Below are 40917 nucleotides of genomic sequence, written 5' to 3'. Positions count from 1 at the left end.
GCATCGCGTTCCGCTTTGACAAGACGCCAGAAAGCTACGAGGCCGGCCTGCATCTGTGCGGTGCGATGCTCTGGCTCCGCAGCATCGCACCACATTCATAATCCGATCTCCAGACAGGACCTAGCCGTTCTCGTCCTGGACGCGACCACCGGGCAAGTCGCCCTGCTGGCACTCATCGGACAGCTTCCTCCCGCACTGCTCGCCCTGCACGCAGGCGCCTTGGCCGACCGGTATCCGAAGCGACCACTCATGGTCGTCGGGGACCTGGCCAGCGCCACCGCGCTGGCGACCCTGCCGGCGGCCGCCGCCCTGAACGCCTTGACCCTGACGCACCTGATGATCGTCGCCGCCGTCCAGTGCGCCGCCGGTGTGCTCCACGACGCCGCGGCCATCAGCCTGCTGCCGAGTCTGGTCGACAGATCCCTGATCCAGCGCAGTAACTCCCGGGTGGGATTCCTGTTCGCCGTCGCAGCCACCGGCGGAAGCAACCTGGGCGCGGCCCTGACCGCGCTGCTCGGCCCGGCCCGCGCCCTTCTGGGTGACGTCCTGTCCTACCTCGTCAGCATCTGGTGCACCGCTCGGATCCAGGTCCGCGAGCCCCGCCGCGCGCCGGAGGCCTCGCCGCGTCTGCGGCGCGAGATCGGCGAGGGGCTGCGGTACGTGGCCGGCGATCACCGGCTTGCCGTGCTCACCGCGGTCAACGCGACGACCTCCTTTGCCCTGGCGCTCCTGAACACCCTGTGGGCGCTCTACCTGCTTGTTCCCGCTTAACGACCGTGTTGCTTTCTGCCTGATGGCCCGTCTGACCTGGTTGTTTGCTTGTTGCACTCGGCCGGGTTGCATTGATACCCATCGGTCATGCACCAATCGACGTACTCATCAGCAGGTTGGGAATCCTGGGGACTTGCGTTCAGACCGGCGATCCCGGAAGGGATGCCTTTGCTGTTCGACGACGACCTCCTCTTCGAAGACAGCAGCGGCATCCGTCCCACCACCGTGATCAACTGCTGGGCCTGCGAGCTGCCTGCGAATGGATGCCCCGCGCCGAAGTCGTGGCCCTACTACGTGCGGACGGTTCGTGAGTGGCTGGAGTTCATATCCACGCACGGGGTCGCCCTGTTCGACACGCGGCGTCGACTGAAGGCAGTCCTGAGCGCGTACTCCGTCTATCGAGCCCGGGGCCCTATCAAGCACCGCTTCGAGGCGTCTACGTGGAACCAGAGCATGGGAATCCTGGCGGGGTTCTACAAATGGGCGAAAGACGAGGGGTATGCAGACGCCGAGCCGTTCACGTACCGGCAGGCGGTCTGGGCTTTCAAGGGGCAAGTCCGTCGCGGGCAGGTCAACCAATCGCGGCGGCGCCAGGCGAAGCCGCATGTGACGATCAAGTATCTCGACGACGACTTCACCGTCATCTTCCTCAAGGCGCTGGCGGGGTTGGATCCTGACGGAGAGCGGGATCTGCGGTACCGGGGGCGGGAGCTGGCCCGGAACTCAGCGATCGGCCGCATGATCGTCTCGAGCGGGCTACGGAGCCAGGAATACACATACCTGCTGGTCTGCGAGGTGCCCCTGCTCCCCTCGCGGAGGACTGCGGTGCCGGTGTCGCTCCCGGTCCCATCCGGTGTCACCAAGGGAAGCAAGTACCGTGAGTCGTGGATCGACTACGACTCACTGGCTGAGCTGCACTCCTACATCGCTCTCGACCGAGCAGCCGCGACGTTCGGATCGTCGTGGCGGCCGCCGGCCCGCTGGGGAGAGCCGCTGTTCGTGACGGACCCGGATCAGAGGGGCGGACGCGTCAACGGGGTCCGTGTGCAGTGGAGTTCGCTCGGCCCTGACGAGCGGCGGCGTCTGGTTGCCCCAGAGGGTGGTTCGATGCTGCTGTCGGCGTGGGGCCAGGGACGCCCGTTCACCGGATGGTCCACCGTCTTCGCCAGGACCGCTGACCGCATCCGCGAGCGATACGAGCCGCGATTCCCGCACGTCAATCCGCACCGGCTGCGTCACACCATGGCCATGGCGACCATGGCGCGGCTGATGCGCGGCTGGTACGAGCAGGCTGCTCGCCAGGTCCGTGACACCGATGACGATGCCGCCCTGGCGCACTACCTGCGGACCCAGGAGCCGCTGCTGATTCTGCGCGATCTGCTCGGACATACCAGTTCATTGACCACGGAATCGTACCTTCACCGTCTGGACGTACTTCGCCTGTTCACCTCCCTGTATCGGCAGGTCGGCAAGGAATACGGGTTGCTGGACGAGGACGTCGAGCTGGAGCTCGAGACTGAGTTCGACGACGAACCGGCGGTGGTCTGATGCCGGCCACCGTCACGCTTGACCCGCTGGGTGTGCACTGCCTCTTCAGCGACGGGTCGGAGTACCGCCGTCGTCTACGTGTGCGGCGGCCAGTGGTGCTCCCAGGGCTGGCGCGCACTCTGCTCGAGGGTGCTACAGATCTGGTCCATCCGCATGGGCAGGTCGACAGCGCTGGAGGCTTCGACCTCTACCTCACGGCCGTCCGCGGCTTCACCGACTGGTTGGTGGAGTTCGGGTTCTCCGGCGGGGCCTCCGACCTGACTCGCGCACTCCTGGCCCGGTACTGGCGGCAAGGGGTGCGATCCGCGCAGGAGAGCGCGCTGCGGGCGATGTTGCGCTGCGCGGATGACCAGGGGCAGATTCTGGCGCCGGATGTGCGCACGTTCGTCGATGGTCGGCTGTTCAACACGGGCGAGCGGTACGGCTCGCACCAGCCGTACAGTGGCTCTATAGACGACAAGTGACTCCAGTCGGAAGGTGGCTTCTGACTCCACTCGGTGCGTCCCAGACGTGGCCATGAAGATGAGATCTGACTCCACGTAGGGAGCCAGGCGGCTGATGATCTCCGGGGTAGTAGCCGGGGACGGGGCCCTACGGGCGACGAATGAGGGTTGGTGTCGTTCCCTCGACAGCACCTTCTGGCGCGCATTCCGCCTGGACCGCCGTGCGGCACTCCGACCCGCGTCACCGGGCGCAGCTGTGCTGCTTTCTCGCTTCATCCTTGGGGAGGGGGCGGGGGTAGTGCGGGGTTGGGGGTGAGGATGCGGCGTAGTACGGCTTCGACTTCGTCGCGGGTGGGGGGCTGGGAGTTGGCGAGGCCGTGCAGGGTGATGCCCTGGGCGGCGGCTGCGACGGCTGCGGCGGTGACGGGGTCGGTGTAGTGGGAGATGGCCCGGATGTTGTTTGCGGTGTGCCGGTCGGCGAGGGAGCGGAGTTCGGGGCGGCGCAGGGCGGCGAGGTAGAGCTCGAACTCCATGACGTTCTGGCCGCGGCTGTCCGTGGTGAAACTGCCCATGAGGGCATCGGTGAGCAGGACGGCGAACTGCTCGGGGCTCAGATGGGGGCGCTGGGCGACCCATTGGTCGAGGTAGGCGCCGAAGCGGTCGACGGAGCGTTCCAGGGCGGCTTTGATGAGGTCTTCGCGGGTGGCGAAGTGGTAGGTGGTGGCCCCGAGCGGGACGCCCGCCTCTTGGGCCACGGCACGGTGGGTGAGTCCCTCGATGCCGCGCCGGGTGATGACCCGTTCCGTGGCGTTGACGATCTCTTCGATGCGGCGCTGTGGGTCGCGTTTGCGGCGCGGCTGCGCCGTTCGCCCGCCCGACTCCGTCATCGCGCTGTCCTCGGCGGGCCGGCGGGTCGGTGGTGGTGAGGCGGGACGGTCACGGCAGGGCTCCCTCAGGGTCAGTCGTTCGGATCAGTCTAGGACGTCTGTACCACTGGGGCGGTACGGAGCATTGCCGTAGAAGATGGTCCATCCGGTGATGCAAACCTGCGGCCGCGTGTCCGATTTGCGACAGATCGCAGAATCCGTACAGTACAGATGTACTAGTTTTTTGCTGGCTTCGAGCCACCGCGTCGACACAAGGAATGACCATGCCTACCAACCCCGCGTTCACCGCCTGCCTGGCCGTCAACGACATCACCGAGACCCTGGACTTCTACGAGTCGCTCGGCTTCGGCGTCAGCCGCGAGTCGATCTCCAGCGACGGCGTCCACCTCGTCTTCAACGGCGAGCGCATGGCCTTCATGGTCCAGCCAAAGACCGAGGCCAACGCCTTTCTCCCGCAGGTGGCACAGGACAAGCCGGGCGCCTCCGCCTTCTTCTACCTCGACGCCCCCGACTTCGACGCCGCCTGCGCGAAGATCCGCGACCAGGTCGAGGTCCTCAAGGAAGCCGAGGACGGCGGCTACCGGATGATGTACTTCCGCGACCCCAACGGCTACGCCGTCGCCCTGAGCGCCAACGCCACCTGACCCAGCCACAGGACAGCACCCAGCGCCCGCACCGGGGCCGGTCCCCCACCAGCGGGCCTCCCTCGCAGGCCGTGCGTGGGACCGGCCCCAGCGAGGCATGGGGAGACCAGCAGCCACGGCCCGCTCCCGCCGCGGCCCTGCACGCCACAGCAGCACATCAGGAAGAGAACAGACGTCATGAGCGACAGCAGCACCCTGGCGGGGAAGATCTCCTGCCACGCGATCTGGGGCCGGGACGGACGCCGGCTCGCCGAGTTCTACGCCGCCGCCCTGGGCACTGAGATCGCCGAGGCGTACCCGGACGAGGAAGGCAACGAAGCCGCCTTCGCCCTCTCCCTCCAAGAGTCGATGTACGTCTTCTACACCGCCGAGTCCTTCGCGGCCCCCCGCTGGCCGGAAGAGGAACTGCCCTTCCACCTGGACATCTCTTTCGACGACGTCCCGACCGCTGAGAAGCAGCTGCTCGCACTCGGGGCCACCAAGCCGACCCACCAGCCAGGCGGCGAGCACTGGACCGTCCTGCTCGACCCCTCAGGCCAGCCGTTCTGCATCAACACCAGCACATAGGCGATGGCCACGCTGCTCCTCGCGCTCCGCCAGGACCGGCAACAGCAGCCCGGTCCTGCGCCGGTCGAGCCGTCTCTCCCCGAGAGCGCACAGCCCGACATGCCCTCGCGCGCGTCGCCGCGTGCAACTCGACCTTCGAAACGGGCACTGGCACCACCTGGGACTGCCGGAGGGAAGCCCCCCCAGTGGAGTCAAAACTCGCCTATACGAGATCGCTGCCCTAGCCGCGGAGTCAGAACCCACCTTCCACTGGTACCGACACTCACCTATAGAGCCACGTACAGCGAGGCCGAATGGGCCCGGCTTATCGATACCTGCCGGAACGAGGTCGATGGCGCCTTCCACGCGTTCTGCGCGGCCCGGGAGCTGGCCTCGTCAGCTGACGGGCCTGGGGCTTCACTCCGTGAGCACACTGTCCATCACTGGCTGGTGATGAACAACGGGCCCGCCCCGCTGGTCAGCGAGATGGCAGAGCGCGGCGCGTTCCCCTTCCGGCGGAGATACGGAGTCGGTCTTCTCGCGGTGCTGGATCCGTTGATCCCGACCCTGGACGTGATGATCGCCTATCAGCTGCTCTTCGGCGCCTACACCGGGGTGGTCCCGGACGGGATCGCGGACCTGGGGCTCGATGACATCGAGTGGGCGGGTGACGAGAAGATCCTCCTCAGCTACGTCAAAGGCCGCACAGCTGCGGAGAGCCTTGCTCTGTCACGTCAGGCCACTCGCCTACTCGAGCAGTGGCTCGACCACTCCGCAGTGGCTCGACGCTTCGCGCCCGAGGAGTTGCGCCAGGAGCTCTGGGTGCGTTTCACGCCTGGCGGCACACGGGCCGGAGAGCGCTGGCTGGCCAAGCCGCCGACGCACCTGTCCCTATGTGGGTGGGTGAAGCGGCGCCAAGCAGTCGACGAGGAGGGGCACCCCACGCAGATGAGCGGTGACAACGGCCTCCCCCTGGCCCTTCACCGACACCGCATCCGTACTACCCACGACGCGCTGAAGGACCGGTCGCACTGGCGTGGCAGCCGCCGGACCACGCTCGATCCGAACCGGTCCCCCGGCGTTGAGGGGGACCACTACCTGACGAACACGACGCCGGCTCAGCGTGAGGCAGCGGAAGACATCATCGCCCAGGCCCAGGAGGATCTCGTGCGCCGGGCGATGCCGCCCTTGGTGCTGGCCACCGCGGAGATGGCCGACCTGGTGGAGAACTATCCCGAGCACATGAAGCGGCTCGGCCTGGACGACGACGCCTTGGCACAGCTCCTGTCCGGGGAACGCGACGTCTTCACCGCCGCATGTGGGGACCAGCTGTCTGGTCTCCACGGGCCGAAGGGGAAGCCCTGTCCGGCGCGCCCGTGGGTGTGCCTGCTTTGCCCGCTGGCCTTGTTCGCCCCCCGTCATCTGCCGAACCTGCTGCGGCTGCGGGCGTTCTTCTCCCGCCAGTGGCAGCAGATGACCACCGCCGAGTTCATCCCCGTCTTCGGCCCATACGCCCATCGTCTCGACGAGATCCTGACCCCCGACCGGTACTTCTCCGAGCACGCGCTACGGGCAGCCGCTGCCGAGGTCACCGACTGCGATGTCGAGCTTCCCCTGCGACCTGAGGAGCACACCGTATGACCACCCTGCACCGGCCCACGGGCCTCGCGGCCACCTTTTCGCGATCCGTCTTCCGAGGTGAAGACGTGTGCGCTGTGGCCGGTCTACCGGTTCACGGCGCGGGCCCGCATCCTCACTTCAATGACGCAATCTGGGACTTCACCGGTGTCATCGGGCTGCCGCGCTACCTCGCGCGGCACGCGCGGATCTTGTCCTTTACCGAGATTCTCAATGCCCAGTGGAGGGAACTCGCGAAGGAGTTCATCCTCGCCCGGCTCGCACCGGACCATCACGCTGTGCGGGAGCTTGCCCACGCCTACCGAACGCCCGTGCAGGTAGCCACGGTGCACGGGCGGTTGACCGTGCTGGCCGGCTGGCTGAACTGGCTCACCGACCAGGGGTGGATGATCTCGGGGAGGTCACCCAGCAGCACTGCGCCGCCTACCTGGAACTTCGCAAGAAGGTACGGGACAAGCACGGCGTCGTGATCCGTGACAGCAGCCCCGGCTACCGCATGGACGTCGTGGCGGTCATCCAGGAGATCGGCTACTACACCGAACTGTTCTCCACCGGCGGCTACGTGCCGGGCTTTCGTCCGTGGGGGCGACGCACGGCGTACTCCGTCGCCGGGTTGGTCCGTCGGACGGGCAACACGACACCGCCGCTGAGCAACGACGTCTTCCAGCCGCTGGTCGCGGCGGCCCTGTACGTGGTGGAGGTGTTGGCACCTCACGCCATGGAGCTCCAGCAACAGCTGCAGGAGATGGTGCCGAACCGCCCAGGCCGCAACAACAGCGGGCGGCCGTCCTGGAAGGTCGAGGTCGCACAGGCCATCGACCGCCACGTACAGGAGGCCGATCCGTTCGATGTCGCCCTCGATCACGTCGTAGCCGAGCGACTGGCGGACGGCTGGTCTCCGGACGATCCGCTGCTGAGGGTGAACCTGATCTCCCTCGCCCACGAGACAGGACGGCACGCCTTCCACTACACGTGGCTGCCCACCCTGCGCGGCCAGCTGGAGAAGGCCGTCAGGGAAGTCGGCCTGTCCAAACGCTGGGGTCGAACGGCCGCCCTGGTCGAACGCGCGGACGGACGCGGCAGTGTCCCCTGGACCCTGCCGATAAACACCACCGAGGCCCGACTGCAGCTCTCCCGCGCCCGCACAGCCTGCCTCATCGTGCTCGCCGCGCTGACCGGAATGCGCAGGAGCGAACTGGCTGAGCTGACCCACGACTGCCGCCAGCCTCCCGAACAGCTCGGCGAAGGCCGCATCCGCTACCGCCTGAAAGCTAAGATCATCAAAGGCCGGAAGCTGGGCGGCGATCACGACCAGTGGGTGACCATCAAGCAGGCGTACGACACCGCCGGCGTAGCCGCCTCGCTCGCCGACCCGGTGAAGAACACCGGTCACTTGTTCAAGTCGCTCTCCTTCTTCACCCCGTATGAATGGTTCCTGACCTGGGTCAATGGGCCGGAAGGCCGCCGTCTTGGGCTGGCGCCGATCCCCGAGGTGCCGGTCAGCCTACGGATGCTCCGCAGAACCCTCGCGGTGGAAATGGCGCACCGGCCCGGTGGTCTGCTGGCCGCCAAGATCCATCTCAAGCATATTTCCGTGGTTACCACCGAGGGTTATGCGGACCGCCCCGGTGGGGCCCAGTCGGTGCTGATGGCCGAGTTCGGCCAAGAGGAGCGGGAGCACAAGATGCGTGTCGCCCTCGACGCATTCCACGACTACCAGAACGGTATCCGGCCTGCGGGGCCTGGCGCCAGCGACCTCCTGGACTTCTTCGCGTTCGTCGACGAGCAGCTGGACTTCTCTGGGGCGCCGAACATCAAACGCAGCGACCAGGAGGTGACGAACCTGCTCGCCAAGCGGGCCAGGTCCCTGCACCTGGGGCCGGCGAACTACTGCTGGTTCCTCGATCCGTCCAAGGCGCTGTGCCTCAAGCTCGCCGGGGCCCGCGCCCACGGGGCGACAGAGCCCTTGATCGGCATATGCGATTCAGCGCGGTGCCCCCAGGCCACCCACCATGCCGGGCACCGCCCGGTATGGGCGGCCAGTGCCGACAGCAAGAAGGTCTTCATCGCCACCATCGGACGCGCACAGCGGACGGAGAAGGCCCGGCTGAGTACGGAACTCGCCCGCGATGAGCGGGTGCTGGCCGAGATCGACGCCCTCTGCGGAACGGGGGCATGACGTGGCCCGCATCAGTGACGAGACCCGGCGGAACAACGAGATGGCCATTCGGCAGGTCATGGAACGGCTGCTTGCCGGTGACGTTCCCGCAGGCGGCAAGTGCGACGTGAAGGCCCTCGCGACCCAGGCCGGGGTCGCCCGCACCGGTTTCTACCCCAAGAAGAACCGTGACGGCTCGCCACGGCCTGGCCCCTACCAGCACTTGGCAGAGGAGTTCGAGCGGCGGTTGGCCGGGCTTCGGGAAACGGGCGTGATTCCGGACCCGCGGGCTGCACAGGTCGAGCGTCTCAAGGAACAGGTGTTCGGACTGAAGGAACGCCTCGCCGAGCGTGACGCGCAGATCGGTGGGCTCACTGACTTCCAGGAGCGGGCTCTGTCGCAGATCGCTGCCCAGAGGATGGAGATCGAGCGGCTTCGCGATGTCTTGGCCGGGCCGTCGAATGTTCGTGCTCTGCCGAGCAGTTCCGGAGCGCGTGCGCCGTACGGATCGTGCAGCTGAGCACGGTTGTCTGTAGGGGGCGGCTGCCGGGATCACGGATGCCGGGCAGCCGCCCCCTGGTGTTGTTCTGGGGACCTGCTCGTCTCGACGAGGACGCGCAGTCCCGGCTCGTCACCAGCCGATGGTGAGGCGAGATTCGGTCCGCGTGACGCGGACACCGGTGGTGAGCCGGTCGTCGGGGGTGGTTGCGGGGTAGGCGGTGACGACGAGCTGCTGGGGCCTGTCCTGGCTCCAGCAGCGCAGGAGGCAGTTCCTGGCGGCTGAACGGGCGTGACGGTGGTGGTGCTCAGCTGATGGTCGGGCTGCGGCGTTCGACGAGGACGACGCCGCGCCACTGGCCGTGGTGGAGGCCGATGCGTTCGCGGGTGCCGATGACGCGGAACCCGGCCTTCTGGTGCAGAGCGAGGCTGGCTGTGTTCTCCGGGAAGATCCCGGACTGCACCGTCCAGATTCCGGCGGCTTCCGTAGAGACCAGCAACGCGGTCAGCAGGGTGAGTCCCACGCCGCGTCCGCGGGCTTGGGGACCGACGTAGACGGAGTGCTCGACCACTCCGGCGTACACGCAGCGGTCGGAGACCGGGACCACGGCGGCCCAGCCCAGGACGCGTGCCTGCTCGTTGAGGGCGACCAGGCGGTGCTCGGGCAGCTTGGCCGCGTCGAACTCCTTCCAGTTCGGAGCGGTGGTCTCGAAGGTGGCGTTGCTCTCGTCGATGCCGAGCTGATAGATCGCCAAGACCTGTTCGGCGTGCTCGGGCCGCATCGCCGTGATGCGCCCGCTTGTCGCCGGCGCGGCGGTGGTCATGCCGTCTCGATGCCGAGTTCGGCGAGCAGGCCGCGGATGCGCCGTTCGATCTCGTCCCGGATCGGGCGGGCCGTCTCGACGCCGTGCCCGGCGGGGTCGTCGAGTTTCCAGTCGAGGTAGGTCTTGCCGGGGTAGACGGGGCAGGTGTCGCCGCAGCCCATGGTGATCACCAACCAGATCCTCGACATCCTGCTCGACAACGCCCGTCGGCACGGCAGCGGAACCGTCACGGTGAGCCTGCGCGACCTCGGGTCCGCGCTCGCCCTCGATGTCGCAGACGAGGGGACGCCCGTCCTGGACCCGAAGGCTGTCTTCGCACGCGGTGCGACCACCGGCCCCGGCTCGGGCATCGGGCTCGCCCTGGCGCGGGAGCTGGCCGAGGCCGCCGGAGCCCGGCTCGCCCTCAGCGGGACCGGGCCCACCCGGTTCACGCTGCTGCTCCCGTGAAGGCCGGGGGGACGCACGGACCGTCGTCAGTCACGTCGATGACGGCGCTCCCCCGGGCGTAGCGCAGGGCGTTGTCCAGCAGCGGGCTTCACCTACGTTCGAGCACGGAGGCCGGCACGCCGACCGCCAGGCCCTCGTCCATGGCCGCGACCTCGACCGTCTCACCTGCGCCGGAGCGGTGCAGGTCAAGCGCACCGTCGAGCACCAGGTCCCCCGCCGCCGGACCCCGCACGTCCGCCCGTCTGAGGGCCGCCCGCAGGCGGGCGGCGAGCTCGGCGACCTGCGGATAACCCGGTGAGCCGGTCGGCGATCTGGTGGTGGGCCGTGAGGAACACGACGAGAGCTAGGTATCCGTTGGCCCGCAGCGCCTGGCATACGTCCCGGCCGTCCGCGTCCGGCAGCCCGACGTCCAGGACGACCACGTCGAAACTCTCGACGGCGAGCCGCATGGCGCTCGCACCGTCCTGGGCCGGGCGCCGCCTCGAAGCCCTCGTCCAGCAGGCCGTGCAGGAGCACGTCGCGCAGGGCGTGGCCGTCCTCGACGAGGAGGATGCGCTGCCGCATCAAGGGGTGCTTCCGTCCCCGGCCTCGACGGCCCGGGTACGCCACAGGCAGACGGAGCCGGTCAGGGCCAGCCAGGCGGCGGCAAACAGCCAGCCGCCGACCACATCGGAGAACCAGTGCACGCCGAGGTAGACGCGGGTCAGGCCCACCGACGCGGCCCACAATCCGATCACCACGAGCGGCAGCAGAGGGACCCGGGAGCCCCGCAGCAGCAGGGCCGCGATCAGGAGTCCGGCGGTCACAGCGGCGGTGGTGGCGTGGCCGGAGGGAAAGGACCAGCGTGAGGCGTGCGTCGCCCAGTCCCCTGCCAGCGGGCGCGGCCGGGCGATCAGGGACATCGCGGCGTACCGCAGGGCCTGTCCGGCGCCGAGACAGAGGGCGAACCCGGCGGCGGCGGCGACACGCTGGGGCCGGGCCCGGCCCACGGCCAGCCCCGCCAGGACGACCAGGACGTAGGGGACGGCTCCGGTGCCGGTGGCGGTAATGGCGCGTGCCACCGCCAGGGCGAGGGCGGGCCGGTGTTGCAGAGACCAGTTGTGCAGGGCCGCGTCGGCGGGCAGCAGCCCGTCCGGTGCCTGGAACACCCAGGCGGTGAGCAGGGCGAAGGCAGCCGCGGCGGCCAGGGCCGCCCAGCCGAACCGGCGGGCGGCCCTGCGGCGGGTCACGGCGCGGCCAGGAGGGGGCGCAGCGGGCCGCGTCCCAGCCGCTCGGCGAGGACGTCCTGGTTGCGGCGCACGGTCCAGGCGGCGAGGAGGGCCACAGTGACGCCGACGAGGAAGCCGGCGAGAACGTCGTGGGGGTAGTGCGCACCCACCCAGACCCGGGAGGCGGCCATCAAGGCCGCCGCCACCAGGGCGACCGCGCCCAGTCGGCGCGAGACGAACAGCAGCGCGACGGCCGCGCCGGCGGCGAGGGCGGCGTGGTTGCTGGGGAAGGACCAGTCACCCGGGGCGGGGCACGCTTCCAGGGTAATCACGTGCAGGCTCTGGCACGGCCGGTCCTCCCGGACTGCCAGCTTGACCAGGTCGTTCACGCCGTAAGCGAGGACGGTGATCACCGGGACAGCGAGCGCGGTGACCGCCGCCGGAAGGCCCGCGCGGCGGGCCGGCCACCAGGCGGCGAGCATCAGCACCGCGAACAGGGCCAGCCCGTAGGTGGACCAGCCGACGATCAGGCTGTCGAGCCAGGTGGGGGCCAGGTGGGCGAGGTCGGTGACCTCGAGGTAGGCGGGGCCGTCGATGGCCGAGCCGTCGTACGCGAGATTGATCAAGGGGCCTCATTCTTGAGCTTGGCGGCCCGCCGGGAGCGGAGCAGTTCGGCTGCCAGCGGCAGCAGGGACACGATGACGATGAGGGCGATGATCGGCAGCAGGTACCGGTCGACGTTGGGGATGGAGGAGCCGAGCGCGTAGCCGGCCATCACCAGACCGACCGTCCAGACCAGGCCGCCGGTCACCTGCCACAGGGTGAAGACGCGGGCCGGGATGTTCAGAGCCCCGGCGAGCGGGTTCAGGACCGTGCGCACCACGGGGACGAAGCGGGCCAGCACGATCGCCTTGGCGTGCCCGTACCGCTCCAGCAGCTCCTGAGCACGCTCGGCCCCCTCGTGCAGGCGCTTGGAGCGGCTCCGGGCGAGGACCGCTCCGCCCGCCCGGCGCCCGATGAGGTATCCGACCTGGGCGCCGGCCAGCGCACCGGCCGCCGAGGCCGCAAGGACCCAGGGCAGGGACAGCGTCGCAGCCTTGTCCGCGGTGCCCGCGCACAGCAGGCCCGCAGTGAAGAGCAGGGAGTCGCCGGGCAGGAAGAAGCCGACCAGCAGCCCCGTCTCGGCGAACATCACCACCGCGATGCCCAGGACGCCGAAGGTCGCCAGCAGCGACTGGGCATCGAGGAGGTTCACCGCGAGTGGGGCTGCGGCGAGGACGGATACGGCCATGAGTGAGTGGCCTCTCACTGAAAGCGGGCAGGGGCAGCCGGATGGAACAACGGTCGACTACAATCACGTAGACGGTCTACTGAACTGTAGACGATCAGAGAATGAGGAGAAAGTAATGGCCGAGGGCGCTGCCGAGCGCAGGCCGGCGGGTGAGCTGGAGGCGAGTGTGCTCGCGGCGCTGTGGGCCGCGGGCGGGCCCCGGACTGCAGGGCAGGTGCAGCGCAGCCTGCCGGTGGAGCTGGCCCGCACGACGGTGACGACCATCCTGTCCCGCCTCTTCGAGAAGGGGACCGTCGGCCGGGAACGTTCCGGCCGGGGATTCGCGTACTTCCCCGTCCAGGACGCGCACGGCCTGACCGCCCGGCGGATGCACCACGAGCTCGACAAGGACAGCGACCGCCAGACCGTGCTGGCCCGGTTCGTCTGCGACCTGGGCCCCGAGGACGAGCGCATACTGCGCGACCTCCTGGAGGGCGGTAGCGGACGGTGATCGCCGCGCTGCTCGTGCCGCTGCTGATGCCGTTCGCGGCCCCGACGCTCGTGCGGTGGACGGGCCCCCGCCTGCGGCCGACGGCCGCGCTGTGGGCGCTGACCGCGACCGCGTGCGTTCTGGCGGGCGCCTGGCTGGCGGCGCTCGGCGGCCTTCTGCTCGCCGGCGGACTCACCGTGTCCGCCCTGGCCCGCCTCGGCCACCTGATCCGCCCCCTGGACGTCGCGCCTGCCGTGGTCGCCTATCCGGTGACCGCGTTCGCCGTCGGCGCCCTCGCGGTCTGCGCGTACACCGTGACCCGCTCAGCCCTGCGCCAGTACCGCCAGTACCGCACCGCCCATTCGCAGCTGCGCAACGCGCCCACCGCGGGAGACCTCAGCGTCCTGGACCGCCCCGACGCCGACGCCTACGCCCTCCCCGGCAACCCGGGGCGCATCGTGGTGACCTCCGGCATGCTGCGCGCCCTGGACGGACCCGAGCGCGAGGCCCTGCTCGCCCACGAACGGGCCCACCTGGCCGGCCGCCACCACTACTTCCTCGCCACCGCCGACCTCGCCACCCGCTGCCATCCCGCAATGCGGCAACTGCGCGACGCCATCGCCCTGGCCGTCGAACGGGTCGCCGACGAAGCCGCCGCGACCGCGGTCGGCGACCGGCTGCTGACAGCGCGGGCCATCGGCCGCGCAGCCCTCGCAGGGGCGACCGGCAGGCCTGCCCGCCCCGCCTTCGCCGCGCGAGCCGCAGGCGGCCCCGTACCCCAGCGCGTAAAGGCCCTGCTCCAGCCGGCCGCCACCCACCACAGGCTGGCTGTCGCGGCGGGCTGCCTGCTGCTCGCCTGCTCGGCCGCCACCACCGCCGCAACCGCCGTTGGGCTCGCGAGCCTCCACAGCAGCGTGGAGATCGCCCAGGGCGAGACAGAGCACAACTGACGGCAGATCACCACAGAAACTTACCTCCCCTTTACCCGCGAACCTCGTTTGGGGAGACGGTCATGTCCCGTGCTCAGCTCGCACTCAACGTCGCCGACCTCGAAGCGTCGGGCGCCCTCTACTCCAAGCTCTTCGGCGTCGAGCCCGCGAACCGGCGCCTCGGCTACACGAACTTCGCGATCACCACCCCGCCGCTCACGTTCGCCCCCATTGAGGGCGAACCCGGGCAGGAGACCCGCCTGGACCACCTCGGCGTCGAAGTCGACTCCACCGACCAGGTCACCGCCACCACCCGCCTCAAGGAGCCGAACTGGCCACCTTCGAGGAGAACGACACCCCCTGCTGCTACGCCCTCCAGGACAACGTGTGGGTCGACAGCCCCGGCAAGGAGCCGTGGGAGGTCTACGTCGTCAAGGCCGACGCCGACCAGCTGGGCAAAAACCCCGCTCTGGACGGCGACTCCCGCTGTTCCGGACAGAACGAGACCGCCGGCGCCGCAGCATCCGCGTCGGCGGCTGCGGGCTGTGCCTGCGGCAGCGGAGACAAGCGCCGTGCACATCCTGCGCTGATCCGCGCGGGCCCGGGGCTCGTCAGGCCGGGTGCAGGGTGCGCCGGGACGGGCCGGCCGCGCGTCGGCAGCCAGGCGCAGGGCGTAGACGGCGGGCGTGTCATCGGGTTCCGTGACGGGCCGAAGTAGACCCGGTCACTGGCCTGCTCGTCACCGTCGCGATCCTGCTGGTCCTCAAGGACGCCGCCCGCGAGGTCTACCGGCGTCTGATGGACTCGGTCGACCCCGCCGGGCAGAGCGGCCCCTTCGGGCCGTCCGGCGGCGACACCCAGGGCGACGTCGACGAGCAGGACCGAGCGCACGCCGAGTTGGACGACCGGCGTACGGACCTCTGACTGTCCCGTCCCATTTCGCGCCCTCCTGGTCGCGCCGCTGACCAGGGTCGGGAGTGCGTTGCCGCTGGCTGGGCTTCGACAGTGGTTGTCCCGGTCTTCGTTGTTGGTGGTCGTATCAGCCCTGCAGAGCTTGGAGGGTGGCGTCGAGATCGGTGCTGCGGGGCTGGTTGTGGGGGAGTTTGGCGAGGGCGACGGCCATTCCGCAGGTGTTGGTGGCGGCGGAGAAGACCAGGCCGGTACCGATGGCGGCGGACAGCCAGCGGGCGGGGCGCCAGCGGATGCCGGCGGCGAGGCCGAGGACGACGAGGGATCCTGCGGCGAGGCGGACCTGGCGTTCCATGGGCCAGACGGCCCGGCCGTTCTCGGGGCGGTGGAGGGTGTGGCCCTCGCTGGCCCATGCGGTGGTGCCGCCGGTGAGGGTGGTGGCGGGGATGTCAGCTGCGGCGAGTTCGGTGCAGGCGGTGGTGGAGCGGTTGCCGGAGGCGCAGACCATGAGGAGGTCGCCGCGGGCGGCTGCGGCCTTGAGGGCGGGCAGTGCGGCGTGGAGGTGGTCGAGGGGGATGTTGTGGGCGCCGGGGAGGTGGCCGGCTGCGTATTCGCCGGGGGTACGCACGTCGATGACGGTGTATTCGTGCAGGCGGGCGGCGGCCTGGGCGGGGATGAGGGCGGTGGGGGCGGTCATGTGCGGGGTGGTCCCTTCGTAGCTCGGGGGCGGGTCTCCGCACCCGGTATGATACCCCTAGGGGTATTTCTTCTGTGGAGGTGGACAGTGGAGCTTGAGATGGCGGCCGATGAGCTGAAATCGGTGCTGAACCGGCTGCGGCGGGCTCAGGGGCAGATCGCGGGGATCATCAAGATGATCGAGGAGGGCCGGGACTGCGAGGACGTGATCACGCAGCTCGCGGCGGTCTCCCGGGCGTTGGACCGGGCCGGGTTTGCGATCATCGCGACCGGGCTGCAGCACTGCATGGCCGAGGGCGGCCAGGCCGCCGGTGACCGCGATGAGATGCGGGCCCGGCTGGAGAAGCTGTTCCTGTCCCTGGCCTGACGGGAGTGGTGGCCGCCGTGTTCATGCGATCACGTCGATGAGCATGAACGCGGCCACCGCCAGGAGCACGCCGGCGAAGACTCTCTGCAGAGTGGGGCCGGAGATCTTGGCGGCGAGGCGTTTGCCGTCCCAGGCGCCGAGGATCGCGGCCCCGGTAAAGGGTCCGATGACTTCCCACTGGATGCCGCCGCCGGTTCCGGTGCGGGCGGTCAGGGCTGCGAGTGAGTTGACGGTGATGACGAGCAGGCTGGTGCCCACCGCCCTCTTCATCGTCAGCCCGAGCACGCTGACCAGGGCCGGGACGGCGAGGAATCCGCCTCCGACGCCGAGGAATCCGGTCACCGCACCGAGTCCGGCGCCTGCCCCGGCCGCCTTGCCGGGCCGTATCCGGTCTGCCGGCTCGGAGGTGGAGGGGCGGAGCATGCGCAGGGCCGCCAGCGCGGCGATCACCGCGAACGCGATGGTCAGGACCGCTTCGGGCAGGTGCCCGGAGGCTGCTCCGGCGAGGTAGGCGGGGATGATGCCCGCGGCTGCGAAGAGCGCTCCGGCCTTCCAGGCGACGTGGCCGTCGCGTGCGTGGGCGTACAGGGCGGTGGCGGAGGTGGCGGCCACGATGATCAGGCTGGCGGTGGTGGCCGCTGCCGGGGTGAAGCCGAGCAGGTAGATCAGGGCGGGCACGGCCAGGACGCTGCCGCCGCCTCCCAGGGCTCCGAGGGCGAGGCCGATGACGGCCCCGGCGATGAGGGCGAGAACGAGGGCCATCACGCTATCTGGCCGCTGTTCCCGCGTTCGTCGCTGACCGGGTATCCGGAGGCGGCCCACGCGTTCATGCCGCCCTTGACGTCCACCGCCTGTTCTCCGCGCTGGGTGAGGAGTTTGGCCGCCTGCTGGGAGCGGTGTCCGCTGCGGCAGATGACCACCAGCGGCCGGCCCGACGCTCCGGGCGGCAGTTCGCTGCCGGCGACGAGCTTCGACAGCGGGGCGTGCAGGGCGCCGGGGGCGTGGCCGGCGTTCCACTCCGGCCTTTCGCGGACGTCGAGCAGGATCGCGTCCGGGGCCTGGCCGCCGGTGCGGCTGCGGGCCTGGTCCACGCTGAGACGGGACTGGTTGCGGCGGAAGAGGAACATGATGTTCTCCCCCTTTCTCGTACTGGGGGTGGGGGTCAGCCGGCGGTCAGGGGCAGGCCGGCGTCGGTGGCGGCGTCGTCGACGGCGACGACATCCCGGCCTGCCGCGTCCAGCAGGGACGCGGCGATCGCGGCGCGCATACCGCCGGCGCAGTGCACCCACACCGTCCCCTGCGGTACCTCGGCAAGGCGGCCGTGGAGCTCGTGGATGGGGATGTGCACCGATCCTTCGATCCAGCCGTTCGCCCGCTCGGAATCGCGGCGCACGTCCAGGACCACCACGTTCTCGATGCCGTGGGCGGCGAGCCCGGCGAACGTGGAACGCGGGAAGGAGGCGGGTGTCTGCCCGGTGCGCAGCCAGGCGGCGGGGCCGCCGGTCGCGGCGGCGGCCGGCCGGTCAATGCCCACCCGTACCAGTTCACGCTGGGCTTCGGCCAGTTGCTGGGCCGATTCGGCAAGCAGGGTGACCGGCTTGCCCCAGGGGATCATCCAGGCGAGGTAGGTGGCGATCTTGCCGTCGGCCTCGAAGTTGAACGACCCGGCCACGTGCCCCTCGGCGAAGGCCACGCGGTTGCGCAGGTCGACCACCCACTCGCCGGCCGCGAGTCGTGCGGCGATCTCGCGGGCGTCCGCGAGCGCGGGCGGGGTCAGGTCGACCGGGGCGGGGCCCGCGGCGTTGGCCGGGCCCATGTGCGCGTAGTAGGCGGGCACGTCCTCAAGCCCGGCCAGCAGGTCGGCGACGAAGGTGTCCACATCGACGGTGAGCGCCGTGTTGGCGCTCTTCTCCTTGCCAATGGTGGTCTGGTCCCCACCGGACTGGGCGGAGGAGCAGAAGCTGCCGAAGCCGTGAGTGGGCAGCACCGCCGTCTCGTCGGGCAGGCCGGCGGCCAGGCGGTGGGCGGAGGCGTGCTGGGCGCGGGCGAGCTGTTCGGTCAGCCGCGGCTCGACCAGGTCCGGGCGGCCCACCGTGCCGATCAGCAGGGAGCCGCCGGTGAAGACGGCCACCGGCCGTCCCGCCTCGCGCAGCGCGTAGGAGATGTGGTGCGGCGTGTGGCCCGGGGTCGCGATCGCGGCCAGCGTCACCCGGCTGCCGGCGTCGATCTCCACGGAGTCGCCGTCTGCGACGGGCACCCGCGCGAACGAGACCTTCGCGTCGGCCGGCACGAGATAGCGGGCGCCCGTGACCCGGGCGAGTTCGAGACCGCCGGTGACGTAGTCGTTGTGCAGGTGCGTCTCCACCACATGCGAGATCCGCACACCGCGCCGGGCGGCCGCGGCCAGGACCTGGTCGATGTCGCGCGGCGGGTCCACCGCCGTACGCTCACCGCCAGCCAGGTAGCTGCGGTTGCCGAGACCTTCCAGCTCGATGGTGGCAACGAAGAACACGCGGGTACTCCTTTCGCATGAAAATTACCCCGGGGGGTATCCGTTTCCACCGTAACACCCGTACCCCCGGGGGTATATTCCGCGGGGGGCGCCATACCCGGGCCGGCACCCGACCGCCTCCGCAAGAAGCGGGGCCAGCAGACGAGGAAGAGACGATGACGATGACCTACAGCCGCACCGTGCACGTGACCGGCGACTTCGAGGAAACCGTGAGGGCCGTGCGCGAGGCCCTGGCCGAGCAGGGCTTCGGCATCCTGACCGAGATCGACGTGCAGGCGACGCTGAAGGAGAAGCTTGGCCACGACATGGAGAACTACCTGATCCTCGGCGCCTGTAACCCGCCGCTGGCCCACCAGGCGATCGAGGCGGACCGTTCCATCGGCCTGCTTCTGCCCTGCAACGTCGTCGTCCGCAGTGACGGTGAGCGCATCGCCGTCCAGGCCCTCGACCCCGCCACGATGGTCACCCTGACCGGCCAGGACGCTCTCAAGCCCGTCGCCGAGGACGCCACCCGCCGCCTCGACGCCGCCCTGTCCACCCTCACCCGGCAGCGGACATGACCTCAGGCCGTCCGGACTCCGGGCACCCCCGCCGGGCGGCCCGCGAGTTGCGCCGGGACGGGTCGGCCGCGCGTCGGCGGCCAGGCGCAGGGCGTAGACGGCGAGCGCGTCCTTGGGTTCCGTGACGGGGCCGAAGTAGTGGTGTCAGGTGGCACCAGGCGGGCAGATCCAGCGGGGCGGCCGGGTCGGCGGCAATGACGTGGACGACCGTGCCGCGCTGGGCGTCCTTGATGCGGCCAACGAACCGCAGGAGGAGGGTGACGCAGAGCAGGCCGGTGATGTCCGGCGCCGGGATCGGGGCGGCGCTTACCGGGGCAGTGCCTGCGTGACGCGCCATAGCCGCCTGGGCAGCCCTCCCTCCTCGAAGGCGTGCACCTCGTTGAGGGTCCAGCCGTCGGCGAGGTCGTCGACCAGGCCGCGGGGGAAGAAGTGCGCCGCGAAGCCGCCGTGTTCCCAGATGTCGTCGCCGTGCCCGGCGCCCGCACCGTAGTGGGCGTCACCGGTGTGCCGCACGGTGTAGACGAAGACCCCGCCGGGGCGCAGCACCCGGCGTACCTCGGCGACCAGGGCGTGGAGCTCCTTGGTGGACAGGGCCATGCACAGCAGCATGTGCGCGAACACCGCGTCCACCGAGGCGTCCGGCAGCGGCAGTGCCTCGCGCACGTCGTGCACCGCGGTCGTCACCCGCTCCTCGACGCTCTGGGCACGGGCGGCGTCGCGCAGTTGGTGAAGGCCGGTCGGGCTGAAGTCGGTGGCCTGGACGGTGAAGCCCTGGCGGGCGAAGTGCAGGGCGTCGCGGCCGTGCCCGGCCCCCAGCTCCAGTACGTCGCTCGCCCCGGCCGCGCGGAACACCTCGGCGGCGTGGACGGCGGGCTGGGACGGCTCCTCGCCGTACATGCCGGGATGCTCGCCGTACGTCTGCTGCCAGTGCTCCAGCTGGGCAGCGGCCAGCTCCCGCTCGCGCTGATACATGTGGACGCCCTTCCCGCCGCCCGGCTGGTGCCGGGACTTTCTGCGGGACAGCCTAGATCCCCACGATGCGGCCGCAGCGGGCGCTCCTCAACGGCGGCTGTGACTGGGCGCAACAGCGGCGAACAGGCCGCGCCGCAGTCAGTGGCTGCGGGGCGCGTACATGATCACGGCCATCCCAGCGAGGCATACCAGGGCGCCGATGACGTCGTAGCGGTCGGGCCGGTAGCCGTCGGCGACCATGCCCCAGGCGATCGACCCGGCGACGAAGATGCCGCCGTAGGCGGCGAGGATGCGGCCGAAGTTGTCGTCGGACTGGAAGGTGGCCACCACGCCGTACACACCCAGCGCGATGACGCCGGCGCCGATCCAGATCCAGCCCTTGTGCTCGCGGATGCCCTGCCAGACCAGCCAGGCGCCGCCGATCTCGAAGAAGGCGGCGACGACGAACAGGGCAACGGAACGAGCGATGGTCATACCGGCTGACCCTACCGATGGCCCACGCCCGTGATCTTCACGGGGTCACCGGACGCCTGGCAGCCGCATCCGCCCTCACCTGCGGTCTTGGGAGTGCACGAGCAGGCGCGGCGGCGCCGGCCGAGCCACCAGGTTCCGGCGGCGAGCACGGCCAGGACGACGGCGAGGGCGGGCAGCCAGCCCACCACCGCTCCGGCGCCGGCGCCGACGACGCCCGCCGTGATCAGGACGGGCAGCGCGCAGCACGCCACACAGGCCAGGGCGGCCAGGCCCCCGAGCGCTTTCGGGGCGCGGTGGGGGCGGGGGTCAGCAGCAGGGTCCGGCATTGCGGTTCTCCTCGGCGAGGTCGGTGAAGGGGATGGGGCAGCAGGCACTTGCGGCGCAGAGGGTCAGGTCGTCACAGCCCGCCTCGACCGCGTCGGCCAGGGCAGCGCGGATGGTGGTCAGGTCGGCGATCTTCGCGTCGACCTCGGCGAGCTTCGCGGCCGCCCGCTCCTGCAAGCCCGGGACCGGCCGGCCGTGGCGATGGCGGCCGGTCTCCAGCAGCTCGGCGACCTCGTCGAGGGTGAAGCCGAGGCGCTGGGCCGCCTTGATGACGCGCAGCGCCGTCACCGCGTCGTCGCCGTACAGGCGGTGGCCGCCGGTGCTGCGCTGCGGATCGGCCAGCAAGCCGCGGCGTTCGTAGTAGCGCAGGGTCTGGATGTTCACCCCGGCGGCTTCGGCGACCTGACCGCTGCGCAGGCCCTCGCTCACGGCCGTTCCCCGGCCAGGGCGCCGGCCCGGTCGGCGAGCGCGCTCAGGACCGGCTCGTGCTCCTGGTCGACCGCGATGTCCAGCTGCACCTGGACATCGTCGCCGGTGGTGGTGAAGGTGAAGAACGAGCAGCAGCCGCTCTCCCGTTCGGCCAGGTCCCGGACCTGCTCCTGCACACCGGCGCCGCCGGACAGCCCCAGGCGCAAGCGCAGCGGCCCGTCCCAGGACACCTCCCTGAGGTGCTCGGTGAGCAGCGCATCCCACTGCGTCACCCGCAAGGGTTGCTCGGGTGTGGGCAGGGTGCAGGACTGCGGCACCCACTCCAGGTCGGTCATCGTGCTCACTCCCGTCGTCGGGTCCCCTTGACGGTGGAAGCCGGGGACAACTCCGACGGTAAACCTGTACCTGGGTACCGGATGCAAGCTCGGGGGCGGGCAGCCGGTTCTGGCCGCCCGCCCCTCAAAAGCGCCGGGCCCGGAGCCCGGGTGGAGTCAGCTGCAGCAGTCGCACCCGGGGCGGCAGCCGCACGGGTCCGTTTCGGCGCTCACGGGCGCGACAGCGGCGGCCGGGGTGGCGCAGCAGCCCTTGCCCTGCCAGGCGTCGCGGCCTTCCTTGACCGCGACGGCGGCGATGACCAGGGCGGCGATCGGGTCGGCCCAGGACCAGCCGAGGGTGGCGTTGAGGATCAGGCCGACCAGGAGGACGGCGGACAGGTAGGTGCACAGCAGGGTCTGCTTGGAATCGGCGACCGCGCTGGCGGAGCCGAGTTCACGACCCGCGCGGCGCTGGGCGGCGGACAGGAACGGCATGATCGCCAGCGACAGGGCAGCGATGACGATGCCGGGGATCGAGCGGTCCGCCTCGCCGGTGCCGGCCAGGGCGCGAAGGGCGTCGACACTGACGTAGGCGGCGAGCGCGAAGAAGGAGACGGCGATGATCCGCAGCGTGGTCTTCTCCCGGGCCTCGCGCACAGCGTGGTCGCGGGCGGAGAACTGCCAGGCGACCGCGGTCGCGGAGGTGACCTCGATGACGGAGTCCAGGCCGAAGCCGATCAGCGCGGTGGAGGAGGCGATCGCGCCGGCGGTGATGGCGACGATCGCCTCGATGACGTTGTAGGTGATGGTCGCGGCGACCAGCAGACGTATGCGGCGGGTGAGCGCGTCACGGCGGGCCGGGGAGGGCCCGAGGGATATTGCGGTCATCAGCAGCAGCCCTTCTCGGCGGTGTCCGGGCAGGTCTTGTCCGCCTCGACGGCGACTACCGCGCCGCGCAGGTCGTGCAGCGCGTGGCCGAGGCGTTCGTCGGCCAGCACGTAGCGGGTGCGGCGGCCGTCCGGGACGGTGACGACCAGGCCGCAGTCGCGCAGGCATGCCAGGTGGTTCGACAGCCGGGTTCGGGAGACGCCGAGCGCTTCGGCGAGGTCGGCCGGGTAAGCGGGGGCCTCGCCGAGCGCGAGCAGGATGCGGCAGCGGATCGGGTCGGCGAGTGCGCGGCCGAAACGGGCCAGCACCTCGATGTCGGAAGCAACAGTCAGCACACCCTGACAGTACATAGAATCCTGAATTCAGGAAAGTGTGGATTCTCGATCGCTCAGCGGCGGCTGTCGCCGGGCGCGAGCAGGCTGGTCAGCTCGGCGATCGCCTCCGGGGACGGCTTGAAGTAGCGGCGGACGTTCTCCGGTTTCTTGTGCCGGGACTTCGCCATCAGCGTCAACAGGCTCGCCGCAGCCTCGCCGAGATAGGTCAAAGAGGAGTGCCGGTACCCGCGCAGATCCCAGCCGGTGCCCGCGCCGCGTACGGCGGTGTGCGAGGCGGAAGATCACGAAGAGGTCCCGGTGGCCGGAGGAAAAAGTGACGGCAGGGTGGGGTTGGGCGGCAGGCGGGGCAACATTCCGGAGGTGTTGCCCCGCCTGCCGGTTGCGTCAGCTCGTGCCGAGCATCTTGTTCATCTGGGTGATCTCCGCGCTCTGAGCGGTGATCACGTCGTCGGCGAGGGTCTTGGCCGGGCCGTAGGCGCCCTTGCTCTGCTCCGTCTTCGCCATCTCGATCGCGCCCTGGTGGTGTCCGACCATCATGGTCAGGAACGCGGTGTCGAAGGCTTTGCCGGATGCGTTCTTCAGGTCGTCCATCTGCTGGGTGGTCATCATGCCGGGCATGGGCGAGGCGTTCCCGTGGTCCATGCCGCCCATGTTGTCGGGGACTTTCTCGCCCCACGTCTTGAGCCAGCCGGACATGGTGGTGATCTCCGGGTCCTGCGCGTTTTTGATCTTCGTGGCCAGGGTCTTGACGTCGCTGCCGGCGGCCCGGGTGCCAGCCAGGTCGGCCATTGCGATGGCCTGGCGGTGGTGCTGGATCATCTGGGTGGCGAAGGAGACGTCGGCGGCGTTGTGTGCCCCGGTCGACGCCGACGCGGAGGCGGGCGGGGTCGTCTTGCCGCTGCTGGAGGTGCCGGTGTCGCTGCTGCCGCAGGCGGCGAGGACGAGGGCGGCGATGGCGGCGGCCGTCACGGCGGAGGCCCGGCGAAGGGTGGAGCGGTGTGCGGTCATGGCCCTGCAACTCCTGTGGTGAAGCATCGGATGGGCATGCCGGAGCACGGCGGTCGCCAAAGGAGGCGAGGCCGGGCGGGCGCGCCTAAATGCGCAGGAGCTGCAGTTCACTCAAGGAGGGCGGGGCCCTGCCCCCGCCGACGGCGTGTCCGCTCTGGTGCTGCGGCATCCCGGCCTGCGCGGCCGGCTCCTCGGCCACCAGCGTCAGGGCAGGAAGGGCCGGGCCGTGGCTCGTGCCGGCGGCGACGCAGAGCGCGTCGGCGTGATCGCTGTGACCTCCGGCCGGACCATGGGCCTGACCGTGGCACGCACAGTCGTCAGCCGGGACGGCTGCTGGTGCGTGAGCGGGCATGGGCATAGCAGCCGCGGGTGCCGCACTGGCAGACGCGAGACCGTGCATGCCCAGCAGACCGACGAGCACGGCCAGCACCAGCAGCACCTTCACCCGCCAGGCGGGCTCCGGTGCCGAGGGGAAGCGGACACGGCTCACGTGCCCATCGTAGGCGGAGCCGCAGGCCCTGGCAGGGCGGGCTACCCCACTTATCAGCACTTTAGGTGACTGGTCGCGTACCTTGTGTCACATGTCGGTGTGGGTGATGCTTCGGAGCGCACAGCGCGGACGGCCCCTGGCATCGGTGATCGCCGTGGTCCTGCTCGGGCTCGTTCACGTCCTGGGCTGTGCCCACGGCCCGCAGCTCACCGGGGGCAGTCGCACGGACACCCTGCCGATCACCACTGCGGCTCACGCCCTGTCACCAGCGAACGCCTCTACGGACGGCTCCCGGCCGCCGTCGCACCCGCCGGTGGAGTGCTCCGGGGAGGACATCCCCGCCGTCGCGGCCCAGCGGATCACTGCCCCGGCCGCTCCGGTGCCTGTTGACACCACGCTCGTGCTCTCGCCGACCCAAGCGACGCTACGGCAGATCGCGACGGCCGCTTCGCCCCGGGCTGGGCCCGGCGAGGGCGCAACGCAGGCCCGGACACGCGCGGTCCTTGGGGTGTGGCGGACCTAGACCGGACGACCCACCGCGCCGGCCGGTGGGGAGCCGATCTGCTCCCGGAGCCGGCGCGGTGCCGCGCGATCGGAAGCGTCCGCCTGCCCGCTCAACCGATGCGGCCGCACCTCCTGACAAGGGGCACGGCCGCGGGAGAACTGCGCCATGAACTCTTCACTCCTGCCCGTGCTTCCCCCTGCCCCGGCCCGGCTGCTGGCCGCGACATCCCTGCCCGTCCACACCCCGGCCGGTCTGGTCGGTGACACGCCCCTGCTGTGGATCGGCGAGCCGTTCACCGCGTCGGGCCGCGGCTTCTGGGCGAAACTCGAAGGCCACAACCCCGGCGGGATCAAGGACCGCACCGCCCTGTACATGGTGGCCCGCGCCCGCGAGCGCGGGGACCTGCTGCCCGGGGCGCCGATCGTGGAGTCGACCTCCGGCACGCTCGGCCTGGGCCTGGCCCTGGCCGGGGTCACCTTCGGCCACCCGGTCACCGTGGTCACCGACCCGGGCATGGAGGCGATGATGACGGGTCTGCTCACCGCCTACGGCGCCGACGTCCAGACCGTGACGCGGCCGCACCCCACCGGCGGCTGGCAGCAGGCCCGCCGCGAGAGGGTCGGCGAACTACTTGCCGCCCGCCCGGACGCCTGGTGCCCCGACCAGTACCACAACCCGGACAACGTGGCCGCCTACCGTCCCCTGGCCCACGAGCTCATCGCGCAGCTCGGCCGGATCGATGCCCTGGTCGTCAGCGTGGGAACGGGCGGCCATTCGGCCGGGATCGCCTCGGTGCTGCGCGGATACTTCCCCGACCTGCGGGTGGTGGGGGTCGACACGACCGGCTCGACGATCTTCGGGCAGCCCGCCGCGCCGCGCCTGATGCGGGGGCTGGGCAGCAGCATCTATCCACGCAACGTCGACTACACGCTGTTCGACGAAGTCCACTGGGTCGCCGCCCCCGAGGCGGTGTGGGCGGCCCGCGCCCTGGCCAGGGACCACTACGCCACCGGCGGCTGGAGCGTGGGGGCGGTCGCCCTCGCCGCCCGCTGGCTCGCCGGACAGCTGCCCGCCGAAGCACGCATCGCGGCGGTCTTCCCCGACGGCCCCCAGCGGTACACCACCACCGTCTTCGACGACACCTACTGCCGCGAACACCACCTGCTCGCCCACCAGCCCGCAGACGCCCCCGAGGAGATCAGCTTCCCCGGCGAGCGCACCGTCACCCGCTGGACGCGGTGCACCACCGTCACCGACCCCCTCGCCGGCACCGCCGCCCTCGGCCCGGACGCCACCGGCCGCGACCTGGCGCAGGCCGCCCGATGAAGACCCTGTGGGCCACCACCGCCTCCTTCCCCCCGGTCGTACGGCTGCTGATGGCCAACCAGTTCGCCATCAACCTCGCCTTCTACATGCTCATGCCCTACCTCGCCGCCCACCTCACCGGCGACCTCGGCCTCGCCGCCTGGACGGTCGGCCTGGTCCTGGGCGTACGCAACCTCTCCCAGCAGGGCATGTTCCTCATCGGCGGCACCATCGCCGACCGCTACGGCTACAAAGCCCCCATCATCGCCGGATGCCTGCTGCGCACCGCAGGGTTCGCCCTGCTGGGCTGGGTCGACAACGTCCCCGCGCTGATCATCGCCTCCGCTGCCACGGGTTTCGCCGGCGCCTTGTTCAACCCCGCGGTACGCGCCTACCTCGCCGCCGAGGCCGGCGAGCGGCGGGTGGACGCCTTCGCCACCTTCAACGTCTACTACCAGGCCGGCATGCTGCTCGGCCCGCTGGTCGGACTGGGCCTGCTGGCCGCCGACTTCCGGGCGGTGTGCACCGTGGCCGCCGCGATCTTCGCCGCGCTGACCTTCCTGCAATGGCGGGCCCTGCCCGCGTCCGCCCGGAAGGACGGCGCTTCGGGGCGAGAAGAGAGCGGGGTGCTGGCCCAGTGGCGCACGGTCGTGACCAACCGGCCGTTCCTGCTGTTCTCGTGCGCGATGATCGGCTCCTACGTACTGACCTTCCAGGTCTACCTCGCACTGCCGCTGGCCGCGGATGACGCGCTGGGCAGCAACGGCACCAAGGCCACCAGCGCCCTGTTCGTGGTCTCAGCGGCGGTGGCCGTGATGGGGCAACTGCGCCTGACCGGCTGGGCGAAACGCCGCTGGAGCGCTGACCAGGCCCTGGTACGGGGTCTGGCCGTGATGGGCTTGGCCTTTGTGCCCCTGGCGCTCGCGCCCGCACAGGCGGGGAAGATTGTGGTACTGGGAGCGCTGGTGACGGCGGTGGCACTGCTGGCGGCCGGCAGCGCGGTCGTCTACCCCTTCGAGATGGACACCGTCGTCTCACTGGCGGGGGGCCGGCTGGTCGCCACCCACTACGGCCTCTACAACACCGTCTCCGGCCTCGGTATCACCCTGGGAAACCTCGCCACCGGCGCGCTGTGGGACTTCGCCCACCGCCACCACGCCGGATGGCTCGTCTGGGCGGGGCTGGCCGCCACCGGCGCGCTGTGCGCGGCAGCCGTTCGTGCTCTGTCCCGCAGCGGCCGCCTGGCCGCTCCGGTTTCCCAGCCGCTTCCCGCCTGAGATCACCCACTCGCCCTGGAGCCTGTGGTCGGGCCTCCGGGGCGAGCGGCCTTCGGTTCAGTGCTCGTGGGGGCTGGGACGGTGGACGGGGCCGTGGGCGTCGTCGCAGTGCGCCCGGTCGGCGTCCGGTTCGGTGGGATGCAGGGTGAGCAGCTGCTCGGGGGCGTGGTCGACCTGCAAGGTGGTGTGGGTGATGCCGGGGCCGGCGGCCAGGAGCTGTTTCAGGTCCCGGCGTACCGCGTGGCAGTCCCCGCCCGGCTCGACCAGGACATGCGCGGACAGGGCGCTCTGGCCGGACGTGATCGTCCAGACGTGCAGATCGTGAACCTCGACCACCCCCTTCTGATCGACCAGCAGATCACCCAGCGCGTCGGGGGCGATACCGGCCGGGGCGGCTTCCAGGAAGATGCGGCCCGAGTCGCGGACCAGGCCGTAGCCGGCCTTGAGCATCAGGGCCACCACCAGCAGGGAGGCGATCGCATCCGCGCGGGCGAAGCCGGTGAACAGCACCACGGCGCCGGCGATCGCGGTGGCGATGAACCCGAACAGGTCGGTCAGGATGTGCTGGTAGGCGCCCTCGACGTTCAGCGAGGTCCGGTTGGCCTTGGAAATCGCCCACGTCGCCACCACATTGACCGCCACTCCGACCAGGGCCGTGGCCAGGACGAGGCCGCCGGTCACCTCCGGCGGGGAGATCAGCCGGTGGATCGCCTCGTAGGCCAGCCACACCGACAACAGCAGCAAGGTCAGCCCGTTGGCCTGCGCGGACAGGATCTCCACGCGCTTGAGGCCGTAGGTGTAGGAGCCCTTGGCCGGGCGGGCGGCCAGCCGCATCGCGATCAACGCCAGCACGATCGAGGCGACATCGGTGAGCATGTGCGCCGCGTCCGAGATCAATGCCAGCGAGTTGGCCATCACGCCGACGACTACCTCTGTCGCCATGAACACCGCGATCATCACCAGCGCGACCGTCAGCCAGCGGCGGTCCGCGTCCGCGGCCACTCCGTGGGCGTGGCCGCCGTGTCCGCCGCCGTGCTCCTGATCATGATCGTGGGTGCTGCTCATGACGGTGGTCCTCCCCCGGGGCCCGAAGCGGGCCCGCGTCCGGAAGTGAAGCGCAGATCGCGCGGAGATCCAAAGGCTGCAGTGATGACCGTTGTCGCTCCCGCGAACGCGCCCTGGCCTGCGCTGTCGCTGCTGGTCAGGAGTGGTGGTGGGCGAGGACGGCGTGCGGGTCCTGATCGCCGGTGCGGGTGGGGTCGGCATGGATCAGCGCGGCCGTCAGCCGGGGGACGGCGTGCAGCAGGGCGTGCTCGGCCTCCACCGCGACCTGGTGAGCCAAGAACAGGCTCAGGGAACCGTCGACGGTGATGGTGGCCTCGGCCCGCAGCTGGTGGCCGATCCACCGCATCCGAACCTCACCGACCCGGCTCACCCCGGGCACCGACCGCAGAGCAGTCTCGGCGCTGTCGACGAGGGCGGGGTCGACCGCGTCCATCAGGCGGCGGAAGACCTCCTTCGCCGCGTCCTTGAGCACCAGCAGGATCGCGACGGTGATCAGGAGACCGACGATCGGGTCCGCCAGCCGCCAGCCGAGCGCGGCCCCGCCCGCTCCGAGCAGGACCGCGAGGGAGGTGAAGCCGTCGGTGCGGGCGTGCAGCCCGTCGGCGACCAGGGCAGCGGAGCCGATCTTGCGTCCGGTACGGATCCGGTAGCGGGCCACCCACTCGTTGCCGATGAAGCCGATGACCGCGGCGGCCGCGACCCACGGCAGGTGGGTGATCTCCTGCGGGTTCAGCAGCCGGTCGACGGCGGTATACGCCGCCAGGGCGGAGGACGCGGTGATGGTGAGCAGGATCGCGATGCCCGCCAGGTCCTCGGCCCGGCCGAAACCGTAGGTGAAGCGGCGAGTCGCCGCCCGACGCCCGATGACGAAGGCGATGCCCAGCGGCACAGCGGTCAGCGCATCGGCGCCGTTATGGATCGTGTCACCCAGCAGCGCGACCGACCCGGACAGAAGGAACACCAGAGCCTGGAGCACGGTGGTGACACCGAGGACGCCCAGTGAGATCCACAGCGTGCGCATGCCCTCCGCCGAGGACTCCATCGCCGAGTCGACCTTGTCCGCCGCCTCGTGAGAATGCGGAGCAAAGGCGTGGCCGACCTGGTGCCGCAGCCTCGACCAGCGGGAAACACCACCCACGTGGTCATGCCCGTGGCCGCCATGACCGTGGCCCTGCGCATCGTGATCGTGGTGGTGCTCGGCGAAGGCGCGCGGCTCCTGGGTCGGGTCGTGGTCGCTCACTGGCTCAGCGCCTTCCGGATCGGGGGACAAGGGGAGTGCCGGCTGGACACCCGCGATCCAGTCTCACATCATGTGCGTATGAATGCACGCATGCACCTATCAGGTGCTCATCGTTCGCAAGAGCCAGACGACGGCGAACGACTCGACGTGGCGGTGGAAGTGCTCGGGCTACTCGCCGACCGCACCCGCCTGGCCCTGCTGCGCCGGCTCGGCGAGGGCGAGGCGGATGTGACCACGCTGGCCGAAGCATGCGGAGCGGCCCGGCCCTCGGTCAGCCAGCACCTGGCCCGGCTCCGCCTGGCCGGACTGGTGGCCACCCGCAAGGACGGGCGCCGAGTGATCTACGCCCTGCGCCACGGCCACCTGCGCAATCTGGTCGAGGAGGCCCTCAGCGTCGCCGATCACCAGCTCGGTGCGCTGGCGCCCCACGACTGACATCAACCCCGGCCGCTGCCCCGGGTCCTGCTGTGCGCCATCTCCGGCAGACCCCGCGCCCATCCCGCCTCGGTCGTCGGGCAGGCCCACGCGGTCCGGCGGGTGTCCTGTCGCTGAGGCGAGAAGCGGGTCAGCGGTCCGGTCGGTCCGTGCGGGCGGCGGCCAGCGCCTGCCGCAGCCGGCCGGGGTCCGGCAGGCCGGACAGGCCCTTCACGGTCCGGTACATCCGGCACGTCAGCCCGACGGAATTCGAAGGCTCGGCGAACGGGTCACGGCCGTCGATGAGGACGGTCGGGGAACCGGCGAAGCCGACCTCCTCAGCCTGCCCCCGATCGCTGATCACCCGGGTGGCGAACGTGACCTCGCACAGGCCGAGATCGTCCAGCGTGCGACGCAGCTGTTCGGCGGCGGGCTTCTCGTGGGGGCAGTCCGGTACGACCAGGAGCTCGATGTTCACTCCTCCAGGATCGCGCGGGCGTTCGCCGTGCGGACCAGGGCGACCTTGAGTTCAACGGTCAGGTGCGGGGGTGTGTCTCGTACATCCTCACCGCCACCACCAGGCCGGAAGCGGCGGTGAGAGCGGCGATGACATAGATGGCGGTGGTCAGGCTGTAGGCGTCGGCGAGGGCTCCGGCGAGGAGGGCGCCGACGGCAAAGCCGCCGTCGCGCCACAGGCGGTAGACGCCGACGGCGCGGGCGCGCCAGGCGGGGTGGGCGACGTCGCCGATGACGGCGAGCAAGGTGGGGTAGACGAGGGCGGTCCCAAGACCGAGGAGGACTTGGGCGGTGGCCCAGACGCCGAAGGTGGTGCCCGCGGCAACCAGCGCGATAGCGGCGGCCTGGAGCAGCATCCCGGTGGTGATCAGGTGTTTGCGTCCGATGCGGTCGGACCACCAGCCGGTGAGCATCTGTCCGGCGCCCCAGACGGCCGGGTAGAGGGCGGCGAGGATGCCGATCTGCGCGATGGACATGCCGTGGGCGGCGAAGAGCAGGGGGAAGATGCCCCAGGCGAGGGCGTCGTTGAGGTTGTTGACCAGGCCGGCCTGGCTGGCGGCGGACAGGGCCTTGTCACGCAGGCTGGTGAGGCGGGCGATCTGGCCGGTGGTCAGTTCCCCGTCGTGCTCGCTGTCCGCGAGGGTTTTGTGGCGGGCTGCTTCGAAGCGGGCGTGGTCGCGGGTCTCGCGGACCGCGAGCGTGGACAGGCCCAGCGCCAGTACGACGTAGGCGGCGCCGAGCAGGAATGGCTCGGGGCGCAGCCCGGCGTGCTCGGCGATGGCACCGGTGGCCACGGCGGTGGCGGCGACGGCCACGTATCCGGCGGCCTCGTTGAAGCCCATGGCCAGGCCGCGACGCTCTGGGCCGGCCAGGTCGATCTTCATGATGACGGTGGTCGACCAGGTCAAGCCCTGGTTGACTCCGAGCAGGATGTTTGCGGCGATGATCCAGCCCCATGACGGGCCCCAGGCGAGCATTGCGGGCACAGGCAGGGCGATCAGCCATCCGGCGATCAGGACCGGTTTGCGACCGTAGCGGTCGGACCAGGTGCCGGCGAAGAAATTGGTGACGGCCTTGGTGGCACCGAAGGCCAGAATGTAGGTCATGGCCGCGGTGTACGCGGACAGGTGGAAGACGTCGTCGGCCAACAGCGGCAGGATGGTGCGTTCCTGCCCGAGCATGCCGCCGACCAGGGCGTTGACCACGACGAGCAGGCTGAACTGGGTGAGATTGGCCCGTAGCCCGAGGCGTATTCCGGGGCGGGTCTCGCCGGTGGCGTGCGTGGTCACGCGGTCTCCTCCAGGGGACGGCCGGTGGCCTTTGCCCAGTCGGCGGGTCCGCCGTCCAGGACGGCGAGGTTCTCATGGCCGGTGCGCTGGAGGAGGCTGGCGGCGGTCATGGCGCGTTCCCCGTGGCCGCAGGCGACCACCGCGCCCTCCAGTGCTTGGTCGGCTTGGCCGGTGAGGTTGCCGAGTTCGATGTGGATCGCGCCGGGGATGTGTCCGGCGATGTGCTCGGCCCGCTGACGGATGTCGAGGACGGGGCGCTCGGCTATCCGGTCGGCGGTGAGCAGTTCGATGCGTTCCTGCTCTCCCCTGTCTGCGGTCCAGGTATCCATGCCCCCGCCGAGGTGTCCTGCCAGTCGCTCGTAGCCGATTTTCAGGGCCTGCCAGGTGAGTTCGGCGAGGTCCTGGCCGGGGCTGGTGACGAAGACGAGTGGGGTGTCATCCGACAGCAGCCAGCCCAGCCAGGTGGCGAACTGGTCCCGCAGTGGGATGGAGACGGCGCCGGGGATGTGGCCTGCGGCGAAGTCGGCGATGGGGCGTACGTCGATGATCTCGGCGCCCTCGCTGATCAGGTGGCGCACTTGGTCCAGGGAGAGCGCGGGGAGAGTCGGAGCTGAGCGGAGAACGGCGGGCCCGCGCCGGTTCGCCTCACCCAGGCGGTCGAAGTACGCGGGGTAGGAGCCGAGGCTGCCGAGCAACTGCCGTACGAAGGTGTCCTCGTCCGGTGCGGCGAGCAGGGGGTTGGCCCGCTTCGGCGCGGCGATGGTGGTGGTGCGCTCGGCACCTGGCGGTGCGGAGCAGAAGGACCCGACGCCGTGCGTCGGCCATACCGCCGTCGCGTCCGGAAGCTCGGCCAGGCGCCGTAGCGAGTGGTACTGGGCGCGGGCCAGCTCCTCCGCGCGGTCGTCGCCGAGCAAGTCCGTACGGGCGGCCGAGCCGACGATCAGGGATCCGCCGGTGAAGACTCCGAGTTCGCGGGTGCCGTCCAGGAGCAGGAAGGACAGGTGCTCGTCGGTGTGGCCGGGGGTGGCCAGCGCGCGCAGAGTCAGGCCGCCGAGATCCGTCTCGTCGCCGTCGGCGAGCGCGGTGTGCGGGAAGGACCGGTTGCCGGTGGCGGAGGCCAGTACGGCCGCGCCGTCGTCTGCGGCCAGCTGCACGGCACCGGAGAGGAAGTCGGCGTGCAGGTGGGTGTCGGCGGCGAAGGCGACCGTGAGGCCCCGCCGCTCGGCTGCCTGGCGCAGGGGGCGCAGATCACGGCTCGCGTCCACGGCCAGGGCCCGTCCGTCGCCGAGGTCGACGAGGTAGGCGCTGTTGCCCAGACCCTCATCGACCAGCGGTATCAAGTGATCGTCGGCGAAGCCCATCAGGTCCTCCAGGAGTCACGGAAGGTGCGGGTCGCTTCAGCACCCGCCCTTAGCTACAATATTCCATGGAACGATGGAGGATGCCATGGGAGACCCCGCGCGCAAAGCCGCGCTGTACGACGCCTTCGCACGCACCGGCAAAGCACTCAGCAGCGGAAAGCGCCTGGAACTGCTCGATCTGCTGGCGCAGGGCGAGCGCACCGTCGACGCGCTCGCCAAAGCGGCCGGGCTGAACCTGACCACCGCCTCGGCCCATCTGCAGACCCTCAAGCAGGCCGGGCTCGTGGCCACCCGCCGCGACGGCGTACGCATCCACTACCGGCTGGCCGGCGACGATGTCGCCGCCCTCTATGCCCTGCTTCGCCAGGTCGCCCAGACCCACCAGGCCGACGTCGAGCCCGCCCGCACCGCATATCTGGGCACGGACGAGGCGGAGGAGGTCGACCGCGAGGCGCTGCTGGCCCGCGCCGAGGAAGGTGACGTCGTCGTCCTCGACGTCCGGCCGGCCGAGGAGTACGCCGCCGGACACATCCCCGGCGCGATCTCCATCCCGGTCGATCAGCTCGCCGAGCGTATTGCCGAGCTGCCTGCCAACACCGAAGTGGTGGCGTATTGTCGCGGCGCCTACTGCGTCCTCGCCTACGACGCCGTACGTCTCCTGCAAGCACATGGCCGCCGGGCGGTCCGGCTGACCGACGGCATGCTGGAGTGGCGACTGGCCGAGCTGCCTGTGGCCAGCGGAGCCGCCGCGTGATCCCGGCACTCGACGGCAGCCCCGTCTATCTGGACTACAACGCGACCACCCCGGTCGACCCGAAGGTCACCGAGGCGATGCTCCCCTATCTGGCGGCCTGGTTCGGCAACCCCTCCAGCAGCCACGCATACGGTGCGGAGCCTCAGCGGGCCCTCACACATGCTCGCCGGCAGGTTGCCGAGCTCATCGGTGCGGACCCCGCGGAGATCGTCTTCACCGGCTCCGGATCCGAGGCCGACAACCTCGCCCTGCGCGGTGCCGCGCTCGCCACCAAGACCGACCACCCGCATGTGATCACCCAGGCCACCGAGCACCCGGGCGTTCTGGAAACCTGCCACGCCCTCGAACGGCATCATGGCGCCGAGGTGACGTACTTGCCCGTCGACGGCGACGGCCTGGTCGACCCGGCGACACTGAGCGCCGCACTCACCAAGCGCACCGCCCTCGTCTCGATCATGGCCGCCAACAACGAGACCGGCGCCCTCCAGCCCATCACCGAACTCGCCCGCATCACCCGCGCACACGGCGCCCTCTTCCACTGTGACGCCGCCCAGGCCGCTGGAAAGATCCCCCTGGACGTACGGGACCTGGGCGTCGACCTCATGACGATCGTCGGCCACAAGATGTACGCCCCGAAGGGCATCGCCGCCCTGTACGTACGTCAAGACGTCACTCTCGAGCCGCTGATCTACGGCGGCGGCCAGGAACACGGCCTGCGCTCCGGCACCGAGAACGTCGCCCTCTCCATCGCCCTGGGCGCCGCCGCCCAACTGGCTGCCGATGAACTGGCCGAGGGCGGCGACCGGCGCATCGCCGCACTGCGCGACCGCCTCCACGCCGGCCTCAGCGCCCGGCTCCCCGGCCGCATCCGCCTCAACGGCCCCGCCGAACCGCGCCTGCCCAACACCCTCAACATCAGCATCGACGGCATCCGCGGCCACGAACTCCTCGAAGCCGTACCGGAGATTGCCGCCTCTACCGGCTCGGCGTGCCACAGCGGCGACCACCGGCCCTCCCCGGTGCTGAGCGCCATGGGCCTGCCCGACTCCCGCGGCCTCGCCGCCCTTCGCATCTCGCTGGGCCGCTGGACCACCGCCGACGACATCGACCGAACCGTCGAGCTGCTGACATCTGCCTGCGCTTCCGACAACCGAGCGAACTTCGAACCCGTTGAGCGGGCAGGGAACTGATCGCCGACCTGTTCGGCCCCATCAACTGACCAGCCCGCCCCGTCGTTCTTCTCTGCCGTTTCCCATCAGAAAGAACAGCACCACCTTCCCCGCTCAATCGTTCGACAGGACGCGCAGTTCTGTGTTGCGGGTGGCTGGCGGCAGAAGTGATGGCTACGCGGCCCCCGACTGGTGCCGCCAGATGGCATGCTCCAGCGCACCTTCGTCGTGCCCGAGAAGTACGGCGGCTTCCTCGTACACGGTTCGCAGTTGCTCGTAGCGGAGTTCTGGAACACCCGCGTCCGCAGCGAAGGCGCGTAGATGCACGTCGACGGCGACCTGCGAACGGCCGACGAGGTTGCCGATGTAGTCGATGCTCTTCGGTCCCACCCCTTTCACCGTCCGCAAAGCTGCGCGATTGGCCTGGTGGTCGAGCCATGCGTGGAGATCATCGCGGGTGTCGACCCCGTTGGCAGCCAGAAGGCCGGTGATGGCGTGGGCCGTTGCAACCTTCCGGGAATCATTGAAATCCATGGCCAGGGCAAGGTCCTCTGTGGCGAGCCGGCCCTGGAAGCCGCGGACCGTTGCCGCATCGGGCCAGTCCGCTTGAAGCCGGAGAAGCCGCGGTCTGAGGGCCGCCTCGTACTTGCAGCGAGCGTGGAAGCTGGCGTCGCAGATGACAGCACCCATGTGGATCCATCCGCCGGGCTGGGAAAACGGGCCGTCGCCAAGAAGATGCTGAACGTGGTCGGCGAGCCGCTGGGCAAGGCTGAGTGCGGTCATAGCTCGATGATGACGTTCTGGTCTGATGCTCCAAGCGGAAAGGTCGAAACTCCTCGAACGGCTGGTCGGGGAAGGTGACGCTGCTGATGGGGCATTACATGACCGTCGACAAAGACAGCCGACTGGACCGACTTCGTTGTCCTGACCCCGCGCACCGGACCGCTCGCTAGAGTGTGGGCTTCGTCACGTGCCGGCACCAGAGAAAGCGACACGATGAGCTGCGCGAATGCGACACAGGCCGAATCAGCGGCTCGGCTGTAAAGCAACACAGCCTGCGGGGGACACAGTCACTGCAGAAACAAACCTGCTGCGGGATCTGGCGATGACCCCGACCGTCTTCGGGAGGGTCCTCGGTGTCGGCGCCCTGGGAGCCGCGGGCGGGGCGCTGGCCGCCCCGGCCCTCAGCCGGCGCTACGGACCCGGTCCGATGATGCTCGGCGCCCTCGCACTGACCCCCTGCACCCAGCTGCCCCTGCTCCTCGCCGCCCCCGGGCTTGCCTGGCAGGTCGCGATCGCCGCGGCCCTGTTCGTCCAGCTCGCCTGTGCGGGTGCAGCGGGCACGACCCAGCGCTCGATTTCTTGGGGCGTTTCAGTTTTGTCTCATGGCAGGTCCCTCGTACCGGTGAACGGTGTCCTCTTGGCTCTCCGCTGACTGCTATCTCTCTTCTCCCAGATGTCTCGGGAGGTGACGAGCATGCAGTTGTTCACGGTTGACATGGCGCTGGTGCGCCGGTATTTGGACAGCCCGGTTCTCACGGGCACTGACGCAGCGCGGTTGCTGGAGCTCCACGGGATCTCCGACGGCACGCCGGTCTTCTTGGATGACGAGACGATGATGCCGGTGGAGCCCCTGTGCGCGTGGGGCCGGAGTATGTCGTACGCGGATCTGGCCGAGGGCACGATGAAGGACTACGGGCGGATCATGGCCCGGTTCGATGCCCATCAGGCCAAGCGTGACCGCTCGGTGCTCATGGCCACCGAGGCCGACTTGGTGGCCTACAAGAAGTCGCGCACGCAGCTGCAGGAGAAGCCCATCGGTTCTTCGGCGTGGTCGAAGGAATCATCGATCTTGGACCAGTTCTTCGCCTTCGCGGTCGAGCAGAACTACCTGCGGCGGCGGCCCGTGCGGGTGGCGTCACGGGGACGGAACGCACTGAGTTCGAGGACTCGGCGCGGGATGGACATCCGGCACCTGAGTCTGGAGCAGTATCGGTACTTCCGGGATGTCGGGCTCGGCGGGCAGGGCCCGGACTCGCGGCTGAACCGGTCCTACCGGGGGAGTTCCCCGCATCGCGACCGGGCGGGGGCGGATCTGGCGGTGTGCAGCGGGATGCGGTGGCAGGAGTGGGCCACGGTACTGCTGCCCGAGCTCGGCATGGGAGTGGACCATCCTGGGGACGAGACCGAGTTCACCATCCAGGCGTGCGCGAAGTACGGCAAGACCCGGGGAGTCTTCCTCCCCGAGCAGGCCGTGCGGGCTGTGGAGACCTACTGCCTGCTGGAGCGACCGGAGTTCACCGCGACCGCGGCCCGGCGGCTGGAGCGCCGGCACCGGGAGCTGTTCGTCGTCTCCCGTGTCGAGCCGGAAACGGGCCGGGTTCACGGCACGCTCGACGGTGTCCGGCAGGTGTTCGTGATGCAGGCGATGCCGCCGAAGTTGCGCCGGATCACGGTGTGGGAAGGCGAGTTCGGGCTGGAGGCCATGGCGGTGTTTCTCGGGCGAGGCGGACTCATGCCGGGGGCGGACTCTTGGAAGCGGTACCGGCACGCCGCGTGGCGCCGGATGGTGGCCCTGGCCGATGAGACGACGCCGCGGCTGCCGGCCAAGAGGTGGCGCTGGCACGATCTGCGCCACACGTACGCCTTGCAGCTGTTGACCTATCTGGAGCGGCAGATGGACGGGGCCGAGCCGGACCTGGTGGCGCGGCGGCGTCGGCATCGCTCCTACTTGAGCGGGCGCATCCGCTACAACCCGCTGCTGATCGTCAGCCGCAGGCTCGGTCATTCCAGCCCGGAGACCACGTACGCGTACCTCGAGTACACCGACGACCTGGTGCACGAGTACGAGGCGGCGTTCGCCGGGTGGCTCGGCGACCCGGCGGAAGAGGCTACCTACGCACAGATCGCCTCCAGGGCCTTCCAGTTGGAGCAGCCGGCAGGGGCGTGCTGATGGCGCGGACCAAGTGGCGGAGGTCTGCTGAGTGGACGGCGCATCTGCGGCAGGCGCTGGGGGCTCCGGGCGGGGAGGACCGGATCGGGGTGCGTGTGGTGGCGGTCAATGACCAGGGGCGGGAGCGGCTGCAGTACATCGATCCCGGGGACTACCGGTGCCCGCGGTTGGCCGCGGAGCTGGCTGATGAATGGGTGGAGTACGTCGACGCTACTGGTCTGTCGGCCTCGGCGTCCCGGGACTACGTGCGGGCGGTTGATCTGGTGTGCGCGGCCATGGATGCCGCATCCGAGGACTCGGCCGCCTTGTCGCTGGAGTCCGTGGATCTGATGCCGTTGCTGGCCCGGTGGGAGCGCACCTTGCCGGCCGCGTACGGGGAGGGTTCACGGCAGCCGGGGATGGCGGCCTCGGGCGTGCGGACTTTGATCGTGCGGCGGGACGACCACCCCGAGCGCCGGGTCGACGAGTCGCTGGCGAGGTTCGCCCGCGGGATGACTCTGACCGGGTGGGGTGAGTGTACGGAGCGGGACGAGTTCAGCCGGGCCGACAAGCAGGCGCTGGTCAAGGCCGCGTGGTCGTCGGTGCACGCACTGGAGAAGCGGCTGGCCGAGGGCCCAGCCGGAGGCCATCGCCAGTCCGGCGGGCAGCAGGGTGAGGGAGAAGACGGTCAGGCCGATCCACTGCCAGGTCAACGTCGGGTTCCTGTCGGGTGCGGGGGCGGATAGGGGGCCGGTGGTGCTACCGGCGGCCGGCTGCGGTCATGACGAGGCCGGTGACGAGCAGGGCCAGACCGATGATGAGTACGGGGAAGCCGGGTCCGGGCAGGAAGTACATCGCCACACCGGCCAGGGTGAGAGGTGCGCCGATGGCGGCCATCACCCTTCCGACCTGTCGCTCCGACACGGGCTGCTCCTTGTTCGGATGGGTTGAGGCGTCCGGGGTGCCGCGGCCGGTGAGGAAGGCGGTGAGCGCTCCGGTGAGCAGGGCCCATGCGGCCACCGCCCAGCCGTAGCGGGTAACCGCCGATCAAGAGCGTGGCCGCGGCGACCGTCGTACCGGCCGCCATGGCCCGGGGGTTCGAGGCGAACGCCCACTGGCGCCGGGCACTGCCCGGGCACCGGAGCTCGGTGATGCCCGTGCGTATGACCAGGGCAGCGATGACGATCACGGGTGTCAGCGGTGAGGCATCGCCGCCGGCCATCAGGTGGGCTGCCCGTCCGGCCGGACAGCGGTACTCTGGGTCTTCGCCGTGATGTCGCGCTGGTAGATGTCGGGGATGCCGTCGGCGTCGGCGTCGAGGTTCTCCGCCTCGTACAGGCGCCGGTAGAGGGTGTTCCGCCGTCGCAGCAGGACAGCGGCGAAGACTGCGGCGATCAGCGAGGCGACCAGGACGGCGGCCTTGACGTGCTCGCCGGCCTGGGTGCCGGGGAAGGCGAGTTCGCCGATGAGCAGGGCGACGGTGAAGCCGATCCCGGCCAGCTCCGACAGGCCGAGTACGTCGGCCCAGGCCAGATCGGGGTTGAGCTGGGCGCGGGTGAAGCGGGCGGCCAGGTAGGTCCCAACGAAGATGCCCAGTGTCTTGCCGGCGATCAGGCCGATCACGACGCCGAGGGGTTCGGGGCTGGTGAACACCGCGCTCAGGGCCGGGCCGGAGATGCTCACCCCGGCGGCGAACAGCGCGAACAGAGGTACCGCGATGCCTGCGGACAGCGGGTGAATCAGGTGCGAGGCCCGGGAGGCCGGCGAGACCTTCTCACCCTTGTCGGCGGTGGTGCGCAGGATCAGACCCATGGCGACGCCGGCGACGGTGGCGTGGACGCCGCTGTTGTACATCAGCGCCCAGATCGCCAGCCCGAGGGGCACGTACCAACACCAGCCGCGTACCCGCAGCCGCTGGAGGAGGTAGAAGATCACGAGGCCCGCGAAGGCGCTGGCGAGCGCCCACAAGTTCAGGTCGGAGGTGAAGAACACCGCGATGATCAGGATCGCGCCGAGGTCGTCGACGACGGCGAGGGTGAGGAGGAAGGCGCGCAGCGCGGCCGGCAGGTGGGTGGACAGTACCGCCAGCACGGCGAGGGCGAAGGCGATGTCGGTGGCCATCGGCACCGCCCAGCCCGCATTGCTGCCTCCGCCGGCTGCGACGGTGGCCAGGTAGAGGGCGGCGGGTACGGCCATCCCGCAGAGCGCGGCGATGACGGGCAGCGCCGCGGTGGCCGGGGTGCGCAGTTCGCCTACGACGAGCTCGCGTTTCAGCTCGATCCCGGCGACGAGGAAGAACACGGCCAGCAGCCCGTCGGCGGTCCAGTGCCCCACCGACAGATCCAGGCCCAGGGCCTGTATCCCGAAGTGGAAGTCGCGCACGGACGTGTACGCCGCGCTCCAGGGGCTGTTGGCCCAGATTAGAGCGAGGAGTGCCGCGCCGAGGAGGACCAGGCCGCCAACGGTCTCGGTGCGCAGGGCTCGGGTGATTGCCTGCCGCTCGGGCAGGGG

Annotated in this window: 49 protein-coding genes and 5 pseudogenes (1 of these 54 running past the window's edge); 25 read left to right on the top strand and 29 right to left on the bottom strand. The window is 70.3% G+C overall.

The genetic code is table 11. The features are described 5' to 3' along the window. Positions 1 to 60: 60 nt before the first annotated feature. The 3 genes from OTB20_RS29490 to OTB20_RS29480 all read left to right on the top strand — a co-directional run bounded on the left by OTB20_RS29490 (position 61) and on the right by OTB20_RS29480 (position 2783). Positions 61 to 771 (top strand): MFS transporter, encoded by a 711-nt coding sequence (locus OTB20_RS29490; RefSeq protein ID WP_267822079.1) that lies wholly within the window; start codon positions 61 to 63, stop codon positions 769 to 771. 162 nt (positions 772 to 933) lie between these two features. Continuing rightward, complete coding sequence (locus OTB20_RS29485; protein WP_267822091.1) at positions 934 to 2319, top strand: site-specific integrase; 1386 nt, start codon at positions 934 to 936, stop codon at positions 2317 to 2319. After that, positions 2319 to 2783: a hypothetical protein gene (locus tag OTB20_RS29480; protein ID WP_267822078.1), complete on the top strand. Its 465-nt coding sequence runs from the start codon at positions 2319 to 2321 to the stop codon at positions 2781 to 2783. The genes OTB20_RS29485 and OTB20_RS29480 overlap by 1 nt, the downstream gene beginning before the upstream one ends. Before the next feature lie 251 nt (positions 2784 to 3034). On the opposite strand, the gene OTB20_RS29475 is transcribed toward OTB20_RS29480, so the two are convergent. Beyond that, positions 3035 to 3649 carry a TetR/AcrR family transcriptional regulator gene (locus OTB20_RS29475; protein ID WP_267822076.1) on the bottom strand — a complete coding sequence of 205 codons (615 nt, stop codon included), beginning with the start codon at positions 3647 to 3649 and terminating at the stop codon, positions 3035 to 3037. 263 nt (positions 3650 to 3912) lie between these two features. Between OTB20_RS29475 and OTB20_RS29470 the strand changes: the two genes are divergently transcribed. From OTB20_RS29470 to OTB20_RS29445, 6 genes are all read left to right on the top strand, one after another. Further along, positions 3913 to 4293: a VOC family protein gene (locus tag OTB20_RS29470; protein WP_267725449.1), complete on the top strand. Its 381-nt coding sequence runs from the start codon at positions 3913 to 3915 to the stop codon at positions 4291 to 4293. A gap of 177 nt (positions 4294 to 4470) precedes the next feature. Continuing rightward, positions 4471 to 4860: a VOC family protein gene (locus OTB20_RS29465; RefSeq protein WP_267822075.1), complete on the top strand. Its 390-nt coding sequence runs from the start codon at positions 4471 to 4473 to the stop codon at positions 4858 to 4860. Positions 4861 to 5289: 429 nt separating this feature from the next. Beyond that, the gene (locus OTB20_RS29460) at positions 5290 to 6480 is read left to right on the top strand and encodes a hypothetical protein (RefSeq protein ID WP_267822073.1); all 1191 of its coding nucleotides are present in this window, start codon (positions 5290 to 5292) and stop codon (positions 6478 to 6480) included. Continuing rightward, positions 6477 to 6947, top strand: coding sequence for a hypothetical protein (locus tag OTB20_RS29455; protein WP_267822072.1), 471 nt, complete (start codon positions 6477 to 6479; stop codon positions 6945 to 6947). The genes OTB20_RS29460 and OTB20_RS29455 overlap by 4 nt, the downstream gene beginning before the upstream one ends. Further along, complete coding sequence (locus OTB20_RS29450; protein WP_267822071.1) at positions 6860 to 8656, top strand: site-specific integrase; 1797 nt, start codon at positions 6860 to 6862, stop codon at positions 8654 to 8656. The genes OTB20_RS29455 and OTB20_RS29450 overlap by 88 nt, the downstream gene beginning before the upstream one ends. Position 8657: 1 nt before the next feature. After that, positions 8658 to 9155 (top strand): hypothetical protein, encoded by a 498-nt coding sequence (locus tag OTB20_RS29445; protein ID WP_267822070.1) that lies wholly within the window; start codon positions 8658 to 8660, stop codon positions 9153 to 9155. 286 nt (positions 9156 to 9441) lie between these two features. On the opposite strand, the gene OTB20_RS29440 is transcribed toward OTB20_RS29445, so the two are convergent. Both OTB20_RS29440 and OTB20_RS29435 read right to left on the bottom strand, forming a co-directional pair. Further along, the gene (locus OTB20_RS29440; RefSeq protein WP_267822069.1) at positions 9442 to 9957 is read right to left on the bottom strand and encodes a GNAT family N-acetyltransferase; all 516 of its coding nucleotides are present in this window, start codon (positions 9955 to 9957) and stop codon (positions 9442 to 9444) included. After that, positions 9954 to 10130: pseudogene (locus OTB20_RS29435) on the bottom strand (phosphotyrosine protein phosphatase); the annotation flags it as partial. The gene OTB20_RS29440 and the pseudogene OTB20_RS29435, both read right to left, overlap by 4 nt. Here OTB20_RS29435 and OTB20_RS29430 point away from each other — a divergent pair. Next, on the top strand, positions 10117 to 10404 hold the full coding sequence (locus OTB20_RS29430; RefSeq protein ID WP_267822068.1) for an ATP-binding protein: 288 nt from the start codon (positions 10117 to 10119) through the stop codon (positions 10402 to 10404). The pseudogene OTB20_RS29435 and the gene OTB20_RS29430 sit on opposite strands and share 14 nt — an antisense overlap. Positions 10405 to 10600: 196 nt before the next feature. Here OTB20_RS29430 and OTB20_RS29425 read toward each other — a convergent pair. From OTB20_RS29425 to OTB20_RS29410, 4 genes and pseudogenes are all read right to left on the bottom strand, one after another. Beyond that, positions 10601 to 10968: pseudogene (locus tag OTB20_RS29425) on the bottom strand (response regulator transcription factor); the annotation flags it as partial. Beyond that, positions 10968 to 11633 carry a phosphatase PAP2 family protein gene (locus OTB20_RS29420; protein WP_267822067.1) on the bottom strand — a complete coding sequence of 222 codons (666 nt, stop codon included), beginning with the start codon at positions 11631 to 11633 and terminating at the stop codon, positions 10968 to 10970. The gene OTB20_RS29420 and the pseudogene OTB20_RS29425, both read right to left, overlap by 1 nt. Next, on the bottom strand, positions 11630 to 12235 hold the full coding sequence (locus tag OTB20_RS29415) for a phosphatase PAP2 family protein (protein ID WP_267822089.1): 606 nt from the start codon (positions 12233 to 12235) through the stop codon (positions 11630 to 11632). The genes OTB20_RS29420 and OTB20_RS29415 overlap by 4 nt, the downstream gene beginning before the upstream one ends. Further along, entirely contained in the window at positions 12235 to 12903 is a 669-nt protein-coding gene (locus tag OTB20_RS29410; protein WP_267822066.1) for a DedA family protein, read from the bottom strand. The genes OTB20_RS29415 and OTB20_RS29410 overlap by 1 nt, the downstream gene beginning before the upstream one ends. 115 nt (positions 12904 to 13018) lie before the next feature. On the opposite strand from OTB20_RS29410, the gene OTB20_RS29405 reads away from it, so the two are divergent. From OTB20_RS29405 to OTB20_RS29385, 5 genes and pseudogenes are all read left to right on the top strand, one after another. Beyond that, a complete protein-coding gene (locus OTB20_RS29405) occupies positions 13019 to 13393 on the top strand; it encodes a BlaI/MecI/CopY family transcriptional regulator (RefSeq protein WP_267822065.1) in 375 nt (124 codons plus the stop codon). Then, positions 13390 to 14322: a M56 family metallopeptidase gene (locus OTB20_RS29400; RefSeq protein WP_267822063.1), complete on the top strand. Its 933-nt coding sequence runs from the start codon at positions 13390 to 13392 to the stop codon at positions 14320 to 14322. The genes OTB20_RS29405 and OTB20_RS29400 overlap by 4 nt, the downstream gene beginning before the upstream one ends. 62 nt (positions 14323 to 14384) lie before the next feature. Next, a pseudogene (locus tag OTB20_RS29395) lies at positions 14385 to 14764 on the top strand (ArsI/CadI family heavy metal resistance metalloenzyme); the annotation flags it as partial. Positions 14765 to 15018: 254 nt separating this feature from the next. Further along, positions 15019 to 15117, top strand: a pseudogene (locus OTB20_RS29390) (cation diffusion facilitator family transporter); the annotation flags it as partial. Next, positions 15100 to 15225 carry a hypothetical protein gene (locus tag OTB20_RS29385; RefSeq protein WP_267822061.1) on the top strand — a complete coding sequence of 42 codons (126 nt, stop codon included), beginning with the start codon at positions 15100 to 15102 and terminating at the stop codon, positions 15223 to 15225. The pseudogene OTB20_RS29390 and the gene OTB20_RS29385, both read left to right, overlap by 18 nt. Before the next feature lie 115 nt (positions 15226 to 15340). Here OTB20_RS29385 and OTB20_RS29380 read toward each other — a convergent pair whose 3' ends face one another. Further along, positions 15341 to 15907: a rhodanese-like domain-containing protein gene (locus tag OTB20_RS29380; RefSeq protein ID WP_267822060.1), complete on the bottom strand. Its 567-nt coding sequence runs from the start codon at positions 15905 to 15907 to the stop codon at positions 15341 to 15343. 87 nt (positions 15908 to 15994) lie between these two features. Between OTB20_RS29380 and OTB20_RS29375 the strand changes: the two genes are divergently transcribed. After that, complete coding sequence (locus OTB20_RS29375; protein ID WP_124276065.1) at positions 15995 to 16273, top strand: metal-sensitive transcriptional regulator; 279 nt, start codon at positions 15995 to 15997, stop codon at positions 16271 to 16273. 21 nt (positions 16274 to 16294) lie between these two features. Here the strand turns inward: OTB20_RS29375 and OTB20_RS29370 are convergent, their stop codons facing one another. Genes OTB20_RS29370 through OTB20_RS29360 form a run of 3 tightly spaced genes read right to left on the bottom strand, consistent with a single transcriptional unit; the run spans position 16295 to position 18785 of the window. Continuing rightward, positions 16295 to 17038 carry a sulfite exporter TauE/SafE family protein gene (locus tag OTB20_RS29370; protein WP_267822056.1) on the bottom strand — a complete coding sequence of 248 codons (744 nt, stop codon included), beginning with the start codon at positions 17036 to 17038 and terminating at the stop codon, positions 16295 to 16297. Continuing rightward, positions 17035 to 17400: a rhodanese-like domain-containing protein gene (locus OTB20_RS29365; RefSeq protein ID WP_267822054.1), complete on the bottom strand. Its 366-nt coding sequence runs from the start codon at positions 17398 to 17400 to the stop codon at positions 17035 to 17037. Before OTB20_RS29365 ends, OTB20_RS29370 begins: the two co-directional genes overlap by 4 nt. Positions 17401 to 17435: 35 nt before the next feature. Next, entirely contained in the window at positions 17436 to 18785 is a 1350-nt protein-coding gene (locus OTB20_RS29360; protein ID WP_267822052.1) for an MBL fold metallo-hydrolase, read from the bottom strand. Between the two features lie 161 nt (positions 18786 to 18946). Here OTB20_RS29360 and OTB20_RS29355 point away from each other — a divergent pair, with 161 nt between their 5' ends. Further along, positions 18947 to 19345: a DUF302 domain-containing protein gene (locus OTB20_RS29355; RefSeq protein ID WP_267822088.1), complete on the top strand. Its 399-nt coding sequence runs from the start codon at positions 18947 to 18949 to the stop codon at positions 19343 to 19345. Positions 19346 to 19651: 306 nt separating this feature from the next. Here the strand turns inward: OTB20_RS29355 and OTB20_RS29350 are convergent, their stop codons facing one another. From OTB20_RS29350 to OTB20_RS29305, 10 genes and pseudogenes are all read right to left on the bottom strand, one after another. Beyond that, complete coding sequence (locus tag OTB20_RS29350) at positions 19652 to 20317, bottom strand: class I SAM-dependent methyltransferase (RefSeq protein WP_267822050.1); 666 nt, start codon at positions 20315 to 20317, stop codon at positions 19652 to 19654. 138 nt (positions 20318 to 20455) lie between these two features. Continuing rightward, positions 20456 to 20791 carry a YnfA family protein gene (locus tag OTB20_RS29345; protein ID WP_267822048.1) on the bottom strand — a complete coding sequence of 112 codons (336 nt, stop codon included), beginning with the start codon at positions 20789 to 20791 and terminating at the stop codon, positions 20456 to 20458. 11 nt (positions 20792 to 20802) lie between these two features. After that, complete coding sequence (locus tag OTB20_RS29340) at positions 20803 to 21117, bottom strand: hypothetical protein (RefSeq protein ID WP_267822046.1); 315 nt, start codon at positions 21115 to 21117, stop codon at positions 20803 to 20805. After that, positions 21098 to 21544, bottom strand: a complete 447-nt coding sequence (locus OTB20_RS29335; RefSeq protein ID WP_267822044.1) for a MerR family transcriptional regulator — start codon at positions 21542 to 21544, stop codon at positions 21098 to 21100. The genes OTB20_RS29340 and OTB20_RS29335 overlap by 20 nt, the downstream gene beginning before the upstream one ends. Beyond that, a complete protein-coding gene (locus OTB20_RS29330) occupies positions 21541 to 21879 on the bottom strand; it encodes a hypothetical protein (protein ID WP_267822086.1) in 339 nt (112 codons plus the stop codon). The genes OTB20_RS29335 and OTB20_RS29330 overlap by 4 nt, the downstream gene beginning before the upstream one ends. A 156-nt stretch (positions 21880 to 22035) precedes the next feature. Continuing rightward, positions 22036 to 22746 carry a cation transporter gene (locus OTB20_RS29325; RefSeq protein ID WP_267822042.1) on the bottom strand — a complete coding sequence of 237 codons (711 nt, stop codon included), beginning with the start codon at positions 22744 to 22746 and terminating at the stop codon, positions 22036 to 22038. Then, positions 22746 to 23081 (bottom strand): ArsR/SmtB family transcription factor, encoded by a 336-nt coding sequence (locus OTB20_RS29320; protein ID WP_267822040.1) that lies wholly within the window; start codon positions 23079 to 23081, stop codon positions 22746 to 22748. The genes OTB20_RS29325 and OTB20_RS29320 overlap by 1 nt, the downstream gene beginning before the upstream one ends. Before the next feature lie 53 nt (positions 23082 to 23134). Next, positions 23135 to 23350: pseudogene (locus OTB20_RS29315) on the bottom strand (site-specific integrase); the annotation flags it as partial. Between the two features lie 115 nt (positions 23351 to 23465). Continuing rightward, positions 23466 to 24089: a DUF305 domain-containing protein gene (locus tag OTB20_RS29310; protein ID WP_267822038.1), complete on the bottom strand. Its 624-nt coding sequence runs from the start codon at positions 24087 to 24089 to the stop codon at positions 23466 to 23468. 85 nt (positions 24090 to 24174) lie between these two features. Next, positions 24175 to 24579 (bottom strand): DUF6153 family protein, encoded by a 405-nt coding sequence (locus OTB20_RS29305; RefSeq protein WP_267822036.1) that lies wholly within the window; start codon positions 24577 to 24579, stop codon positions 24175 to 24177. A gap of 670 nt (positions 24580 to 25249) precedes the next feature. On the opposite strand from OTB20_RS29305, the gene OTB20_RS29300 reads away from it, so the two are divergent. Both OTB20_RS29300 and OTB20_RS29295 read left to right on the top strand, forming a co-directional pair. Then, on the top strand, positions 25250 to 26410 hold the full coding sequence (locus OTB20_RS29300; protein WP_267822034.1) for a PLP-dependent cysteine synthase family protein: 1161 nt from the start codon (positions 25250 to 25252) through the stop codon (positions 26408 to 26410). After that, entirely contained in the window at positions 26407 to 27666 is a 1260-nt protein-coding gene (locus OTB20_RS29295; RefSeq protein WP_267822032.1) for an MFS transporter, read from the top strand. The genes OTB20_RS29300 and OTB20_RS29295 overlap by 4 nt, the downstream gene beginning before the upstream one ends. Positions 27667 to 27723: 57 nt before the next feature. Here the strand turns inward: OTB20_RS29295 and OTB20_RS29290 are convergent, their stop codons facing one another. Both OTB20_RS29290 and OTB20_RS29285 read right to left on the bottom strand, forming a co-directional pair. Then, a complete protein-coding gene (locus tag OTB20_RS29290) occupies positions 27724 to 28731 on the bottom strand; it encodes a cation diffusion facilitator family transporter (protein WP_267822030.1) in 1008 nt (335 codons plus the stop codon). A 136-nt stretch (positions 28732 to 28867) separates the two neighbouring features. Beyond that, positions 28868 to 29971: a cation diffusion facilitator family transporter gene (locus tag OTB20_RS29285; protein ID WP_420716512.1), complete on the bottom strand. Its 1104-nt coding sequence runs from the start codon at positions 29969 to 29971 to the stop codon at positions 28868 to 28870. A gap of 78 nt (positions 29972 to 30049) precedes the next feature. On the opposite strand from OTB20_RS29285, the gene OTB20_RS29280 reads away from it, so the two are divergent. Then, positions 30050 to 30406, top strand: a complete 357-nt coding sequence (locus OTB20_RS29280) for an ArsR/SmtB family transcription factor (RefSeq protein ID WP_267822028.1) — start codon at positions 30050 to 30052, stop codon at positions 30404 to 30406. 130 nt (positions 30407 to 30536) lie between these two features. Here OTB20_RS29280 and OTB20_RS29275 read toward each other — a convergent pair whose 3' ends face one another. Genes OTB20_RS29275 through OTB20_RS29265 form a run of 3 tightly spaced genes read right to left on the bottom strand, consistent with a single transcriptional unit; the run spans position 30537 to position 33551 of the window. Next, on the bottom strand, positions 30537 to 30863 hold the full coding sequence (locus tag OTB20_RS29275; RefSeq protein ID WP_267822026.1) for a hypothetical protein: 327 nt from the start codon (positions 30861 to 30863) through the stop codon (positions 30537 to 30539). Positions 30864 to 30921: 58 nt separating this feature from the next. Further along, positions 30922 to 32190: an MFS transporter gene (locus OTB20_RS29270; protein ID WP_267822024.1), complete on the bottom strand. Its 1269-nt coding sequence runs from the start codon at positions 32188 to 32190 to the stop codon at positions 30922 to 30924. Further along, positions 32187 to 33551, bottom strand: coding sequence for an MBL fold metallo-hydrolase (locus tag OTB20_RS29265; RefSeq protein ID WP_267822022.1), 1365 nt, complete (start codon positions 33549 to 33551; stop codon positions 32187 to 32189). The genes OTB20_RS29270 and OTB20_RS29265 overlap by 4 nt, the downstream gene beginning before the upstream one ends. Before the next feature lie 85 nt (positions 33552 to 33636). On the opposite strand from OTB20_RS29265, the gene OTB20_RS29260 reads away from it, so the two are divergent. Both OTB20_RS29260 and OTB20_RS29255 read left to right on the top strand, forming a co-directional pair. Continuing rightward, complete coding sequence (locus OTB20_RS29260) at positions 33637 to 34305, top strand: ArsR/SmtB family transcription factor (RefSeq protein WP_267822020.1); 669 nt, start codon at positions 33637 to 33639, stop codon at positions 34303 to 34305. Then, the gene (locus OTB20_RS29255) at positions 34302 to 35495 is read left to right on the top strand and encodes a cysteine desulfurase family protein (RefSeq protein ID WP_267822018.1); all 1194 of its coding nucleotides are present in this window, start codon (positions 34302 to 34304) and stop codon (positions 35493 to 35495) included. Before OTB20_RS29260 ends, OTB20_RS29255 begins: the two co-directional genes overlap by 4 nt. A 153-nt stretch (positions 35496 to 35648) precedes the next feature. Here OTB20_RS29255 and OTB20_RS29250 read toward each other — a convergent pair whose 3' ends face one another. Beyond that, positions 35649 to 36257, bottom strand: a complete 609-nt coding sequence (locus OTB20_RS29250) for a hypothetical protein (RefSeq protein WP_267822016.1) — start codon at positions 36255 to 36257, stop codon at positions 35649 to 35651. A 322-nt stretch (positions 36258 to 36579) separates the two neighbouring features. Between OTB20_RS29250 and OTB20_RS29245 the strand changes: the two genes are divergently transcribed. The 3 genes from OTB20_RS29245 to OTB20_RS29235 are packed head-to-tail and all read left to right on the top strand — an operon-like array spanning position 36580 to position 39152. Beyond that, positions 36580 to 36909, top strand: a complete 330-nt coding sequence (locus tag OTB20_RS29245) for a hypothetical protein (RefSeq protein WP_267822014.1) — start codon at positions 36580 to 36582, stop codon at positions 36907 to 36909. Between the two features lie 42 nt (positions 36910 to 36951). Continuing rightward, complete coding sequence (locus tag OTB20_RS29240) at positions 36952 to 38427, top strand: hypothetical protein (protein ID WP_267822012.1); 1476 nt, start codon at positions 36952 to 36954, stop codon at positions 38425 to 38427. Further along, positions 38427 to 39152, top strand: a complete 726-nt coding sequence (locus tag OTB20_RS29235) for a hypothetical protein (RefSeq protein ID WP_267822010.1) — start codon at positions 38427 to 38429, stop codon at positions 39150 to 39152. Before OTB20_RS29240 ends, OTB20_RS29235 begins: the two co-directional genes overlap by 1 nt. 13 nt (positions 39153 to 39165) lie before the next feature. Here OTB20_RS29235 and OTB20_RS29230 read toward each other — a convergent pair whose 3' ends face one another. Together OTB20_RS29230 and nhaA are read right to left on the bottom strand one after the other, a co-directional pair. Next, positions 39166 to 39426 carry a PGPGW domain-containing protein gene (locus OTB20_RS29230; protein ID WP_267822008.1) on the bottom strand — a complete coding sequence of 87 codons (261 nt, stop codon included), beginning with the start codon at positions 39424 to 39426 and terminating at the stop codon, positions 39166 to 39168. Between the two features lie 201 nt (positions 39427 to 39627). Beyond that, positions 39628 to 40917, bottom strand: partial view of a Na+/H+ antiporter NhaA gene (gene nhaA, locus OTB20_RS29225; RefSeq protein WP_267822006.1) — the 3' portion only. The gene runs 36 nt beyond the window's last position; only the last 1290 of its 1326 coding nucleotides appear in the window; the start codon falls outside the window, past its right edge; its stop codon occupies positions 39628 to 39630.

This window comes from Streptomyces sp. H27-H1, from assembly GCF_026627445.1.
Lineage (GTDB): Bacteria > Actinomycetota > Actinomycetes > Streptomycetales > Streptomycetaceae > Streptomyces.
This window is presented reverse-complemented; position numbering and strand designations above follow the sequence as displayed.

Bases quoted from the DNA above. Each gene is read 5' to 3' on its own strand.
- OTB20_RS29485 (WP_267822091.1), top strand. From the start codon at position 934: ATGCCTTTGCTGTTCGACGACGACCTCCTCTTCGAAGACAGCAGCGGC.
- OTB20_RS29480 (WP_267822078.1), top strand. From the start codon at position 2,319: ATGCCGGCCACCGTCACGCTTGACCCGCTGGGTGTGCACTGCCTCTTC.
- OTB20_RS29475 (WP_267822076.1), bottom strand. From the start codon at position 3,649: ATGACGGAGTCGGGCGGGCGAACGGCGCAGCCGCGCCGCAAACGCGAC.
- OTB20_RS29470 (WP_267725449.1), top strand. From the start codon at position 3,913: ATGCCTACCAACCCCGCGTTCACCGCCTGCCTGGCCGTCAACGACATC.
- OTB20_RS29465 (WP_267822075.1), top strand. From the start codon at position 4,471: ATGAGCGACAGCAGCACCCTGGCGGGGAAGATCTCCTGCCACGCGATC.
- OTB20_RS29455 (WP_267822072.1), top strand. From the start codon at position 6,477: ATGACCACCCTGCACCGGCCCACGGGCCTCGCGGCCACCTTTTCGCGA.
- OTB20_RS29440 (WP_267822069.1), bottom strand. From the start codon at position 9,957: ATGACCACCGCCGCGCCGGCGACAAGCGGGCGCATCACGGCGATGCGG.
- OTB20_RS29430 (WP_267822068.1), top strand. From the start codon at position 10,117: ATGGTGATCACCAACCAGATCCTCGACATCCTGCTCGACAACGCCCGT.
- OTB20_RS29410 (WP_267822066.1), bottom strand. From the start codon at position 12,903: ATGGCCGTATCCGTCCTCGCCGCAGCCCCACTCGCGGTGAACCTCCTC.
- OTB20_RS29405 (WP_267822065.1), top strand. From the start codon at position 13,019: ATGGCCGAGGGCGCTGCCGAGCGCAGGCCGGCGGGTGAGCTGGAGGCG.
- OTB20_RS29385 (WP_267822061.1), top strand. From the start codon at position 15,100: ATGGACTCGGTCGACCCCGCCGGGCAGAGCGGCCCCTTCGGGCCGTCC.
- OTB20_RS29380 (WP_267822060.1), bottom strand. From the start codon at position 15,907: ATGACCGCCCCCACCGCCCTCATCCCCGCCCAGGCCGCCGCCCGCCTG.
- OTB20_RS29365 (WP_267822054.1), bottom strand. From the start codon at position 17,400: ATGTTCCTCTTCCGCCGCAACCAGTCCCGTCTCAGCGTGGACCAGGCC.
- OTB20_RS29355 (WP_267822088.1), top strand. From the start codon at position 18,947: ATGACCTACAGCCGCACCGTGCACGTGACCGGCGACTTCGAGGAAACC.
- OTB20_RS29350 (WP_267822050.1), bottom strand. From the start codon at position 20,317: ATGTATCAGCGCGAGCGGGAGCTGGCCGCTGCCCAGCTGGAGCACTGG.
- OTB20_RS29345 (WP_267822048.1), bottom strand. From the start codon at position 20,791: ATGACCATCGCTCGTTCCGTTGCCCTGTTCGTCGTCGCCGCCTTCTTC.
- OTB20_RS29340 (WP_267822046.1), bottom strand. From the start codon at position 21,117: ATGCCGGACCCTGCTGCTGACCCCCGCCCCCACCGCGCCCCGAAAGCG.
- OTB20_RS29330 (WP_267822086.1), bottom strand. From the start codon at position 21,879: ATGACCGACCTGGAGTGGGTGCCGCAGTCCTGCACCCTGCCCACACCC.
- OTB20_RS29325 (WP_267822042.1), bottom strand. From the start codon at position 22,746: ATGACCGCAATATCCCTCGGGCCCTCCCCGGCCCGCCGTGACGCGCTC.
- OTB20_RS29310 (WP_267822038.1), bottom strand. From the start codon at position 24,089: ATGACCGCACACCGCTCCACCCTTCGCCGGGCCTCCGCCGTGACGGCC.
- OTB20_RS29300 (WP_267822034.1), top strand. From the start codon at position 25,250: ATGAACTCTTCACTCCTGCCCGTGCTTCCCCCTGCCCCGGCCCGGCTG.
- OTB20_RS29295 (WP_267822032.1), top strand. From the start codon at position 26,407: ATGAAGACCCTGTGGGCCACCACCGCCTCCTTCCCCCCGGTCGTACGG.
- OTB20_RS29290 (WP_267822030.1), bottom strand. From the start codon at position 28,731: ATGAGCAGCACCCACGATCATGATCAGGAGCACGGCGGCGGACACGGC.
- OTB20_RS29280 (WP_267822028.1), top strand. From the start codon at position 30,050: ATGAATGCACGCATGCACCTATCAGGTGCTCATCGTTCGCAAGAGCCA.
- OTB20_RS29265 (WP_267822022.1), bottom strand. From the start codon at position 33,551: ATGGGCTTCGCCGACGATCACTTGATACCGCTGGTCGATGAGGGTCTG.
- OTB20_RS29260 (WP_267822020.1), top strand. From the start codon at position 33,637: ATGGGAGACCCCGCGCGCAAAGCCGCGCTGTACGACGCCTTCGCACGC.
- OTB20_RS29250 (WP_267822016.1), bottom strand. From the start codon at position 36,257: ATGACCGCACTCAGCCTTGCCCAGCGGCTCGCCGACCACGTTCAGCAT.
- OTB20_RS29245 (WP_267822014.1), top strand. From the start codon at position 36,580: ATGACCCCGACCGTCTTCGGGAGGGTCCTCGGTGTCGGCGCCCTGGGA.
- OTB20_RS29240 (WP_267822012.1), top strand. From the start codon at position 36,952: ATGCAGTTGTTCACGGTTGACATGGCGCTGGTGCGCCGGTATTTGGAC.
- OTB20_RS29235 (WP_267822010.1), top strand. From the start codon at position 38,427: ATGGCGCGGACCAAGTGGCGGAGGTCTGCTGAGTGGACGGCGCATCTG.